Origin of the sequence: Paenibacillus alba, from assembly GCF_013204855.1 — a bacterium.
In the GTDB taxonomy this organism is placed as follows: Bacteria; Bacillota; Bacilli; order Paenibacillales; family NBRC-103111; genus Paenibacillus_E; species Paenibacillus_E alba.
Map to the genome: position 1 here is coordinate 1 of NZ_JABMKZ010000012.1, position 57,671 is coordinate 57,671.

At 46.6% G+C, this 57,671-nt stretch carries 50 protein-coding genes and 1 pseudogene (1 of these 51 running past the window's edge); 31 read left to right on the forward strand and 20 right to left on the reverse strand.

Annotation, left to right across the window (positions count from 1 at the left end; translation table 11 throughout):
• Window positions 1–365 precede the first annotated feature (365 nt).
• Complete coding sequence (locus tag HQN90_RS16475; protein ID WP_173220612.1) at window positions 366–848, reverse strand: anthrone oxygenase family protein; 483 nt, start codon at window positions 846–848, stop codon at window positions 366–368.
• Window positions 849–1,005: 157 nt separating this feature from the next.
• Between HQN90_RS16475 and HQN90_RS16480 the strand changes: the two genes are divergently transcribed.
• Window positions 1,006–1,164 (forward strand): hypothetical protein, encoded by a 159-nt coding sequence (locus HQN90_RS16480; protein ID WP_173220614.1) that lies wholly within the window; start codon window positions 1,006–1,008, stop codon window positions 1,162–1,164.
• Window positions 1,165–1,205: 41 nt separating this feature from the next.
• On the opposite strand, the gene HQN90_RS16485 is transcribed toward HQN90_RS16480, so the two are convergent.
• Entirely contained in the window at window positions 1,206–1,661 is a 456-nt protein-coding gene (locus tag HQN90_RS16485) for a VOC family protein (RefSeq protein WP_173220616.1), read from the reverse strand.
• A 165-nt stretch (window positions 1,662–1,826) separates the two neighbouring features.
• Here HQN90_RS16485 and HQN90_RS16490 point away from each other — a divergent pair, with 165 nt between their 5' ends.
• The 5 genes from HQN90_RS16490 (at window position 1,827) to HQN90_RS16510 (ending at window position 9,585) form a co-directional block, all read left to right on the forward strand.
• A complete protein-coding gene (locus tag HQN90_RS16490; RefSeq protein WP_173220618.1) occupies window positions 1,827–2,261 on the forward strand; it encodes an Lrp/AsnC family transcriptional regulator in 435 nt (144 codons plus the stop codon).
• Between the two features lie 74 nt (window positions 2,262–2,335).
• Complete coding sequence (locus HQN90_RS16495) at window positions 2,336–4,138, forward strand: sensor histidine kinase (protein WP_173220620.1); 1,803 nt, start codon at window positions 2,336–2,338, stop codon at window positions 4,136–4,138.
• Window positions 4,135–5,268 carry a response regulator gene (locus HQN90_RS16500; protein WP_173220622.1) on the forward strand — a complete coding sequence of 378 codons (1,134 nt, stop codon included), beginning with the start codon at window positions 4,135–4,137 and terminating at the stop codon, window positions 5,266–5,268. The genes HQN90_RS16495 and HQN90_RS16500 overlap by 4 nt, the downstream gene beginning before the upstream one ends.
• Before the next feature lie 149 nt (window positions 5,269–5,417).
• Window positions 5,418–7,862 carry a hemoblobin-interacting domain-containing protein gene (locus tag HQN90_RS16505; protein WP_173220624.1) on the forward strand — a complete coding sequence of 815 codons (2,445 nt, stop codon included), beginning with the start codon at window positions 5,418–5,420 and terminating at the stop codon, window positions 7,860–7,862.
• A gap of 43 nt (window positions 7,863–7,905) precedes the next feature.
• The gene (locus HQN90_RS16510) at window positions 7,906–9,585 is read left to right on the forward strand and encodes an S-layer homology domain-containing protein (protein WP_173220626.1); all 1,680 of its coding nucleotides are present in this window, start codon (window positions 7,906–7,908) and stop codon (window positions 9,583–9,585) included.
• Between the two features lie 120 nt (window positions 9,586–9,705).
• On the opposite strand, the gene HQN90_RS16515 is transcribed toward HQN90_RS16510, so the two are convergent.
• Both HQN90_RS16515 and HQN90_RS16520 read right to left on the reverse strand, forming a co-directional pair.
• Entirely contained in the window at window positions 9,706–10,140 is a 435-nt protein-coding gene (locus HQN90_RS16515) for a DUF2752 domain-containing protein (protein ID WP_338042336.1), read from the reverse strand.
• A complete protein-coding gene (locus tag HQN90_RS16520; RefSeq protein ID WP_173220630.1) occupies window positions 10,103–10,441 on the reverse strand; it encodes a DUF4234 domain-containing protein in 339 nt (112 codons plus the stop codon). The genes HQN90_RS16515 and HQN90_RS16520 overlap by 38 nt, the downstream gene beginning before the upstream one ends.
• A 279-nt stretch (window positions 10,442–10,720) precedes the next feature.
• On the opposite strand from HQN90_RS16520, the gene HQN90_RS16525 reads away from it, so the two are divergent.
• On the forward strand, window positions 10,721–11,062 hold the full coding sequence (locus HQN90_RS16525) for a zinc ribbon domain-containing protein YjdM (RefSeq protein ID WP_173220632.1): 342 nt from the start codon (window positions 10,721–10,723) through the stop codon (window positions 11,060–11,062).
• Between the two features lie 106 nt (window positions 11,063–11,168).
• Here HQN90_RS16525 and HQN90_RS16530 read toward each other — a convergent pair whose 3' ends face one another.
• Window positions 11,169–11,597 (reverse strand): MarR family winged helix-turn-helix transcriptional regulator, encoded by a 429-nt coding sequence (locus HQN90_RS16530; RefSeq protein ID WP_173220634.1) that lies wholly within the window; start codon window positions 11,595–11,597, stop codon window positions 11,169–11,171.
• A gap of 116 nt (window positions 11,598–11,713) precedes the next feature.
• Between HQN90_RS16530 and HQN90_RS16535 the strand changes: the two genes are divergently transcribed.
• The 4 genes from HQN90_RS16535 to HQN90_RS16550 are packed head-to-tail and all read left to right on the forward strand — an operon-like array spanning window position 11,714 to window position 14,870.
• Window positions 11,714–12,301, forward strand: coding sequence for an NAD(P)H-dependent oxidoreductase (locus tag HQN90_RS16535; protein WP_173220635.1), 588 nt, complete (start codon window positions 11,714–11,716; stop codon window positions 12,299–12,301).
• Window positions 12,302–12,345: 44 nt separating this feature from the next.
• Complete coding sequence (locus tag HQN90_RS16540; protein ID WP_173220637.1) at window positions 12,346–13,371, forward strand: SDR family oxidoreductase; 1,026 nt, start codon at window positions 12,346–12,348, stop codon at window positions 13,369–13,371.
• Window positions 13,372–13,383: 12 nt separating this feature from the next.
• Window positions 13,384–14,331, forward strand: coding sequence for a helix-turn-helix transcriptional regulator (locus tag HQN90_RS16545; protein WP_173220639.1), 948 nt, complete (start codon window positions 13,384–13,386; stop codon window positions 14,329–14,331).
• A gap of 56 nt (window positions 14,332–14,387) precedes the next feature.
• Entirely contained in the window at window positions 14,388–14,870 is a 483-nt protein-coding gene (locus HQN90_RS16550) for a GyrI-like domain-containing protein (RefSeq protein ID WP_173220641.1), read from the forward strand.
• A gap of 626 nt (window positions 14,871–15,496) precedes the next feature.
• Here the strand turns inward: HQN90_RS16550 and HQN90_RS16555 are convergent.
• The 3 genes and pseudogenes from HQN90_RS16555 to HQN90_RS16565 form a co-directional block, all read right to left on the reverse strand.
• Window positions 15,497–17,058, reverse strand: a pseudogene (locus HQN90_RS16555) (catalase); the annotation flags it as partial.
• A 135-nt stretch (window positions 17,059–17,193) separates the two neighbouring features.
• On the reverse strand, window positions 17,194–18,036 hold the full coding sequence (locus tag HQN90_RS16560) for an aldo/keto reductase (protein WP_173220892.1): 843 nt from the start codon (window positions 18,034–18,036) through the stop codon (window positions 17,194–17,196).
• A 21-nt stretch (window positions 18,037–18,057) separates the two neighbouring features.
• On the reverse strand, window positions 18,058–19,248 hold the full coding sequence (locus HQN90_RS16565) for an MFS transporter (RefSeq protein ID WP_173220643.1): 1,191 nt from the start codon (window positions 19,246–19,248) through the stop codon (window positions 18,058–18,060).
• A gap of 146 nt (window positions 19,249–19,394) precedes the next feature.
• On the opposite strand from HQN90_RS16565, the gene HQN90_RS16570 reads away from it, so the two are divergent.
• The gene (locus tag HQN90_RS16570) at window positions 19,395–19,784 is read left to right on the forward strand and encodes a winged helix-turn-helix transcriptional regulator (protein WP_173220646.1); all 390 of its coding nucleotides are present in this window, start codon (window positions 19,395–19,397) and stop codon (window positions 19,782–19,784) included.
• Between the two features lie 415 nt (window positions 19,785–20,199).
• On the opposite strand, the gene HQN90_RS16575 is transcribed toward HQN90_RS16570, so the two are convergent.
• Window positions 20,200–20,940 carry an SDR family NAD(P)-dependent oxidoreductase gene (locus HQN90_RS16575; protein WP_173220648.1) on the reverse strand — a complete coding sequence of 247 codons (741 nt, stop codon included), beginning with the start codon at window positions 20,938–20,940 and terminating at the stop codon, window positions 20,200–20,202.
• Between the two features lie 120 nt (window positions 20,941–21,060).
• Here HQN90_RS16575 and HQN90_RS16580 point away from each other — a divergent pair, with 120 nt between their 5' ends.
• On the forward strand, window positions 21,061–21,945 hold the full coding sequence (locus tag HQN90_RS16580; protein ID WP_173220650.1) for a LysR family transcriptional regulator: 885 nt from the start codon (window positions 21,061–21,063) through the stop codon (window positions 21,943–21,945).
• 122 nt (window positions 21,946–22,067) lie between these two features.
• The gene (locus HQN90_RS16585; protein WP_173220652.1) at window positions 22,068–24,539 is read left to right on the forward strand and encodes a cadherin-like beta sandwich domain-containing protein; all 2,472 of its coding nucleotides are present in this window, start codon (window positions 22,068–22,070) and stop codon (window positions 24,537–24,539) included.
• Window positions 24,540–25,137: 598 nt separating this feature from the next.
• Here the strand turns inward: HQN90_RS16585 and HQN90_RS16590 are convergent.
• The 5 genes from HQN90_RS16590 to HQN90_RS39955 are packed head-to-tail and all read right to left on the reverse strand — an operon-like array spanning window position 25,138 to window position 29,026.
• The gene (locus tag HQN90_RS16590) at window positions 25,138–26,145 is read right to left on the reverse strand and encodes a FecCD family ABC transporter permease (RefSeq protein ID WP_173220654.1); all 1,008 of its coding nucleotides are present in this window, start codon (window positions 26,143–26,145) and stop codon (window positions 25,138–25,140) included.
• The gene (locus tag HQN90_RS16595; protein ID WP_173220656.1) at window positions 26,142–27,140 is read right to left on the reverse strand and encodes a FecCD family ABC transporter permease; all 999 of its coding nucleotides are present in this window, start codon (window positions 27,138–27,140) and stop codon (window positions 26,142–26,144) included. The genes HQN90_RS16590 and HQN90_RS16595 overlap by 4 nt, the downstream gene beginning before the upstream one ends.
• Window positions 27,141–27,161: 21 nt before the next feature.
• Complete coding sequence (locus HQN90_RS16600) at window positions 27,162–28,118, reverse strand: iron-hydroxamate ABC transporter substrate-binding protein (RefSeq protein WP_173220658.1); 957 nt, start codon at window positions 28,116–28,118, stop codon at window positions 27,162–27,164.
• On the reverse strand, window positions 28,069–28,914 hold the full coding sequence (locus HQN90_RS16605) for an ABC transporter ATP-binding protein (protein ID WP_173220660.1): 846 nt from the start codon (window positions 28,912–28,914) through the stop codon (window positions 28,069–28,071). The genes HQN90_RS16600 and HQN90_RS16605 overlap by 50 nt, the downstream gene beginning before the upstream one ends.
• Before the next feature lies 1 nt (window position 28,915).
• Complete coding sequence (locus HQN90_RS39955) at window positions 28,916–29,026, reverse strand: hypothetical protein (RefSeq protein WP_173220894.1); 111 nt, start codon at window positions 29,024–29,026, stop codon at window positions 28,916–28,918.
• 62 nt (window positions 29,027–29,088) lie between these two features.
• On the opposite strand from HQN90_RS39955, the gene HQN90_RS16615 reads away from it, so the two are divergent.
• Both HQN90_RS16615 and HQN90_RS16620 read left to right on the forward strand, forming a co-directional pair.
• Window positions 29,089–30,138, forward strand: a complete 1,050-nt coding sequence (locus tag HQN90_RS16615; protein WP_173220662.1) for an NAD(P)/FAD-dependent oxidoreductase — start codon at window positions 29,089–29,091, stop codon at window positions 30,136–30,138.
• Window positions 30,139–30,318: 180 nt separating this feature from the next.
• Complete coding sequence (locus HQN90_RS16620) at window positions 30,319–30,642, forward strand: hypothetical protein (RefSeq protein ID WP_079415553.1); 324 nt, start codon at window positions 30,319–30,321, stop codon at window positions 30,640–30,642.
• Window positions 30,643–30,708: 66 nt separating this feature from the next.
• On the opposite strand, the gene HQN90_RS16625 is transcribed toward HQN90_RS16620, so the two are convergent.
• Window positions 30,709–31,596, reverse strand: coding sequence for an arylamine N-acetyltransferase family protein (locus HQN90_RS16625; RefSeq protein ID WP_173220664.1), 888 nt, complete (start codon window positions 31,594–31,596; stop codon window positions 30,709–30,711).
• Window positions 31,597–31,740: 144 nt separating this feature from the next.
• On the opposite strand from HQN90_RS16625, the gene pdxR reads away from it, so the two are divergent.
• The gene (gene pdxR / locus HQN90_RS16630) at window positions 31,741–33,174 is read left to right on the forward strand and encodes a MocR-like pyridoxine biosynthesis transcription factor PdxR (protein WP_173220666.1); all 1,434 of its coding nucleotides are present in this window, start codon (window positions 31,741–31,743) and stop codon (window positions 33,172–33,174) included.
• Window positions 33,175–33,250: 76 nt separating this feature from the next.
• On the opposite strand, the gene HQN90_RS16635 is transcribed toward pdxR, so the two are convergent.
• Window positions 33,251–33,670: a hypothetical protein gene (locus HQN90_RS16635; protein ID WP_173220668.1), complete on the reverse strand. Its 420-nt coding sequence runs from the start codon at window positions 33,668–33,670 to the stop codon at window positions 33,251–33,253.
• A 248-nt stretch (window positions 33,671–33,918) separates the two neighbouring features.
• Between HQN90_RS16635 and rlmN the strand changes: the two genes are divergently transcribed.
• Window positions 33,919–35,016: a dual-specificity RNA methyltransferase RlmN gene (gene rlmN / locus HQN90_RS16640; RefSeq protein ID WP_173220670.1), complete on the forward strand. Its 1,098-nt coding sequence runs from the start codon at window positions 33,919–33,921 to the stop codon at window positions 35,014–35,016.
• Between the two features lie 157 nt (window positions 35,017–35,173).
• A complete protein-coding gene (locus HQN90_RS16645; RefSeq protein WP_173220672.1) occupies window positions 35,174–35,785 on the forward strand; it encodes a DNA-3-methyladenine glycosylase in 612 nt (203 codons plus the stop codon).
• A 562-nt stretch (window positions 35,786–36,347) separates the two neighbouring features.
• Here the strand turns inward: HQN90_RS16645 and HQN90_RS16650 are convergent.
• From HQN90_RS16650 to HQN90_RS16660, 3 genes are all read right to left on the reverse strand, one after another.
• Window positions 36,348–36,854 (reverse strand): hypothetical protein, encoded by a 507-nt coding sequence (locus HQN90_RS16650; protein WP_173220896.1) that lies wholly within the window; start codon window positions 36,852–36,854, stop codon window positions 36,348–36,350.
• Between the two features lie 218 nt (window positions 36,855–37,072).
• Complete coding sequence (gene thrC / locus HQN90_RS16655) at window positions 37,073–38,461, reverse strand: threonine synthase (protein ID WP_173220674.1); 1,389 nt, start codon at window positions 38,459–38,461, stop codon at window positions 37,073–37,075.
• A gap of 139 nt (window positions 38,462–38,600) precedes the next feature.
• A complete protein-coding gene (locus tag HQN90_RS16660; RefSeq protein WP_173220676.1) occupies window positions 38,601–39,638 on the reverse strand; it encodes a copper amine oxidase N-terminal domain-containing protein in 1,038 nt (345 codons plus the stop codon).
• 224 nt (window positions 39,639–39,862) lie between these two features.
• Here HQN90_RS16660 and HQN90_RS16665 point away from each other — a divergent pair, with 224 nt between their 5' ends.
• The 7 genes from HQN90_RS16665 (at window position 39,863) to HQN90_RS16695 (ending at window position 49,797) form a co-directional block, all read left to right on the forward strand.
• A complete protein-coding gene (locus tag HQN90_RS16665; RefSeq protein ID WP_246362513.1) occupies window positions 39,863–41,605 on the forward strand; it encodes an ABC transporter ATP-binding protein in 1,743 nt (580 codons plus the stop codon).
• 23 nt (window positions 41,606–41,628) lie between these two features.
• Window positions 41,629–43,386, forward strand: a complete 1,758-nt coding sequence (locus HQN90_RS16670) for an ABC transporter ATP-binding protein (RefSeq protein WP_173220680.1) — start codon at window positions 41,629–41,631, stop codon at window positions 43,384–43,386.
• A 1,103-nt stretch (window positions 43,387–44,489) separates the two neighbouring features.
• Entirely contained in the window at window positions 44,490–44,933 is a 444-nt protein-coding gene (locus HQN90_RS16675; RefSeq protein ID WP_173220682.1) for a MarR family winged helix-turn-helix transcriptional regulator, read from the forward strand.
• A gap of 197 nt (window positions 44,934–45,130) precedes the next feature.
• Window positions 45,131–46,084 (forward strand): ring-cleaving dioxygenase, encoded by a 954-nt coding sequence (locus HQN90_RS16680; protein WP_173220684.1) that lies wholly within the window; start codon window positions 45,131–45,133, stop codon window positions 46,082–46,084.
• Window positions 46,081–46,689: an alpha/beta hydrolase gene (locus HQN90_RS16685; RefSeq protein ID WP_173220686.1), complete on the forward strand. Its 609-nt coding sequence runs from the start codon at window positions 46,081–46,083 to the stop codon at window positions 46,687–46,689. Before HQN90_RS16680 ends, HQN90_RS16685 begins: the two co-directional genes overlap by 4 nt.
• A gap of 16 nt (window positions 46,690–46,705) precedes the next feature.
• On the forward strand, window positions 46,706–47,317 hold the full coding sequence (locus HQN90_RS16690) for a flavin reductase family protein (protein WP_173220688.1): 612 nt from the start codon (window positions 46,706–46,708) through the stop codon (window positions 47,315–47,317).
• A gap of 134 nt (window positions 47,318–47,451) precedes the next feature.
• Window positions 47,452–49,797 (forward strand): Ig-like domain-containing protein, encoded by a 2,346-nt coding sequence (locus HQN90_RS16695; RefSeq protein WP_173220690.1) that lies wholly within the window; start codon window positions 47,452–47,454, stop codon window positions 49,795–49,797.
• A gap of 100 nt (window positions 49,798–49,897) precedes the next feature.
• Here the strand turns inward: HQN90_RS16695 and HQN90_RS16700 are convergent, their stop codons facing one another.
• A complete protein-coding gene (locus HQN90_RS16700; RefSeq protein ID WP_173220692.1) occupies window positions 49,898–51,091 on the reverse strand; it encodes an MFS transporter in 1,194 nt (397 codons plus the stop codon).
• A gap of 197 nt (window positions 51,092–51,288) precedes the next feature.
• Between HQN90_RS16700 and HQN90_RS16705 the strand changes: the two genes are divergently transcribed.
• The 5 genes from HQN90_RS16705 to HQN90_RS16725 form a co-directional block, all read left to right on the forward strand.
• Window positions 51,289–52,224: a carbohydrate ABC transporter permease gene (locus HQN90_RS16705; protein WP_173220695.1), complete on the forward strand. Its 936-nt coding sequence runs from the start codon at window positions 51,289–51,291 to the stop codon at window positions 52,222–52,224.
• 18 nt (window positions 52,225–52,242) lie between these two features.
• Window positions 52,243–53,076, forward strand: coding sequence for a carbohydrate ABC transporter permease (locus HQN90_RS16710; RefSeq protein ID WP_079415520.1), 834 nt, complete (start codon window positions 52,243–52,245; stop codon window positions 53,074–53,076).
• A 133-nt stretch (window positions 53,077–53,209) separates the two neighbouring features.
• Window positions 53,210–55,027 (forward strand): histidine kinase, encoded by a 1,818-nt coding sequence (locus tag HQN90_RS39630; RefSeq protein ID WP_173220696.1) that lies wholly within the window; start codon window positions 53,210–53,212, stop codon window positions 55,025–55,027.
• Window positions 55,020–56,645: a response regulator transcription factor gene (locus tag HQN90_RS16720; RefSeq protein WP_173220698.1), complete on the forward strand. Its 1,626-nt coding sequence runs from the start codon at window positions 55,020–55,022 to the stop codon at window positions 56,643–56,645. The genes HQN90_RS39630 and HQN90_RS16720 overlap by 8 nt, the downstream gene beginning before the upstream one ends.
• Window positions 56,646–56,772: 127 nt before the next feature.
• Window positions 56,773–57,671: the 5' portion of an ABC transporter substrate-binding protein gene (locus HQN90_RS16725; RefSeq protein ID WP_173220700.1), read on the forward strand. It continues 469 nt past the right edge of the window; the window shows 899 of its 1,368 coding nt (coding positions 1–899); its start codon is at window positions 56,773–56,775; its stop codon lies beyond the right edge, outside the window.

Below are 57,671 nucleotides of genomic sequence, written 5' to 3' on the forward strand. Positions count from 1 at the left end.
AATGGGATTTAAATCCAAAAAATTCAGGGGGATCCCCCTGAATTCGTTCAGACAATAAACCTATTCATCGTCCCGATGAATAACCCTACAAGACCTATTACACAAACTTCTTGACGCTACCCGCTCATCCAGAAAAAGCCTTAAAAGCCTGCACAAATGCAGGAATTTAATAGTTGCGGCTCTTCCAAGAGCAAAAAAGATGCATAATTGCAGGAATAGAGCAAGCAACTGGAGCTAGAGCTTGAAGAAAGAGGAGGCTCATCAAGAAATTATCAGAACCCGTAACAAGCTATAGTGAAAAAGATCCGGACGCCATATTCCTCAAGTAGGTTTATCTACTTATGGGACAACCCCATTATTGTCGTTCACCACTTGCGCAGTCCGATGACAAAAGCCCCCAATGACACGAGTGAAGCTAATGTCCGCACATGATTCCACGGTACCCAGCTAGCCAAATATTGAGTCCAGAGTTTAGCTCCTTCTGAGCTGCCAGGTGTCACCGCGGCTAAGGTGTCGTTAAGCGGCACGTTGAATATAACGGTCACCAGGAAGACACCGACGAAATAAAGGATGCTGCCGGCGAGCAGATAGGCGGCGCTTGGTGTGCCCCATTTGAACAATGAATAAATCCCAATAATGATGCACAATAAGCTAGTTCCCATAAAGATCAAGCTAAACAACGGATTGAGTATGAGGATGTTGATGGATTGCATCGTGGCAATCCCTTGTTCGGCCGGAAGGCGAGAGAGAGCTGCCATCACGGAAGTCGAAAAGGCGAAAAACAATCCAGCCATTAAGCCGGAACCTAACGCGGAAGCAAAGATTAAGCCAAAGAGCAGGTTACCCATGATTTGCTGCCTCCCATTCGGAGCTATCCTACGATTTTCTCCAATTATTTACCTATCTCATATGTATAATAAATCCCTTATTTTGTAAAGTGATTTATAGCAGGAATTTGATTTAGGAGTCGTCCATCCCCTATAGTGAGGACAGGAGGTGTTCGCTTTGAAAATTATGATTTCAGCTTCAGAAGCTATGGAAAAAGGCGTTTGGAATGACATTCTTCGTCTATTCGGCAGAGACAAGGATGAGGACTTTTGGCCTAAGGAGGAATTCATTTTGACAGAGGAGCAAGCTCTCACCCTGAAGCTTATTAAAAAATAACGTGTTTAACGAGGAAAGGCACCCTTCCTAAGGGTGCTCTTTCATTTGTGCGAGGAGACATTAAAATCAACTTCCTCTATGAATTCAATAACCTCGCCATTGGGACTATAAATAAGCGCATTGTTTACGATGAGCGGTGGTTGTCCGAGAGAAAGCCGGCTTGGCTCTGCGCAAATTTTTGCCCCGTGAGCAAGGGCTTTATGGTACACTTCTTCTGCATCATCCACATAAAAGGCCAAATGCAATAATGCCCCATGAGCAATCTCTTCTTCAGATGCAGCTTTCTTTCCTTGAGCAGGGATGACAGCCTCACGGTCAAAGATTTCTATGCAGGTTCGCCGATCAGCAGAAACCAGCATACAGGCTTCTTTGATTTGAAAAGAAGGCAAACTCCAATGATGGCCTCTTGTAAACCCTAAAACTTCGGTATAAAACCGAATAGTTCCTTGATAATCATTCGCTTGTATCGCCACATGGGCAAGGCCTCTTACGCTCATCTCGAATCTCTCCTTGTACATAAGTTATTATTTTCATTATAGGTATTTGACTATAAGGAATACATATGAAAGATAAGGGTTTTATAGTAAAATAGTTAATTAAATAACTTATTTGAGCTGTAATATCTTATTTTATAAGTTGAATTTTGGAGGCGTTATATAGCTATGAATCATCAAATTGATGATATTGATAGAAAGATTATGAAATTACTTCAGCATAATGCGCGAATGCCTATCTCTCAGATCAGTAAAGAAATCGCGATGTCGCAGCCCTCTGTGAAAGAAAGGATATTAAAGCTAGAGGATAAAAAAATTATTTCCGGGTACAGCACTGTATTTAATCTGCGGGATCTGAATCGAGGCACGAGCACGTTTATTTTGATTAAAACCGAGCATTGCCAAGAGCTTGTTGACTTTTGCGAAGCGGCTAAGGAGGTCACTGATTTATTTCGCATTAGTGGGGAATTCAACTATCTGATCAAAGTACAAACGGCTTCCATTGAGGAAGTTGCCGAGTTTCAAGACTCGCTTGTAAAGATAGGCCCTTCCAAATCTCATATTTGTTTGAAAAATATTTTAGAAAACAGAATATTACTCTAAATGAATCCAGCATGTTTCTGCTAACATAGAAGTCATAGAATATCTGTTTATATCCGGCGCGGGGGCTAGCATCAATGAGCTACAATATGTATTTATCTGCACTTCTAATGGCAGCAACTTGCTGCTCACTCGCTATTTCATATCTTTGCTGGAAAAGAAGAGAGCTTCCCATTGCGATCAGCTATGGTTTGGGGATGCTAACCGGTGCCTTCTATACGTTTGGATATGCCTTCGAAATTGTCAGTACCTCCTTGGAACATATACGCTTCTGGCTGCGGATTGAATACATGGGTATACCTTTCGGGACAGTCTTATGGTTTATCATGGTCTTGCAATATACAGGACGCCAAGCGCTTGTTCGCAAATGGCTTGTTGCTGCGCTTATGATTGTACCTACCATTACGTTCGTTTCACATCATACGAATGAATTGCATCATCTCTTTTATAAAAGTATGACACTTAATTATTCAGAGGGATTCCCGCTAGTCACTTTGGTCAAAGGACCTTTATACAAGCTTCATGTCTATTATTCCTATTCTTTTTTTGTAGTAGGCATGGTTTTGATGATTCAAATGTTTATCAAAGAAAAGCTGCGAATGAAGAAACAAGTTGCTCTGATGATTATTGGCTCATGGGGACCATACGGCTTTACACTGGTTTATTTGAGCGGTGTTATCTATATGCCTATTGATATTTCACCGTTCGGATTTATTATCTCAGGCGTGTTTTATATGTGGGGCATTTATCAATTTAATATGCTGCGATTAGCTCCTTTGGCCTTGCAAAAGGTGTTTGCTTCCATGCAGGATGCGGTTATCGTGTTCGATTTGGATAATAGTCTGACTAGCTTTAATCAGTCTGCCAAGCGCGTTATTGCCGGAATCAACAGTAAGTGGATCGGACAGCCTGCGGTCCAAGTATTTAGCCAGTATCCCGTGCTGCTGGACAAGATAAAGCAAGGCCCCTTTATGGAAGGCAAGGTCCAACTTGCAGGCCATGCAGATGAGCAATTTTATAACGTCCATGTGTCCTTTATTAATGATAAAAACCAAAAACCTGTAGGCAAAATGCTTTTGTTAAGCGATGTAACAGACATGGTACGCTCCGAGATCACCCTGCTTGAGAATGCGAAACAGCTGCGGGAACTTAATACGTTTAAGGATAAAATGTTTAGTGTAGTGGCCCATGATATTCGTGATCCTTTGGCTGTGCTCGTCAATCTGATGGAGCTGATGGAAGAGGAAATGCAGACCTATGGGGAGGATCAGCAAGAAATTGTGAACGAAATGGGCCAGCAAATTCATAATACCTTTACCTTGGTAGAAAGCTTATTGGAATGGTTCCGGAGCCAGAGCGGAGGTATGATTTTCAAGCCAGTGGAAAGAGATTTGGCGCAAACCATTCAAATCAGTTTACGGTTATTGCTCGTCCGTAGTGAGAATAAGCAGATACAAATTATTTCCGAAATTCCCAAAGATACATTCGTTTATGCCGATAAAGAAATGCTTGATTTGATTGTTCGGAACCTGCTGTCCAATGCAATTAAATTTACAGATTTCGGAGGCATCATCCGATTAAAGGCAGAACACAGAGATCATAAAGTGGTCGTTTCAGTAAGCGATACAGGGGATGGAATCACTTCGGATCAAGCCAGTATGCTGCTGCAGGAGGACTACCCGGTTTCTTCAACGGGAACAGCCGGAGAGAAGGGGGTTGGATTAGGACTTACGTTATGCAGAGAGTTCGTTCACTTAAATGGGGGAGAAATCTGGTTTGACAGTACACCTGCGCAAGGAAGCACCTTCTATTTCTCTATCCCTACGCTTTCGGAAGCTTCATCTAAACAATCAGACAGCTTAATAGGGGGACGGGCATGAAGGTCATTTGTATTGATGATGAGAAAGCGATGCATTTAATTATGAAGCGTATGCTCTCCAAAGTGAAGGAGGTCGAAATTGTAGGCAGCTTCATGGATACGGCAGCAGCTTATTCTTATTTGATGAATCATGATGTGGACCTTATCTTTGTAGATATTAGCATGCCGAAGGAGAATGGACTGGAATTTGCCGAACGATTGCGGGAGAGCGGCAATGAAGTGAAGATCGTCTTTATAACCTCTCATAAGGAATATGCCTTGTTTGCCTTCGATGTCCATGCTTTCGACTATATTGTCAAACCCGTTGTGCAAGAAAGACTGCACAAAACGATGGAGAGAGCGATGGCCAAAAAACAACCAGCCCCCCTTGTACGGACGGAACGAGAGCCCATTTTCAAAGAAATTAAGTTCAATTGCTTAGGCGAAATTGATATTCAAAGTACACAAGGGATGCGGGCCAAGTGGAAATCAAGTAAAAGCATAGAGCTCTTTGGATATTTGCTGATTCAAAAAGAGAGGCTTGTCTCCCGTACGAGGCTCATTGACGATATGTTTGGCGACATGCCGCAGAAGAATGCGGAAATGTATTTAAATACGACAGTCTATAAGCTCCGCAAGGTGTTGGACGCCTTTGGCTTAAAGGAAATCTTGCATTCTGACAGCAATCATTATGCACTCAGCCTGAATCAAGTGAAGGTTGATCTTTTGAGATTTGAAGAAGGCTGTAGGCAATTGCCTGTGGTGGACGAGTCCAATTTGGAACAAGCCTTAGAGATTGAACAGCTGTATGCGGGCGACTTATTCGGAGATACTGCCTTTGCTTGGGCACTGAACGAAGTTGAACGCCTAGCGCTTCTGTATACCTCTTTTACCCAGCGCTTAAGTGCCGCCTTGTTAGAAAAAGGAGATACGCAGGTTGCCATCCGATTGCTCTCCAAGCTCATGACACGGAATGAACTGGATGAAGGTTCTTTCATATTGCTAATGAAGGCTTTGGCTCAGCAGGAGAATAAAGAGGCGTTGACTCGGCAATACATGCAATATGCAGGAAACTTGGATAAAGAAATGGGCTTAAAGCCATCTCGTGAGGCTGCTGAATTATATACGCAATTGCTTTCGGAGCTGTTTTGAAATAGAAGGAAAATAATAAATAGGGCCCCAGAATCATGGTGGCTCTTTTTGCTGTCGAAGTTTGTCATTTTCTGGTCATTGGGGTCAGGTATACTTGGTTTTAGAGGGAAGAAATAACAAACAACTATATTTAGGAGTGAGGAAATCAGATGGGAAGTAATCGTGGAATAAACAGGTCAGGATTTCTAGGTGTTTTATCAAAAATGATGGCGATTGTATTAGCCGTCATGACGGTTATCACAGTTTCACCTACAGGAAGTTATGCAACAATGCCTACGGCAATTACTTCGGCATCAGCAGTTGTAAGTAATAATAACACAACGGTAACAGTTACATTTAATACGTATGCGACTCCAACTACCGATTTAGTAGATTTAAAATCAAAGATCCAAATTGGGCGTTCCGGCGCCAACTCATTCGTTGATCTTTCGGCGGATAATGCCAATAACACGATTAGTATGGTAGATGGGACATTGTTCATTACTTTAGGCACTCCCTTAACAGGTATAACCAATGCCATTAATGTTAAAACAGGCTCCTTAATGAATAGAGATGGAATTGCCTCAAACACCGACGTGGTCGTCTCCAATATCTCCGCGCGTGATATTACTGCGCCTGCATTCATTGGTTCGACTTCTGGTAATCAAGGCAGAAACGTAGATTTGAATTTTGATGAAGATCTCTTTATTAATGCCCCAGACGACTCCAACAATGACCAAATTCAAACATTCTTAAAAAGTAATTTGAGTGTTTCAACAGATGGCGTGAATTTCTCTCCTTTCTTAGAAACAGGTATAGCACGTAAAAATAATTCAAGAGTCATTCATTTAGAATATCCTAATAACATGAAGATTATTTTAGGTGCCAACACGATTGTCAAAATTGCTAGTGGCACTATAAGAGATGCAGAAGGTAATATCAACCAAGAAATGAAGCTACCGGTTAGCCCTCCAGTCATTCAAAGTACAGAAGTTAGTAGTGACAATCATAAAGTAACGATTACCTTTGATAAGGATATTTATGAGAACACAAATGGATCCAATTTGAAAGGCCGTATTTATTTATATAAAGGCGACAGCTCAAATGGTAAAGGATTAGTTGCTACGGATACAGTATCCATCACTAGTAATAAACTAATTATTGATTTTACAGAGGCTCTCACAGGTGCAAGCAATCAAATTTCGATAGGTGGAAATACGATTAGAGATTCTTATGGAAATACACAAGGTGACGATAGATTAACGGCTGTATTCCAAGCGAATGCTGGGGGTGTAGACCCTAACCCGAAAGATACTACAATGCCTAAATTTTTATATGCTACTTTTCCGAATTTTCAAGATTTAACGCTTGTTTTCGATGAAGATGTCTTCAATGCTAAAAATGATATTCCTGATTTTTTAAAAAATGTCCAGTGGTATGAAAATGGTTGGTTTTACACTCTTCCTGCTAATACAACGGTAACGTTCTCGGACCATAAGGCACTCATTCATTTTGCAGTTCCATTGACAGGGTCTCAATTCTATTTTAGTTTTTATCCCGGTCATTTTAAAGATGCTTCAGGTAACATATTAACTGGATATGCTGAAACCAACTGGTTTTATACAGTTACACCAAATTTAGCTCTTCGCGAAAGTTACTTTTCACAAGAAGGTCGTTGGTTAAGTTTAGCGTTTAAGCAAAATAATGTAGATATTAATCTAGTGGATCAAACGATTGTGGGCGGAATAAGTCAATTACATGGAAAAATTACAATTTCATTAGATAATGGCTTAACTTACACAGATTTGAATCCGCAAGATATTGTTTCTGTTCAAGGTAATAAAATAAATATCTTCTTTCACAATGCGATAAAGCAAGGCTCTATCAAAGTCAAAGTTGAAGAGAAGGTGGTTAGCAATCAATATGATACGTATCGCAATGAAGCATTAGATGAACTGATTGCCTCTAGAACTCCTGAAATTACAGGTTATTTATTAAGCAATATAGCAAGTGAGTTTGTATTTACAGATAATGATGCATGGAGAACCAAAGTTAGAGCAGTTAATGTATTCGATGAAAAAGTGGAAACGTATAGAGAATTGACTAGTTCTGAGTATTCCCTTTCGGCAGGTAAACTTACTATTGCCAAAGGTGTTTTCCAAGAGGGGCAATCCTATCAAGTTTATATTGATGCCGATGGTTACAGCACCCAATATTTTGGGGGCTACGCCTATAAGTCATCTGAAATATTCTATATGACTGCACCGGCAGTCACTGCAGAAAACGGAATTACTGCAAAGATTAATTTAGTAAATAATGCTAATAAAAATAGTAGCAATGGGAACCAAACGGTTATTTTTGAGTTATTTAACGGAGCAAGTCCAGTAAGTATTGTTGCGTCTAATTTAAAAATCGGTACAGGAACATACTCAGCTAACTTTAATGTTGCGGATGCCGGGACGAATACGAATTATACCGTAAAAGCATTTGTCGTTAGCCAGTACAGCAATAGTTCAACCAATATCGGATTAAATCTAGCAACAGTAAAAACGCAGTTTGAGCTAGATCAAGCCTTGCTTAACGGGAATAACAACAATAATAATGAAGAAGATTGATTTTTAGAAAAAAATGGTTAAATCGAAAGTGAGGAACGCAAAAGTGAAAATACGCAAGTTAAGTATTCTTTTAATTTTAACGCTTTGTTTATCACTCCTGCCGGCTGCCGTATTCGCAACTAGTGCAGCAGCAGTGACATTGAATACAATATCAGCTATTCAGCCTGGCGGTTCTGTTACCGTTTCGGGGACATCAACACTGGATGAAGTGATTATTCAAGTGATTCGGCCAGCGAATAGTACGGTGTTCTACGATATTGTTAAGGTAAAAGACGGACAGTTTTCTAGCTCATTCACACTAGCCAGCAATGAAACAGCTGGGACATACGCGGTTACTGCTGGACAAGCAGACTCTGTTGCAACGCGGGAATTAGTGGTTAAGGCTCCAACACCAGTAACCCCACCACAAACTGGCGGAGGCGGTGGTGGAGGTGGAGGCGTCCCAGCCGCCAACACAGTCACCCCAGCCAACGTGGAAATCAGCCCAAGCGCAATCACTTCTAACAAAGTGACAGGCCCAGATGGCAAAGTGACAACGTTGGTCTCTATTGACAACAAGTTTCTGAGCGATGCTTTTGTTCAACTTAAAGATCAAGGCAAGACAGATCAAACGCCTGTCATTGCTATTAAAGTAGGCAATATCGACGCAAATAGTACTACCAATGTTTCCCTTCCAGTATCTGTCCTTCTGGAAGGATTGAAGAACTCCAATGCCGTAATTCGCATTTATTCCGATAAGGAATCGTACTCCCTGCCTTTGACTGTGCTGAATTTCGATGAAATTGCTCGTTCATTAGGTACGGACAGCTCGAAAGTAACCCTTCACTTGAATATCTCGGTTGCAAGCACCGATCTTGAGAAGCAAATCCAAGAAAGTGCCGGCAAAAAAGGAGCGACCAGCCTTGGACACTCGGTTGATTTCAGCATCGTCGCTGAAGGGAATGGTCAAACGAAAGAGTTGAAGGACTTCGGGACGAACTATGTGAATCGCAGTATCGGCTTATCGGAAACTGTAGATCCAAGAACGTCCACTGGTGTTCTGTATGATCCAACTAGCCATGATATTTCCTTCGTTCCAAGTGTATTCGGAGATAATGCCGCTGGCAAGCAACAAGTGACGATTAAACGAAATGGCAATAGTATCTATGGGGTTGTTTCATCCACCAAAACCTTTGATGATATCCAAGGACATTGGGCCAAATCTGATATCGAGCTATTAGCTTCCAAGTTGGTCGTTAGCGGTGCAACTGATAAAGATTTTGCACCCGACCATGCGATCACGCGTGCTGAGTTTGCATCCTTGCTCATACGTGCGTTGGCTTTGAGTGCTGATGCATCCGCAGCTTCCTTCAAGGACGTCCAAGCTACAGATTGGTACGCTGGATCCATTGGTGCTGCTGTGAAAAGCAAGCTGGTGAGCGGCTATGAAGACGGTACGTTCAAACCTAATGCGCAAATTACACGTGAACAAATGGCTGTCATGGTAGCCAAGGCGCTAAGCGCTGCAGGCCTGACTGTTGATAGCTCAGATGAGCTATTGAACAAGTTTACGGATAACTCGCAAATCAGCGATTGGGCGAAAGCTTCTGTTGCTCAATCCGTCAAAGCTGGTATTATCTCGGGTATGACAGATACTACGTTCGTAGCTTCCGCCAATGCTAGTCGTGCTCAAGCTGTTGTTATGCTGAAGCGATTGTTGCAATACGCTAAATTTATTAACTAAATGTTGGGTAATTAATTAACCCAAATGGGGAAGTCCTTAAGATCAATTTGATCTTAGAGACTTCCCCTCTTTTTTATGCAACTTATAAAAAAATGACCGAACAGCCGTGAGGCAATTCAGTCACAATGACTTATAATCAACTATGGTTGGTGCCAGCCAATCAAAGGCCGGAATATTTCGCAATAGGCCGAAGCTAATGGTTGCTATCAACATGACAGTCATTATAATATGGCTAGTCCGTGACATTCCTTGCTTATTCGCCATCAGAAAAGTTAGATACAAAGGAAGAAGTACGAACACCAAGGGATTATATCGAAATGCCTGATAGAAATCCCATTTTAACAAAGAAAGAGCAACCCTCGTAATTCCGCATCCCGGACAATACAGCCCTGTCACCGCATGAAATATACAAGGAACCTCGATATGTATCACCGGTATTCCTATCTCAAGATATAATAGCCCCCCAACGAGAAGGAAGGAACCCCAAACAAGTTTGGAATTCCTTACGGTACTAAGTTTATACCAGTTTATTAACATCCGATTGTACCAATGCATAGGTTACGATGCTTAATCCGAAGAAGTTAAGCACAAGATAAAGAACGGAATTATCAGTTACCAGATAGCCGCGTTGATGTTGCACTTCTGCGATTTGTTTACCGACTTGATAAGCCCAGACGAAGCTCCAAATACCGCAAGTGACTAATGTCAGCAGGAAATGCTTGCCCCCAGTAAACGATGAGTCTCCACTTAGCTTGCCGACATCGTTGGTTAGAACAATAAACCAGTAAATTGCATAAATGCCACAAGTAATTAAGGATAAAACAATGGCCAGCCCTAAGCTTCTTTGCATAATCATTACACATACACCTCTGATGCTTTATTTATTTATAGGCATCTATGACGCCGTAAAATCAATCTTACACTTTGCATAAAACTAGGTTGTCATTGAATTTCGTCAGGAAATGGCAAAAAACGACATTCTAAGTATATAAAAATAGTAATAGCAATACAAGATGTATTCATAGATATCTGCATAATTTTGTTCCCCAAAAAAACTTTGTCATTCGACCAAGATTGTGACAGAATACAAGCAGATAAGAAACCTACAGATATCATTGAATGGAGAAATGAAATTATGACAGAGTTACCCAATTGCCCTAAATGTAGTTCCGCCTACACCTACGAAGACGGGAATTTATTGATTTGCCCGGAATGTGCTCACGAGTGGTCGTTGGCCTCAAATACGGATCATAAGGAAGAGACCAAAGTGGTCAAGGATGCCAATGGAAATATCCTTAACGACGGCGATTCGGTAACAGTCATCAAGGATCTGAAAGTCAAAGGGAGCTCCTCCGTTTTAAAAATAGGGACAAAGGTAAAAAACATTCGTTTAGTGGATGGCGATCACGATATTGATTGTAAAATTGATGGTTTTGGAGAAATGAAGCTGAAATCGGAGTTTGTTAAAAAGGTGTAAGGCATTCTCGGGATACTGAGGTTCCCGCTGCACGAAGAAAGGGCTGTTCTCAAGTAGATTTATCTACTCGGAACAGCCCTTATTTGCATGCCCAAGGAGGCTCAGCTTAGTAGAACACCTTAGAGTGAAGCACATCCAGCGCACGCTCAATGGCTTCCCGCTCTTCTTCCGTGGCCGCTTGGACCCGTTCCAAGAAGCGGGCTTCGACAATTTGGAAGGCGTTGTTCATCATCGCTTGTCCTTCGGGAGATAGCCGAATATAATGCTTGCGTTGATCGTTCGGGTCGATTGTCTTTTCGCATAGCTTTTTTTCGGTTAGTTTTTTCAATTCGCGGCTCGTATTGGGCATGGACATATGCTGACAATCGCTAATTTGACTAAGGGTAACCGGCTGACTAACCGCAAGATACTCTAGGATGCCGTATTGAACAGGAGTAATCGTATCCGGTTTAACATCTTTTGTAAAATCATGCTTGACTTGAAGAACGCCAGCGGTAAAGAGCACAAGTTTATGGAAAAATGCTTTATTGTCCAAAGAGACCACCTCATATTGATCATACTCAATACATTATCAAAAAACAATTATCATTTGACAACAAAATGAAGTCGTGATACGATTTTATTATCAAATGATAAGTAAGAGGTGGCTCGATGAAAACATTAATTATTTATACCCATCCTAATCATCAAAGTTTAAGCTTTGCCTTTTTGCAGAAAGTCATTCAAGGCAGTACGGAGAATCCCGAAATATCGGAGATCAAGGTGCTCGATTTGTATGAGGAGGGATTTGATCCGATCCTTGTTTTCAATAAGGAGAAACGCAGAAGGGATATGCACGCTGACCCGAAGCTGGAGAAATATCGGCATCAACTTCTATGGGCTGAGAAAATTGTGCTTATTTATCCGATTTGGTGGGGACGTCCTCCGGCTATGCTGTTGGGGTATATTGATCACATGTTTGCTTCAGATTTCGCTTACCGGGATAAGGGAGGTTTATTGCCGGAAGGTCTTCTAAAGGGTAGGTCAGTCGTGTGCATTTCAAGCATGAAAGGGCCTGCCTTGTACCCGCTGTTCTGGCTGCATAATGCGCACAAAGTTTTGATGAAGAAAGCATTATTTCAATACGTGGGGATCAACAAGGTGAAGTTTTTTGAATTCGGGAATATGGAGAGTCCGAAGGGGAAGCAGGAGCAGAAATTAAACCGAATTTATCGGTATTTCAGAAGTTTGTCATCCTAATGCACGCATGCTATGGTTAAGGTATTCGTAACGGAGGTGGATGTATGAGAGCGCTATTCATTGGGGGAACAGGGACGATTAGTTCGGCGATTACCAAGCAGCTGTTAGAGCAGGGATGCGAGTTATATTTGTTGAATCGAGGTACACGCAATGAGGCTTTGCCCGTCGGTGCCAAGATCCTTCAGGCAGACATTAATGACGAGAGCAAAGTAGCTAGTTTGATTGCAGATTTAACGTTTGATGTGGTGGCTGATTTCATCGCATTCGAACCTGCCCAATTGGAACGAGATTATCGTTTATTCAAGGATAAAACGAAGCAATTCCTGTTTATTAGCTCGGCTTCAGCCTACCAAACGCCATTATCTGACTACCGGATTACCGAGGGAACGCCTTTATCTAATCCTTACTGGGGGTATTCCAGAAATAAAATTGCCTGTGAAGAGTACTTGATCAAGCAGTACCGGGAACATGGCTTCCCGATTACGATTGTAAGACCAAGTCACACGTATGATGAGCGCTCCATTCCACTAGGCGTCCATGGAAGCAAAGGTTCCTGGCAGGTTGCTAAGCGTATGTTGGAGAATAAGCCGGTTATTATCCATGGGGATGGGACTTCGCTGTGGACGATGACGCATAATTCGGATTTTGCCAAAGGCTTTATTGGGCTAATGGGCAATCTGCATGCGATTGGCGAATCTATTCATATCACGTCCGATGAAACGTTGACCTGGAACCAAATTTATGAAGCCATTGCCGCTGCGCTTGGCGTGAAGCTGCAAGCCGTTCATGTATCCTCGGAATTCCTGGATGCCTGCAGCAAAGAGGATTTCAGAGGCGGCTTGTTGGGGGATAAAGCAAACTCCGTCGTATTCGACAATGCCAAGCTGAAAAGGCTGGTTCCTGAATTCGTCGCAACAACGCGATTCGACCAAGGAATCAAGCAAACCGTCGCTAACCTGCTTGCCCACCCTGAGCTGCAAAAAGAGGATCACGAATTTGATCAGTGGTGTGATCAAGTGATTCAGGTTCTGGATGCCGCTATTCAGCAAATGAACGCTGCGCGGATCTGATCGACGAAGAAGATGAAAATTGACCGCTTGCTGGCAATGACGGTGCTGCTGTTGAATCGCGGGCGTGTCAGTGCCAAAGAATTGGCTGACCGTTTTGAAGTTTCGACGAAGACGATTTATCGGGATATGGAGACTTTGAATCAATCGGGCATTCCGATTGTGGCCCATCAGGGCATCTCCGGCGGATTTGAAATCATGGAACCTTACACCATGGCTCGGCAATTCTTAACGCTCAGTGAAATTGAGGCGATCGTCGCGGCGGTCAAAGGGATACATACAGCCGTGGATGACCGCGTGTTCGGCACCCTGCTGGATAAGGTAAAGGCGCTGCTCAGTCGAGTAGATCGGCTTCAAATGGAGCAGCAGGGAGCGGGCATTGTTTTCGATTTCAATCCGTGGGGGCAAGGACCCGCTGCGCGGGATAAAGTGAACAGCCTGAGACAGGCGATTGAGCATACAAGCAAGGTTAGCTTCAAGTACTTGAATATGAACGGTACGGAGAGCGAGAGAGTCGTCGAGCCTGCCGCTTTAATTTTAAAAGGATACCTATGGTATTTGCAGGCTTATTGCACGCTTCGAAGTGAATTTCGAGTGTTTCGATTATCGCGTATACAGGAGCTGCGGGTGTTGGAGCAATCCTTTGTAAGGAAACAAGCCCCTTCGTTAGAGGGCTACGCCTGGGAGTCGAATTGGTCGAATGCGAATTTGCAAGAGATGACATTTCTATTCGATTCGAAAGTTCGGCACCGCGTTGGAGATACTTTCGATCCGCAGCAAGTTACCGTACAGGAGGATGGTTCTTTGCAGGTAAAAGGACCCTTCACCGAAGATGAATGGCTGTACGGCATGCTGCTGAGTTACGGCGAACATGTCAAAGTCGAAGAACCGATCCACGTAGCTGAAGAAATGGTGAATCGGGCACAAAAAATTATGGAGCGGTATAAGAAACTGGACAGATAGGTGTCCACTTTCTCCCTGTATACTAATGATAAATACAAGGAGATGAGGACGAAGCTATGCATACATATATAACGGAGCAACCAGCAATAACCTTAACAGGTGTTCATGTACGAACCACCAACGCAGAGGAAGCGGGTCCGAATCGGCGGCTGCCACAGCTGTGGGAAACCTACTTTCAAAGCCAAATCACGACGCAAGCCCCGACTATTAATTCTCATCTGATCTATTCGCTTTATACAGATTATGAAAGTGATGCTGCAGGCGCATATACGACTCTGATCGGGCACGAAGTGGCCGGTGATACGTCGCAAGATGAAGGCAAGTTCCATACTGTTCAAGTGCCAGCGAGTAAATTCATGGTATTTACGACAGAAAAGGGCCCTGTCTATGAAGTAGTCGCACAGGCGTGGGGAAATATTTGGGCATATTTCAAGGAATCAGAGGAAGTAAGGGCGTATACGGGAGATTACGAGTTGTATGACGCCAGAAATTCCGATCCTGCGCAGACGCAGATACAGATCTTCATTGCAATTAAATAAATAGAAAAAATAGAGGCTGTCCCATAAGCCGAATTTAGTAGGTAAGCATCGATAGATGATGGGATTGATTACTCTATAATTGCATGTGGGATGAAGGGGCTTCCAGATCAGAGCAGATCAGTTCACCCGAGTGTAAAAGCCTGCGAAAATACAGGAATTTCCGGGCGAATTCGGCTGAAAAAGACAAAAATGCCTGCAATTGTGCAGGCATTTTTGTCTTTTTCAGCCGCTCATCCAGAAAAAGCCTCAAAAGCCTGCACAAATGCAGGAATTTAATCGTTGCGGCTATTCCAAGAGCAAAAAAGATGCATAATTGCAGGTTTAGAGAAGGCAACTGGAGCTAGAGCTCAGAGAAAGAGGAGGCTCATCAAGAAATTATCAGAACCCGTAACAGCTAAGTAGATCCGGACAGCAATAGTCATACGCATGAAAGAAGATCACACGCAGAACGGCCAGTTTATGTCAGGTTATAATGTACAAATTCGAGCTGTTGGTAATCGAAAAGTAAAAGTAAGTTTGTAATAGGCACGATTGAGCCTCTCCGAATCCCAATCAAAAAAGCTGTCCCTCAAGTAGGTTTATCTACTTATGGGACAGCCTCTTTTTATTCTTACAGCTTGCAACTCCTAATAGCCATCCGTACGCTGTCCCGACTGATCGGCAAGCTTCGCGCCAGCTCTGGCAGAGTCGGAGCTGATGTGCTTGCCGTCAACTTGCGCTTGCGCCAAGCCTTCGGCAACACGGCGCCCATAATCCGGGTCGGCCAGCGTGAAATGCTCAATCATCTTCTTTTGGATGATGGGATTGCTAATTTTCAACGCATCGACTAGATTGGCTATCAATTCGTCACGTTCCCAATCTTCAAACTTCCGGTACGTATCTCCCGCTTGCTTGAAATATTCGTACGGCTGATTTTCTCGCGAACCAGCTTGGCATTGTAGGCAGGCTGATGCTCCTTGCCGGAAGGAACCGCTTCTTTCAAGCCGCCTAGCGAGGACGGCTCGTAATTGACGTGCGGGTTCTGCCCCGGTGCACGGTCTACGACGAACGCCATTTGCCCATCGCGCTGATTCGTAGCTACATGCGTTTTGGGCGCGTTGATTGGCAATTGCAGATAGTTCGTTCCTACACGATGCCTTTGCGTATCGGAGTAGGAGAAGGTGCGTCCCTGCAGCAGCTTGTCATCCGAAAAGTCCAAGCCATCGACGAGCACGCCTGTGCCAAAAGCAGCCTGCTCCACTTCAGCGAAGTAATTCTCGGGATTTTGGTTCAGCACCATTTTCCCTACAGGCAAGAAAGGAAACTGTTCATGGTCCCATAGCTTAGTCGGATCCAGCGGGTCGAAGTCCAGCTCAGGATGCTCATCGTCACTGATGATTTGCACGCATAGCTCCCACTCGGGATAGTCGCCACTGGCAATAGCCTCATACAGGTCCTGCGTCGCGTGGCTCGTGTTCTTCGCTTGAATCGCTTCCGCTTCTTGTTGGGTCAGGTTCTTAATCGCTTGGCGGATAGGCTCCCAGTGATATTTGACCAGCACAGCAGCTCCTTCTTTGTTCACCCATTTGTAGGTGTTCACACCAGAGCCCTGCATCTGCCGGTAATTCGCTGGGATGCCCCATGGGGAGAAGAGAAAGGTGATCATGTGCGTGGCTTCCGGGCTGTTGGAGACAAAGTCGAACATTCTCTCCGGGTTCTGCAAGTTCGTAACGGGATCTGGCTTAAAGGCGTGAACCATGTCAGGAAATTTCAGCGGATCGCGGATGAAGAAGATTTTCAAGTTATTTCCGACCAAATCCCAGTTTCCATCTTCCGTATAAAACTTAGTGGCGAAGCCTCGAGGGTCCCGCAGTGTTTCGGGAGAGTGGCCGCCATGAACAACGGTAGAGAAGCGGACAAAGACCGGCGTGCGTTTGCCCTGTTCCTGAAACAGCTTCGCTCGCGTATAGGTGGAAACAGGTTCATTTCCTACTTTCCCGTAAGCTTCGAAATAGCCATGTGCTCCAGCGCCGCGGGCATGTACAACCCGTTCGGGAATCCGCTCCCGATCAAAATGCGATATTTTCTCGATATAATGATAATTTTCCAGTGTCGATGGACCGCTGTTGCCTATTGTTCGGATGTTTTGATTATCGGATATCGGGTGGCCTTGTCGATTGGTTAGGGTCATATCTTGGCTTTGTTCTTTGTCCATGGCGTACTGTATTCATCCTTTCGCAATTTGCTTCTAGTACTTTTTGCCATTCGAGGACAAAATATGCGGAATTGAGAAAGACGCCATTCCTTTCGTCAGAAAGAAATAGCGTCTTCGCTCTCTATCATTTTAGAAATCAAAATTGTCTGGATCTGGGCCGACCCTTTGATCTTGGTTTAACCCATCGATATGAGCCATATCTGTCTCGGTTAAAGCAAAATCAAACACGGAAGCATTTTCGATAATGCGATGTTCCTTGGTGGACTTCGGAATGGTGACGACACCGTTCTGCAGATCCCAACGAAGAATAACCTGAGCAACGGATTTGCCATGTTTAGCAGCAATTTCTTTCAACACCGCATTGTCCATCAACTGACCTTGCATCAAAGGGGACCACGCCTCGAATTGAATGCCTGTCTCCTTGCAGAACTGCAGCAGCGGCTTCTGAGATAAAAGCGGATGATATTCAACCTGGTTCACCATAGGCTTAATTTCAGCACCCTCGATAACGTCCTCCAAGTGATGAATTTGAAAATTGCTAACACCGATCGCCTTTACTCGTCCTTCTTTATATAAGGTTTCCAGAGCTCTCCAAGCCTCTTTATATTTCCCTTTTACAGGCCAATGGATCAGATACAAATCTAGGTAATCCAGACCGAGCTTGCTGAGACTAGCCTCATAAGCGGCAATTGTTGCTTCATACCCCAGATCAGCATTCCATACCTTTGAAGTCACGAAGAGGTCCGCTCTGGACAGCTTTGTTTCCTCAAGTGCTTCACGAATGCCTTGCCCTACGCTAGTCTCATTGTTATAAATAGCGGCCGTATCGATACTGCGGTAACCGTGACGAATAGCCGACTTGACCGCATCCACCAACTCAGCGCCTTCCTCTACTTTAAATACGCCAAGGCCGAACCATGGCATTTTAACTCCGTTGTGCAGGGTAGTTGTGTCTTGTAAATGTGTTGTCATCATAAAATCCTCCTTAGAATGTTATACGGTAGATTTCTCTTTTTTCTCTAAAATACGCGCCCAGCCGGACAAAATAACGGCCAAAAGAACCATTAAAGCGCCCACCCATGCTGTATGAATAAGTCCGATGGAGTCTGTGACTATACCGCCCAGGTAGGCTCCAAGAGCAATACCTGCGTTAAATGCGGCGATGTTGAAGGCCGAAGCGACGTCTTTGGCTTTGGGTGCGAAGCGTTCAGCCAGCATCACGACATACACTTGCAAGCCGGGAACGTTCATAAAGGCTAACAGGCCCATTAACAAAATGGTGATTAATCCCGCTATTTTGAACGGTGCTGTAAATGTTAAGACGAACAGCACGATAGCTTGCAGAGCAAACATGTAGAATAAAGCTTTGATTGGGTTGCGATTTGCTGCTTTCCCGCCAATAATATTGCCAATGGCAATGGCGATTCCGTAGACGAGAAGAATGATGGCAACTGTTTTTTCCTTGAATCCGGTTATGTCGTGAAGTAACGGGGATAAATAAGTAAAGACAACAAAGGTTCCCCCGTACCCAATGGCCGTAATGGAAAAAGCAAGCAGCAGGCGTCCGTTGGTAATTAATTTAAGCTGATCGCGAAATGGCGTTCTGACCCCTTTTTGCAAGCTGGACGGCACCAATATCATATTGGCTATTAGAGCCAGAATACCGATAGCTATGATTAAAATAAAAGCCATTCTCCACCCGAATTGTTGGCCGATCAAAGTTCCAAGAGGAACTCCAGTCACAGTAGCCACGGTGAGTCCGGAGAACATAATCGCAATCGCGCTGGCTCTGCGGTTCTCAGGCACAATATCCGCCGCGATGGTGGACCCAATCGACATGAATACGCCGTGGGACAGCGAGGAAATGATACGCGCCACCAGCAGTAGGACAATCCCGTGTGAAGCGGCAGCAAGGCTGTTCCCTGCGATGAAAATGAGCATAATCCAGAACAGTAAAGTTTTGCGCGAGACCCGAGAAGTCATCGAGGTCAGAATCGGCGCGCCGAACATGACGCCCAGCGCATATAAAGTAACCGTTAGTCCTGCGGTTGTTACAGATATTTGTAAGTCATCAGCAATAAGAGGCAGCAGCCCTACACTAATGAACTCTGTTGTCCCGATGGCAAATGCGCTGATGGCTAACGCAAGGAGTGCTAGTGTGCTTCTTTTTTGATCTAATAACATTTGCGTTACCCCCATTGTGTGGAATTACCGGCCGGCAAATGTTATTATGAACTATTCATATGTTCATGAACAGTACGCACTTTTTAGTGCTATAGGTACCAAAAAGTAATGTACTAGCGAAAGTTCTTCATAGGGGAGGGAAACTCATGACGAAAAAGAAATATAATATTTCCGTGGAAGCCACACTCGAAGTGATCGGCGGGAAATGGAAGTGTGTGATCCTCTGCCATTTGACGCATGGCAAAAGGCGTACCAGTGATTTAAAACGTATTATGCCCGGGATTACGCAAAAAATGTTGACCCAGCAGCTGAGAGAGCTAGAACAAGATGGGATTGTAAATCGGATTAGCTATAATCAAGTTCCGCCCAAAGTGGAATATGAGCTCAGCGAATACGGCGGCAGTCTGAAGTCCATTCTGGATTCCCTGTGCGCTTGGGGGGAAAGACATATTATCAAAGAATATGGGGATAAATTCGCTGTATTAGAAGAAAATGAATTGAATCCTAGAGAAGCTGAGCTTGTCAGTATAGAGTAATGAACAGGGCTGTCCTAAGAGTAGATGAGTCTACTTGAGGACAGCTTTCGTCATCCCTTCGTCATCCCGATATTGGCGGGGCTTGATTATGCCTAAGCTGGGCAGCTTGCTTCAGAGTCAGGTTCGGTACGTATATTTCGGGATAATTCCTGCAAATATGCATCCTTTTGGCCTTGGAATTAACGGAAATGATGAAAAGCCTGCGATTATGCATCTTTTTGAAACTATTATTCGATTTTAGGATGAAAAAGCTTGAAAAGCCTGCATAATCGCAGGCTTTCTGTTATTTTCACGCGATTTGATCGCAAAAGCCTGCACTTATGCAGGCTTTTCATAATCGGCAGCGGTGGACGATGCCTAAGTGGTGTAGCATTCGCCGCACATGGCTACTTTTATCTGACGAAAAGGCCGATTGTCACAGCGTTTGACCGCTGTCCACGGTAATCATCTGCCCCGTCATTGCTTCCTGCTCCAAGGCTGCACAAATAAAAGCAGAGATGTCTTCAGGTGTGGAAATACGTTGTAAGAGAAGATTAGGCGCTAACTTCTTCATCTGTTCTTCCCGGCCGGTCCACCATCTTGTAGAGACAGCCCCCGGTACCACGCAGTTGACGCGTATATCCGGTGCCAAAGCGCGGGCCAGCGACTTCGTCAAACCGTGAACAGCGGCTTTGGATACCGCATAGGGAAGCGACGAGCCAAGTCCCGTCTGACCTGCGATGCTGCCGAGATTCACGATCGCGCCTTGCTGGTTCTTTTTCATGAAAGGAGCAACAGCTCGCGCGCAGAAATACATCCCTTTTACATTCACATCAAAAAGTTCATCCCACACCTCCTCGGTTGCGGCCTCCAGATCATCGAAGGGAATGTGCCGCGTGATACTGGCGTTATTCACAAGCAAGTCGATGGTCCCGAAGCGCTGGACGACGGAAGCGGCCATCTCCCTAACCTGCGCGTCTTGCGAAACATCGGCTTGAATGGCCATTGCTTGGCCGCCTCGCTTGCTAATCATTTGCACAGTTTCTTCCGCCTCATCTTGAGAGCGCGAATAGTTAACGGCTACCGCGACCCCTCGTTCTGCCAGTGCCAAGCAGGTTGCTCGGCCAATTCCTGTACCTCCGCCTGTAACAAGGGCTACCTTATTAGCCAAATGCATGATCAGTCAACTCCTTTGCGGTTTCGTATACAAATCATTGTAAAGGGCTCATTGTAATTTGTATAATTGAATGAATTGATGATCATGTTCAAAATATTTGAATGAAGAGATGGGGATCGGATGGATTTTAAAACATTAAAAACGTTCCAGACCATTGTAAAATACGGCAGTTTTATCCGCGCGGCGGAGGAAATGAATTATGTACAATCGACAGTGACCATGCAAATGCAAAAGCTGGAAGCCGAATTAGGTATTCTGCTGATTGAGCGCGGCAAAAAATTCCGCCTTACCGAAGCGGGCCGGCTGTTCCACGAACAAAGCCTGCAAATCGTTAAGCATATGGATCAATTGCAAACCAATTTATCCGATCTGCAAATGGGCGATGCCGGGGATATTCGCTTAGGGGTGACGGAGCCCACGGCGAGTTATCGCTTGCCTGCTATTCTGGGCAGCTTTCTGTCCGAGTATCCGAAGATTCGGATCTCAGTGGAGATTGGCAATACACCGACCTTGGCTGAGCGGCTGCATAGAGGAGAAATTGATTTGGCGCTTTGTTCTGCACCTGATTGGAGCTTGGAGCTTTATTTTGAGCCGTTATTTAAAGAATCATTTGTGGTCTTGATGCCCGAAAACCATGAGCTTGCGCAACAACCGCTCATCACACCGGAGCATCTTCGAGGGCATCGGCTGCTGATAACGGCCGCAACCTGTCCTTACCGCAGAAAGCTGGAGAGGGTGCTGCAGGAAACAGGAAGCCATCCGTTAGATACAATGGAAATTGGCAGCATGACGGCTTTGCAATTTTATGTAGAAAGCGGGCTCGGTATTGCGCTTGTACCGGAAATTACACTGAGACCAGTTCTCGCGGGAACGACGGTTCGGACATTGAGCGGCGATCTGATTGACATGACCTTCGGCATTCTCTCCCAGCCGTCGGAATATCCGCTCTCGCAGGCTTCGTTGAAGCTATATCAAGCCCTGAAACAAGAGCTTTCGACAGGGTAACACACACAAAGGTATCTATAAAACTGTTAAATTTATCAATTCTATTTTGAGCACATATGATATAATAATAGACAAATAATAGCATTTTTCGACGAGGAATCGAGAACTACAGGAGGGGAATTGTGAGAATAGCAAAATGGTTGTTTTTTAGTTTGACGATAATTGTAGTAATGATTGTTTTTCCCTGGAATGCTCAGGCGAACGATGACTCAAATGCAGATTTGAGAAGTATTTATCAAGAAGCGGGGGCTTTGTCACCAGATTTTTCGCCTTCCGTAACGGAGTATACAGTAAGAATGAGCAGTTCTGTTTCAGGATATTATACGGCTGCAATACCTTTAAACCCGGGTACAAAGATGGAATACTCCATGAATAGTGAAAGTAGTTGGGTATCGATCTCTGACAATGTTTCAACAGGGTTTCTTCCAACGAATCGCGGGAATAATACATTTCAAATTAAAGTAACGTCAAAAGATTTAACAACGACCAAAACGTATAAGATCCATGTTTATTATCCGCAAGTTGATGACGCTAGTTTGGCAGATTTATATGTGAACGGAACAACTATAAGCCCAGCCTTTCAAGCGAATAAGTATACGTATTCAGCAAGCGTACCTTATGCAACGAGCAGTATCTCGTTGACGGGTGTGCTGACTGATCCGGCAGCCTCCTTCACGATTAACGGAGATGCTGCAAGTAATGGTACAGCATCTGGCCAAATCCCTTTGAACGTGGGAAACAACACGATTACGGTTAAAACCAAATCTAGTAACTTGGCTGTGGAGATGACATATACGATCACAGTTACTCGTCAACTGAATACGGAGGCCAGATTAAGCAGTCTGGAGGTATCCCCAGGCAGCTTTGAACAGCCTTTCTCCAACGATAATCTGAACTATACGATGGCTGATCTAGACAATGCGACATCCGCTTTAAGAGTGACGCCAACGTTACCAGATGCAGCAGCAGGAGCCAGTGTCCGTATAAATGTTAATAATGGCGAGTTTAAGCGGCTATCAAGTGGTGAAGGGACAGATATCCCGCTGCAAGTCGGAGTTAATTTGATTAAGGTAGAAGTCACAGCCGAGGAAGCAAGTATTAAGAAGACGTATACGATTACAGTAAATCGTCAAGCAAATAAGGAAGCCGGCTTAAAAAGTCTGGCCGTATCCCCAGGCAGCCTTGAACAGCTCTTCTCCAGCGATAATCTGAATTATACGATGGCTGATGTAGACAACGCGACATCCTCTTTAAGAGTGAAGCCAACGTTATTAGAGACAGCAGCAGGAGCTAGTGTCCGTATAAATGTTAATAATGACGAGTTTAGGCAACTATCAAGTGGTGAAGGGATCGATATCCCGCTGCAAGTCGGAGTTAATTTGATTAAGGTAGAAGTCAAAGCTCAGGAAGCCAGTATTAAGAAGACGTATACGATCACAGTAAATCGTAAGTCTAATACGGAGGCTAGATTAAAAAGTCTGGAGGTATCCCCAGGCAGCCTTGAACAGTCCTTCTCCAGCGATAATCTGAACTATACGATGGCTGATGTAGCCAATGCGACATCCTCTTTAAGAGTGAAGCCAACGTTATTAGAGACAGCAACAGGAGCTAGTGTCCGTATAAATGTCAATAATGGCGAGTATATGCCGCTATCAAGTGGTGAAGGGATCGATATCCCGCTGCAAGTTGGAGTTAATTTGATTAAGGTAGAAGTAACAGCCGAGGAAGCCAGTATTAAGAAGACGTATACGATCACAGTAAATCGTAAGTCTAATACGGAGGCTAGATTAAAAAGTCTGGAGGTATCCCCAGGCAGCTTTGAACAGTCCTTCTCCAGCGATAATCTGAACTATACGATGGCTGATGTAGACAATGCGACATCCTCTTTAAGAGTGAAGCCAACGTTATTAGAGACAGCAGCAGGAGCTAGTGTCCGTATAAATGTTAATAATGGCGAGTTTAGGCAACTATCAAGTGGTGAAGGGATCGATATCCCGCTGCAAGTTGGAGTTAATTTGATTAAGGTAGAAGTCACAGCCGAGGAAGCCAGCAACATCAAGGAGTATAAGATCACCGCGGTTCGCAAACCAAATAGTGATCCGACTACTTTGGAGCTGCTGGAAATTAAGATGATAGGTGCACAAGCCACACTTAACTTCTCAGCGCCATTACTGCAATCCGTCACGGATGTGACGTACTACACAGTCTACAATACAACGACCGAAACCCCGCTGACTGTTACGGGGATCGTCTACAGCACTGGCTCCTCTCAGGTGATTTTATCCTTCAACCAGCTGCCTAGGCCAACGGATAAGCTGGAATTCAAGATCCAAGCAGGCGCGGTGACAAGTATAGCGGGACAAAGTAATGTGGCTGCAACTAAGACCATCGACTACGGTACACCCCTAGAGCAGATGGAATATCGACTGCACCAATTGGATACGGACGGAAACGGAATTCACATCAACGAAATTGTAGCGTACTTGAACGAACCCTACGGAAAAAATGATCTTAACGAAGATGGTCAGTTCAACCAAGACGATGTGCAAATTTTGCTGAATCTGATTGCCCCGATGTTTATTCACGGCATATAGAACGATAAAAGACCGGAAGGCAAATGCCTAAACTGGTCTTTTTTCACATTGATAGAAAAGGGGATGAAGTGAAAGCTGGTTTCATTGGATTAATTCCAATGAAATCTAGTTTTGAGAGTCAGAAAGAAGATTTCAGTGGATAAACTCCAATGCATAATCTAAAAAGCAGGCATTTAGGAGGTTTAATGGATTTAAACTGGATATTTCCATTGTATTATTTCCAATGAAAGCCAGCTCTCTGCTTTTTGAAGGACGTTTTCATTGGACAAACTCCAATGAGAAGAACAACTGCCAGTTTCCACGAGGTTCAGTAGCTGGCGATTATCGACAGCGGGCTTTGCTCCGCAGACCGCACAGCGGAGGAAGTTACCTTGCTACTCCACCTTGCTGCTCCAATTGTAGCGGGATCAGGTCATGACCCTCAGCTCCCCCAATATATTGATGTCCTGCGAAGTATGATGCAAAAGCTCTCCCTATAAGGGAACCCAGCCCCCATATGAACTGCAAAAAGGCGCCCATTCGGACGCCTTTTCCAGTCTATGAAGTCTCTTAAGGGTCTTGTTGACCTAAACTGAGCCAACTAGAAAGTCTCACTCACTTACTTTTTCAGCAGCAGATACATAAAGTATGGGGCTCCAATCAGGGCAACCATAATCCCCGCGGGAATGCCATCAGGTCCAACAATATTGCGGCCAATGGTATCTGCCAGCAGAAGTAGCCAGCCGCCAATCAGAATAGCGAGCGGAATGAATAGTTGGTTTCTCGGTCCCACGAAAGCTTTGGCGATGTGGGGGGCCATCAGGCCAATAAAGCTGATGCCGCCTGTGACGGAAACCGCGGAAGCGGCAAGGGCGACTGCGGTCAAGAGCAGCACAATGCGCTCTTTTTCAACGGATACGCCAACGCCGACAGCTACAGGCTCGTTCAGCCCGAGCAGGTTCAAACGATTCGCTTTATACAGCGTAAAAGGAATCAATATAATCAGCCATGGAAGCAGCGCCCATACAAAAGGCCAGTCGGCTCCCCATATATTCCCTGCCAGCCATTTGGCGATAAAATCCACTTTGGAGCGTTCGGCTGAGGAGATTACGACAATCATAATGCCTGATAGCGCCAAGGAAAAACCAACCCCGATAAGGACCAACCGTACGGGCTGAAGACCTGTTTTTCGGCTATAGGAAAGCACATAAATGCATGCTGCCGTAAGGACAGCGCCAATGAATGCGACTAGCGGAAGCAGATAGACAAAGGTGCCTGTCTTGATTGGAAAATAAAGAAAGAATACAGCAACGGCAACACCAGCACCCGCATTGATGCCAATAATGCCGGGATCTGCTAAGTCATTGCGGGTGATGCCTTGCAAGATTGAACCCGATAAGGCCAGGGCCATGCCGGACAGCAAGGTTATCGCAATACGCGGCAAGCGAATCGAGAAGAGGACGAACTCCTCTTTGAACGTTCCATGACCAAGCAGAGTTGGAATTAATCGGTTATACGAGAGTGAAGAGTAGCCCATCCCCATACCGATAATGATGGTGAGAATAATAAACACGAAGCCCCCAAGAATGAGCAGCCTTTGCTTTCTAAGAACGGCCGGATGTATCATGGCAATGCTTTGCCCCCTCTACGTACGATAAACAGGAAGAAAGGCAGCCCCAGCATGGCCACAATCGCGGCCACAGGTGTTTCATAAGGAGCATGGATTGTGCGTCCAAGCGTATCCGCGAGGAGCATAAAGGCAGCGCCCAGAATCGCTGACATCGGAATAATGAAACGATAGTCGGTGCCAACGATCGCCCGAACAATGTGAGGGATCATCAAGCCTATGAAGGCCATGTTTCCAACCAAGGCAACGGAGGCGCCAGCAAGTAAAATGATCACGATAAAAAGTGTGGCTTTGATTTGAAAGGTCTTCTGCCCAAGGCCGACGGCCACTTCCTCGCTTAAGCTGAGCACAGTCAGCTGTCTGGACAAGAAAAGGGCAATCAGTGTCCCGACGATGATAAAAGGCACAATAATTTGCAATTGCCCCCAAGAAGTACCCACGAGTCCGCCTGCCGTCCACATGGACACTTCTTTGGAGATTTTGAAGGAAATACCGATTCCTTCACCCACCGCATATAAGAATGCGGATACCGCAGCCCCCGCTAATACGATGCGAAGAGGCGAGAAGCCGCCTTTTTTCATAGCGCCTATTCCAAAAACCATCACGGCACCTATCGCCGCTCCAATGAAACAAACAATCATAATACCAAAGTAATTGGTAGATGGCATAAAGGCTATGGTGAAAGCCAGCGCTGCATTGGCACCGGCAGTCAGCCCAAGCAAGCCAGGGTCAGCAAGGGGATTTCGTGTAATGCCCTGCATGATGGCGCCGGATACGGCTAAAGCTGCTCCAACGAAGATCGCTGCAACTTCACGAGGCAATCGCAGCTCGCGAATGATCGTAAGCGTATCTCCGGTCAAGTTAGTGGTTAGAGCCTGCCAGACGTCCTTGACGGTCGTATCGGCTGCTCCGAATACCATGGCTACAAAAAAACAGCCCACGAATGCGATTATACTGACAATGAGTTTAAAGACAAATGAAATGGAATGGTTCATTCAAGAACGCTCCTTGCCGTATTATTTACCGAGTAGGTTCTTGATAAAGAAGTTCAACTGGAATTCTAAGGTTAATGGATCATTGAAATAGAATTCTTTGGCATTGGCTTCGTATACATGATTGTTTTTAGCCGCTGGCGTGTTTTTGTAAGTATCTGTTTTTTGGAAGCTGTTATCGGCATCCGGATTTTTGCTGAAAATGACATAGTCGCCCATGTATTGAGGAAGCACTTCCGCAGACAAGGCATAGTAGCCTTCTTTCAAAGCCATTTCTTTCACCTTTTGCGGCATAGCCAGCTTCATTTCTTGATAAAGAATTTCCGTGCCACGGCCCCAATTGTCGCCGAAGACATAAAGCTGCTTGTCAAAGCTTTCGATAACCGAGATGGTTTTGTCAGCACCGATTTTGGCTTTAATGTCCGTACCTGCTTGCCCTGCACGTTTTTTGAAGTCGTCTACCCAAGCCGCAGCTTCTTTTTCTTTATTCAAAAGCTTGCCGATTTCCAATTGTTGTTTCAAATAGTCCACTTTTCCGTATGTATACGTAACCGTTGGAGCGATTTGTTTTAATTTATCGGCGTTTTTGACATTGGAAAGACCGATGATCAGATCCGGCTTCAATTCAATGATTTTTTCCAAATTTTCATCGGAAACTTCTTGCACATCTTTTAATGTTTTCTCGAAGTTTGGATTTATTTTGGACCAGGAATCTACACCAACCAGATTTACTTTAAGCGCCATTACATTCCCCGCAAAGGATGAAAGAACGATAACACGCTGTGGGTTGGCTGGAACTTGAATGGGACCATTTTCGGATTGATAAGTGATCGTCCCTGATAGGCTATCTGCTTTCGTTCCCGCTTTGGCATCGGGTGCAGCAGTTGCTCCTGGTGAAGTCGATTCTTTAGGTGTAGTGGAAGAACAAGCGCTAAGAGCCAGCACCAAGCAGAGTAGGAACGGGAGCAGTAGCGTTTTCATGGGTGGAATCTCCTTTTAATAAATTGTACGTCACGCACATCGGTTTGTTGGTTCGAGGATCTCGCCCAATCTCAGCGTCAATCTGAAAAACTTCTTTAAGCACTTCATGCTGCATCACTTCTTCACAGTTGCCGGCTTTGACGATTTCACCGTCTTTGAGCGCAATCAAATAGTCCGCGAAGCGGGCGGCTTGATTCAAATCATGAAGCACCATGACGATCGTGCGGCCTTGTTCTCTATTGAGCCTTTGGAGCAGCTCGAGAACCTCTAGTTGATGAGCTAGATCCAAGTAGGTGGTAGGCTCATCCAAAAAGATGATGTCGGTTTCTTGAGCAAGCGCCATAGCGATCCAAACACGCTGGCGTTGGCCGCCGGACAATAAATCAACAGGACGGTATTTAAATTCTGTCGTGCCTGTCACTTCGAGGGCCCATTCGATAACGTCATAGTCTTTTTTCGTTAAACGGCCTAAGCCGGATTGATACGGAAAACGGCCATAGGAGACGAGTTCGCCTACTGTTAATCCACTTGCGCTTTCTGGAGCTTGAGGAAGAATAGCCATTTTCTTGGCTAGTGCTTTCGTATTTTCTTTGGAAATCAGCGCTCCATCTAATACAATCGACCCCGATTGATGTGAAATAATGCGCGTAGTTGCTTTGAGAAGCGTGGATTTACCGCAGCCGTTAGCCCCAATAATCGTCGTTATTTGCTGGTCGGGAATAGCTACGCTTAGATTTTTGACAATCAGGCGTTCTCCATAACCAATGTTGAGATCATTTATATATAGGCGAGCCAAGTTAACACCTCCACGTTATATCGTGATACTGATAATCATTATCACATCTCAAACACTTTAAGGCAAGCGTAGAGGAGTTGTCAACAGATTTTTGTTGTAAATTGAAAAAAATAACCGTATATTTAAGTGAGAATGATAATCAGTTTCATTATATAAAGCTAAGGAGTGAACAAAATGAATGAATCAGCATTATTTGATGTGACGGTTATTGGAGGGGGTCCGGCTGGACTTTATTCCACTTTTTATAGCGGACTGCGAGAAATGAAAACGAAGATTATTGAGTATCAAGATCAATTGGGTGGCAAAGTCCATGTTTATCCGGAGAAAATGATCTGGGATGTCGGTGGTCATACACCACTTCCAGGCGCGAAGCTGATTGAGAAGCTGGTCGAGCAAGGCCTCACGTTCCAGCCTGAGGTCGTTCTTAATGAGAAGGTCGAGTCGATCAGACGGAATGAAGAAGGCATTTTCGAATTGCTGGGATCGTCAGGGCAGAAGCACTATTCCAAAACCGTGATTGTTGCCGTGGGCGGAGGAATTTTGAACCCTAAGAAATTGGAAATCGAAGGTGCAGAGCGCTACGAGGTTTCGAATTTAAACTATACGGTGAAGTCCTTGGAGCATTTTAAAGGTAAAACCGTCATTATTTCAGGTGGAGGAAATTCGGCGATTGATTGGGCCAACGAACTGGAGCCTGTTGCCTCGAAGGTGTATTTGACGTATCGCAAAGACGGATTGGCCGGTCATGAGGCACAGGCTAGGCAGCTGATGGAGAGCTCGGTGGAATGCTTCTTTAACTCGTCTATTAGCAAGCTGATCGCGGGTGCCAACCATGAAGCGATTGAGCGTGTGGAGCTGGTAAATTCGGATACGGGAGAAACCTCCTATATAACGGTTGATGAAGTGATCATTAATCATGGCTATGAACGAGACACTACCTTGCTGGAGAACAGTGAAGTGGACATCGCTATCAAAGATGATTATTACATCGCAGGAAATGCCTCCAGCGAATCCTCGATTCCGGGCATTTATGCGGCTGGCGATATTCTGAACTATGAAGGCAAAGTACATTTAATCGCCGGAGCGTTCCAAGATGCTGCCAATGCCGTCAATAAAGCCAAACAATATATACAGCCTGATGCCAAAGGGTATGGCATGGTTTCATCGCATAACGACGTCTTCAAGAAGCGCAACCGCGAACTCGTGAAGCAAATGATGTCCTAGCTTTCCAGGGAAATGAACGGAGTGACGGTCAAGGAGGTCCTTCTTGTCTACTCTTTTACAAAACGTGACACGATCCCGTGTATTTCCTGAAAAAGACGTATATCTCACACCCCTTGCTTCGACAGATATTACAAGCCGGGTGTTGTACGATTTGGTTACATCGTCTGGGAGGTGCCGTCAGTGGTAGATCATAGAACCAAGATAGGGGCAGTCTTTTTTATTGACCGTGAAATTGAACGGGTTTTGAAGGATTTGGAAAGCGGGACCATCAACAAGGACCAAGGAATAGGAAGCTTGAATACCTTGTTCAACATCTCCTCCGGCATTGAGGACACGAAGCATATGCAACTGATTTGCAGAATCATTACTTACTTGCGAAGTACAAACTTATATGTTCAGTTGAAGAAAATGTATCTGAACCGCTACTTTCATGAGTCGGATTCGCCGATTGAGGAAACTAGCGAGCGGGTACGCATCCCTTCCTTTGAGAAAATAATTCGTTAGTGTGAGTATCCAAAAAAGGATCTTCCTGCAGCCATCTATCGGCAGAGGAGGATCCTTTTTATATGTTTAATTCGCTGCTGTAAGGCTATCTTGGCGTTTCATCCAGTCCTCGTGCTCCTCATAGATTCTATGCCACAGCTCATCCCGCTCAATGCTGCTGTAATGGACGAGATGTTCGCCGAATACGTCCGCAAGCACCTCAAGCCATTGCGACTTGGTTGGAAGCTCGACCTTTTCCACCTGCTGAAGCTCACGCTTCACCCATACGCAGCCCCGAAGCTCGTTGCTTCCGGTCGCATGTCGTTGTCGAAGGAGGAAGATACGTCTCCATGGGGATTCAGGCGATAGGGAGTAATGCGCATGTTGTGGCTTAAATAGGCCGATATCGTCAACCACTTCAGGGGCGTAATCTACGCCTGCATAGGGACCGAGGGCATCATGCTCCAGCCGCCAACCGTGTGAAGCAACGGGAGATTCTACTAGCTTATATAGGAAAGACGATTGCTCATAGCTTCCGTGCCTTAGAGGAATCGGCTCATAAGGCATATCGCCAAGTCCGGCATCAATGATCCAGCGATCTTCGTCCTCTTGATCCGCCGCGAGGTTCACGGTTAGACCGAGGTGGAAGGAGTTAATTCTCGGTTCTTCGCCGAGAGGCTGTACACCAGCGCGGTGCATGGTGACACGGTATCCCAAGGAACGAAGCAAGGTGAGGAAAGCGCCATTCAGGTGAAAGCAGTAACCGCTGCGCCCAGTAAGCATCAGTTGGATGGAATCCTTGAAGTCGATTCCCACAGGCTTTCCTGCAAAAGTATCCAGAGTCTGCCAAGGAATCTTCTCGACATGAGCTTTATGCAGCTCGAATAAGTAGTCTTTGGTCGGAAGTTCGATATCTTTCACGCCTAGTCGGTTTAAATAACTTTGAATTTCGGATTTGGTTAACATGGTCTGCATTCACCTCGTTTGTCTGAATAGCAAGCGACTTTCGATTTCGATCCTGTGAATATTGTTTGGGCTATACGTAAACTTTATAATAAAACTGACCGCTTATAAATGGTCAGTTTTTAATTTTCTCAGAGGACAGATAGGAGGATGTGTATGTTCGAAATATGGCTGTCCGAGCAAAGCCAAGATCCCCTATATCTACAACTGTATACGCAAATTCGCCAGCAAATTCGAAGCGGAGCCATTCTGAATGGCGCGCGTATGCCTTCTGTCCGAACGCTGCAAACGCAGCTGCATATTAGTAAAACGCCCATTGAAACAGCGTATCAAATGTTGTCGTCTGAGGGATACGTTGTCAGCAAACCGCGTTCCGGCTTGTATGCGATCAATGCGTTCAAGCCTGAGCATGCCCTGATGCAAGGTCCTATAACCCACCATATAGATGCAGCCCTGCGGCCATTGAGCCAACGAACATCATCTGCGCCGCATGTCATTGACTTCAACCCTACGAGCTTGGATGTTCAAACTTTTCCTTTCCGCATCTGGAGAAAGATGTTGAACGAAGCACTGGAAAACTCTGCGGAGCTCCTGTGCCAATATGGCGACACTCAAGGAGAATATGCCTTCCGAACTGTAATCGCTGATTATATCAGACAAGCACGAGGGGTGGTCTGCTCGCCGGAACAGATCATTATCGGCTCGGGGATCTCTTACAGCATGAGCATTCTGACCAAACTGCTTGCCGGGTATCCGCATATAGCGATGGAGGAGCCGGGTTTCCCCAAGGTTCGGGATCACTTCGGTATAAGTGGATTCGCAATCACTCCGATTTCCATTGGAAATAAGGGGCTTTCGATAGATGAGCTCGAGAGGAGCTCCGCTCAATTGGTCTATGTCACGCCTTCCCATCAGTTTCCTACGGGCAGCGTAATTCCATACGCCGAACGAGCACAATTGCTCAACTGGGCAAGTGCAAGGAAGGCTTATATCATAGAAGACGATTATGACGGTGAGTTCCGTTATTTCAGCAAGCCTATTCCTTCGCTGCAAAGTCTGGATCATCAGGGCAGAGTCATTTATATCGGGACGTTTTCCAAAGCTTTTACGCCAGCCTTGCGAATGAACTATATGGTGCTGCCGGTGACATTAATTCGCAAGATGGAGAGCCTGCAAGCTCTCTTGTCCAGTCCCTCGCGTATCGAGCAGTGGGCGATGCAGTCTTTTATCGAGCAGGGACATTGGTTTCGTCATATTCGGCGCATGCGCAATACGTACCGGAAGAAGCATAGCATATTGATGGAAAAGATAAGCGCCTATTTTGCCGATGAGGTAGAAATTACAGGACACAGCGCAGGGCTTCATATTCAGATTAGTGTCAAAACAAAGCTTAAGCCCGAGCAATTAGTTCAAATGGCTGCAGACCATGGCGTTCGCATCTACGATATGCGCGGCGCATGGATGGATCAGAATGCGGAGGCAGCGGGCGATCCCAAGGTTTACTTAGGATTTGGCGGGATTAGTGAAGCGGAGATGGAAAGCGGCTTGCTGCGGTTAAAAAGGGCTTGGTCGTGCTTGTCCGAGGAATGAACCATCACTGTGCATAAAGAGAGAATAAAGAAGACACCTCAAGAGTTTGGATCTTGGAGGTGTCTTTTATATAAATCTATAATAAGATAATTGCATCAGCCGACCATTGGCAGGTTGTGAGCCCCGCAGAGGAATCGCCGCTAACGGGCATAAAGCTTCCTTTTATAGTGAAACTGTTATTTGCAAGCGATTCTTGAAGTTGGCCTTGATAGAGCGGATGACTCGCTCCAGCGCTTAGGTCCCCTTTTACCAATTGCCGAAATACGATTTTGCCGGAATGTTTATCATACCAACCGCGAAGAGGATTCCCGAATACCGTTCCGGTTACAAGCCCGCTGCGAGCGACATTCGTGATCAGAATACCTTTTGTCTGATGGGCAAAGATATGCCACGAGGCTGTTGTGAAAGGCATGTGTGCAGAAATGAAGCGGCGTTTATTTAAATAGGTCACTTTTTTGTTGAAATACACGGGTGTTTTTTGTGTTTGGGATGCCATGTGTATTCACTTCCTTTTTCTTTATCCTATGTGATAAACGTGCGGATCGTTTGGATTGATAGATTAGTAGATGAGCGTATTTTTCACAATCTTGATGGTAAAATGAGAAGGAGTTAGGGAAGCAGGAGTTGGCAGCGAACTGCCCTTGTTTTCGCGACTGATTTTTGGCACAATAATAAACAGATGGTATGCTTCGGCTGCTTAGTAGAATAGGACTGAACGTGAAAGTCTTGAAAAGAGGAAAACCAATGAATAAACAATCCATCTATGGATTAACGTTTGATCAGCTGGCCGCATCGCTGGCCGAACATGGACATAAAAAATCCCGCGCACTGCAAGTATGGGACGGTTTATATCGGAAGCGGGTCACGAATTTCGCAGCAATGACAGAGGTGAAGCAAGACTGCCTGAATACGTTGGAGGCTCACTTCGTCACCGAAACCTTGACCGAGCATTTGAAACAAGAATCAGCAGATGGCACGATTAAATTTCTGTTCAAGCTGCATGATGGCAATTTGATCGAGACCGTGTTGATGCGACATAAATATGGATTGTCCGTGTGTGTGACGACGCAGGTCGGCTGCAATATCGGCTGTAGCTTCTGCGCAAGCGGGCTATTGGCCAAAAGCCGTGATTTGACCAGCGCCGAAATCGTGGAACAAATTATGAAGGTTCAGTTTCATTTGGACAAAAAAGGCGAGAACGAACACGTCAGTCACATCGTCGTCATGGGCATTGGTGAACCATTCGACAATTTCAAAAACATGGTGGATTTCATCCGCGTTGTGAAGGATCAAAAAGGACTCGATATCGCGGCACGTCATATTACGGTATCAACCAGCGGTCTCGCTGATAAAATTATTGAATTTGCCGACTCGGATTTGAAGGTAAATTTAGCGATTTCCTTGCATGCTCCGACGAACGAGCTTCGTACACGGATCATGAAAATCAACAAAGCGATTCCGATCGAGAAGCTGATGAAGGCGATCGAGTATTATTTGGACAAAACGAACCGGAGAATTACACTCGAATATATTCTGCTGAAGGATGTCAACGACGGGAAAGAGCACGCGCTTCAGCTCGCCGAGCTCATTCAGCATATCCGGCAGCTGGCCAATGTGAATTTAATTCCTTACAACCCAGTGGATGAACACAGTCAATACCAACGTAGTGAGCGGGAATCCGTGCGCGCTTTCTATGACACGTTGAAAAAGCAAGGCATCAGCTGCAGCGTTCGCCTTGAGCATGGAACGGACATTGATGCCGCTTGTGGACAACTGCGCAGCAAGCAGATTAAACAATCCACAGGGGATAACCTTGGGCAGGAGCAAGCTGTGGTTGGTTGATTGATTGTGGTTGAAGGAATGCTGGCAAGACGAGATAGGGGACCCATCAGCGCGCTGATTGGGTTCTTTTTTCACCACTGTCGATAAAACCTATCTCTAAACGCGGCCGTTATGGCCTCGATAGAGGTTTTCCCAACGAAACCGGAGGTGTTTGGTTGTGTTATATCAACCCGTGGAGGCTTCTTTTTTCAGGAAGCCCACACTTGAATTGGCCCGATCGCTGCTCGGCATGCTGCTCGTGAAGGAAACACCCAGCGGCATTGCATCGGGTTGGATCGTTGAAACGGAAGCTTACATCGGGCCAGGGGACCGGGCGGCACACAGCTTCGGTCATCGCAGAACGCCGCGAACGGAAGTGATGTTCGGTCCTCCGGGCTACGCGTATACGTATGCGATGCACACGCATTGCCTCGTGAATGTCGTAAGCGGGGAGGCTGGCTGCCCCGAAGCGGTGCTGATAAGGGCTGTCGAGCCCAGCGTGGGCGTGGAGAGCATGTTGGAGCGCCGTGGCAAGGACAAGAAGCTGAAGGAGCTTACCAACGGCCCAGGCAAGCTGACGAAGGCGATGGGCATTACGATGGCGGATTACGGAACGCTGCTCTGCGAGCAGCCGCTGTACATCGCCGAAGGAAGGGCCGCTGGAACGATTGCTGCCGGACCGAGAATCGGCATCGAGAATAGCGGAGAAGCCAAGGCGTACCCTTGGCGGTTCTGGGTAGAGGGCAACCCATTCGTGTCGAGACAAGGGATGATGACCCGTAACCCGTAACCCGTAACCCGTAACCCGTAACCCGTAACCCGTAACCCGTAACCCGTAACCCGTAACCGTAACCCGGAATCCGCAACCGCAACCGCAACCGCAACCGCAACCCGCAACCCGCAAATTCGACCCCCGATTCCCCGGAATCTCGGAACCACGTTTCCCCAGCGACTCAGAGGGAGGGAACTACGTTCCCTTATTTGTGCCATAATCGCCTCTTTTGCACCTCAGACGGAACTGTGTTCCGCTATTTCATCGGTTTCACCGGGAAAAGCGCAGAAAAGGGAGATATAAGTCCCTGTAGTTCCGCTAGGCAAGCGGAATGACCCATTTTCGCACAAATAGCGGACTGTATTTCCCTCCTGCAACGAGTATCATGAACCAAGGACCAACTGCTCATCAGCAAACAGTAAGCTGGCTTTAGTAGAATATTCAGAAACAGCTAGTCAAGCGCTTTACAATTTGTCGTTAAGGTATAAATAGCAGGAGCCCCATGATCTCGTCATGAGGCTCCTTTTCTTATTTGCAGATGTGTGACTTCAACTTCATAGCAGCGGCTATTGCTTAAATCCTAATAGGATTGGCGATTGCGCATAATCATCATCAACCCGCCTGCGATTATGAGCACGATGGCAATGATGGACTGGTTGTGGAACAAAGTGCCGAAAATGGAGCCGATGGAGAAAATGGCGAAGAATAACAACGACATAACAGCTAGAATGTTAATCGGAATGAGCAGCCATCTATTGCGGCCGCCGAACCAATACAATTCGAAGAGTCCGATGGCGACGGCGAGCATGAATCCAGGCCACATGAGATGCCAGATGTCGAACAACGTAGAGATTTGGCAAACGATACCCGCCGTTAGCACGATCCCGCCAGGGACCAACAGCCCTACGCCTCTGCGCTGCAGGATGAAGAAATACATCCAATGAAAAAAGATGCCGACGGGAATGACGAACAAGGTTGGCCAGAAATACTCGAAGATCGTTCCGGTAGAGAAAGAAACGTCCCCTTTTAGAAACATAAAAATCCCTAATAGAATCAAGATTGGGCCTAGAAAGGCGCTGCGACTCAAATTCAACATATCCAACTCCTAATCATATTTTCGCGTAATCCATTATCCTAAGGATAGCATGGTGCGTTTCACCTGTCTTCCTACTCAAGGGAGAAAGGATATCGGTCGGAAGACTGATTTTTCATGTAGGAGAGTGGAGTAATCGTGCTTGTTGATTTTATGTCCGAAGAATAAAAAAAGCCTCCAAGACCCATCGTGTCTTAGAGGCTTTCGCTATTTTAGAAGAACTTCACGAGCTGATCCTTGATCTCATCATTCGTGCCGCCAACCACTGTTTGGAATTGGGGCTTATCGAACAAAGCCTGAATCTGCGGCGGGTACGTTTGTTTAATGTTGCGTAAACGGATGGACTCATCGAATTTCGCCGGATGCGCCGTCGATAACGCGACTGTCACTTCGCCGTCTGCCACGATTTGGTCGGCAGCGGCGACGCCGCAAGCCGTATGCGGATCGAGCAGATACGCATATTTCTCATAGTAGTCGCTGATCGTATCCAGACACTCTTCGTTCTTCACGCCATAGGCGGCAAAGTCAGACTGCACAACTTGCAGCTTGTCGGCAGGAATAACGACGCGGCCCTCGGCTTTGAACTGCTCCATGATCGCAGTCACTGCTTCGGCATCTTCACCGTAGAGGTAGAACAAGTAGCGCTCGAAATTGCTGGCCACTTGAATATCCATGGATGGGCTGTAGGTGCCGCGGAACGCGCCTGGTTGGTAGACACCTTCTTGGACGAAACGCTCAAGAATATTGTTTTCATTCGTAGCAAGAATGAGCTTATGAATAGGAAGACCCATCTTCTGGGCCAGATAACCGGCGAAAATATCACCGAAATTCCCTGTTGGCACGCTGAAGTTGACCTTCTCGGCTTCCTTGTTTTTCGCCAATTGGAAGTAGGCGTAGAAGTAATACACCGTTTGGGCCAAAATGCGCGCGATATTAATCGAGTTAATGGCACGCAGGTGGTAGCGATGCTTGAACTCTACATCGGCAAAAAGCTCTTTGATGATGCGCTGGCAGTCATCGAAAGTGCCTTCCACGGAAAGATTCAACACGTTGGCATCGTCAACTGTTGTCATTTGCAGTTCTTGCACTTGGCTTACCTTCTGGTGCGGATGAAGGATACAGATGCGAATGCCTTCTTTGCCGCGCACGCCTTCAATGGCCGAAGCGCCGGTATCGCCGGAGGTTGCCCCTAGGATGTGGATGATGGAATTCGTTTTGCGAGATACATACGCATAGAGGTTGCCTAAGAATTGCAAAGCAATATCTTTGAAAGCGAACGTAGGGCCGTGGAACAATTCGAGTACATAAGTACCGTCGTTTAGTCGCTTCACAGGCGTTACCGCTTCGTCGCGGAACGTCGCGTAGCTATCGTCAACAAGCTGTTTCAGCTCATCGCGCGGGATTTCGTTGTTCACGTACAAGGAGAAGATTTCAAGTGCAAGCTCCGAGTAGGAGAGGTTCTGCCACTTCTGCAAGGTCTCCTTGGAGAGCTGCGGGATATTCTTAGGTACAAGCAAACCGCCGTCGTTCGCCAATCCCATCAGGATAGCGTCGATAAAGCCGAGGGGTTCTACTTTTCCACGTGTGCTAAAGTATTCCATATGAGTCCCCTTATTCGAATGAATTTTCAGTTATTGTATCAAAAATCAGTCCATTTGGACAGTGCGATACGCCAACATGCACGAAGAAAAACAAAGAAACCTCCCAGCCGAAGCGTGGAAGGTTTCTCTTCTCTAAGACCTATTCTTCTTTAGCGGCTACAATGACTTTCCACGCGTTGCCGATTGGAGGCAGGCTTTTCGTCAAGGCAGGACCGTAAAAACCGATAACATTAGCGCCCTTCACGAGTGCGGCTTTGTCCACTTTATCCCCGTTCTTGTCAACGATGGTTGTGTCGCTGCTCAGCTGAAGAACCACTTCACTAGGTGCAGTTTCCGTTAATCCTGCGCCCTTAACCCGAATACTGGTGTTGCCTTTGTCATCTGTACGCACTTCTTCAACCGTACCTGAGGTTCCAATAGTACCTGCGTGTTTAGCCGTATCCAGAACCGTCAGCTTGGAAGCAGGCGTTTGCGGAGGCAAGCTGAGGGTTGCGAACATCGCATGCTCTGCGGACACGGTTAAACCGATATGAAGATCGGAAAGACTAAGCTTAGTGCCATCCAGCATTTGATATTCGGTTTCTTTGCTTACATTAAGCACGATGCCCTCGGTGTTGATGCCTTGGATTTGAATGGCTGCATTGTCTCCAGAGATGCGAATCGAAGTGATGACGCCAGTTGCTTGCACTTTCTTCTGATCATCTTTCATGGCGACGGATACTTTAGTCCCTTCTGTTGTCACTGAACCATGCAGCACTTTGCTGACAAAGGAAGCTGGGACATATAATTTGCTATCCACTAGCTCTGGCGCCGCACCTAGCGTTGTGAGCATTTTATTAATCGTATAGCGGTCTTCGCCCGTTTTAACGGTTGTAAACACATTGCCTTTATTCAAATCAACGGACATCGTCTCTTGGTTCCAAGTCAGTGTGAAGCCCAAGCCTTCTGTCACCGCGCGAAGAGGGAGCATAGGCTCATCTGCCGCAGTTTTTAAGTAACCATGTTCAGCTATAGCTCCGCCATTCACTTGGACAGAGACCGAGGAGGACGCTGTGGCATTGACCGGCATAATAGAAGTGGTTTGTGCGGTTTCATTCGTTGCTGCGTAAGCAGCTCCTGTTGTCATCATAGCGGATAAGGAGAGAACGGCTAGCGTCTTTTTCATGGTAGTTTTCATAGTTGTAATTCCTTCCTGTATGTAAGTTGTGTGTTTGTCTATCGTCTCTAACGAGAGATGATTGCAGAAAGTTGCAGTTTTTCATAAAAGGGAATCCTTGGTGATGAGGAGCAGCAGCCGCGGAAAGTTTAATTAAAACCAGATAAGATGTAGACTTCCCTCAACTGAACCGATAAAATCAATACGTATGTAAAATGGAAAGAGTATGGAAAGAGGTGGAAAGCTTGTCTTTTGTCATTAAACTGCAGTGGTTTTTCAAAGAAAGATGGAAATACTATCTGCTTGCTGTTAGCTTAATGATTTGTGTGAATTTATTGGCGACAGTCCCCCCGAAATTAATAGGGAATACCATTGATCATATTCGCAGCGGGAATTTGACGTCCCCCCAGCTGAATCAAACCGTTCTCATTCTTGTAGGTTTATCTTTGTTCCTGTATGTAATTACGTTCGTCTGGATTACGACGCTGTTCGGCAATTCAGCACTCATTGAGAAGGTGCTTCGAGGTCGTTTATTGACGCATCTGACGAAAATGACACCAGCCTTCTTTCAACGCAACAGCACGGGTCAGCTAATGGCTCTGGCTACGAATGATGTGCTTGCAATAGGCCAGACCGCTGGTTATGGGGTGATGACGCTTGTTCACACGCTGGTCGGGGCGTCCGTGGTCATTATCACGATGGTTTCGTTAATTAGCTACAAGCTGATGCTGGCTGCGCTTATACCGCTTCCTATTCTAGTGATTGTCATCAATAAGCTGGGCAAAAGCGTGCGAACACGCTTCCTCGCGGCGCAGGCTTCTTTTGGCCAAATGAATGATCATGCGCTGGAGTCGATCTCCGGCATTCGTGTCCTTCGTTCTTATGTCCAAGAGGATCATGACTTGACGGCTTTCGATAAAGTAACGTCCGACGTTATGAATAAGAACCGCCGGGTTTCTATGCTGAATACGCTTTTTCAGCCGCTCACTACGCTGATCGTTGGGCTAAGCTACTCGATTGGTATCGGTTATGGTTCTTATCTTGTCTTTCATCAAGAGATAACGCTGGGACAGCTTATTTCCTTTAATATTTACCTCGGTATGCTGATCTGGCCGATGATCTCCTTCGGGGAGTTTATTAATGTTCTGCAGCGCGGAAGTGCCTCGGCGGACCGTTTGGATAAGGCTTTGAAGCAGGAAGCCGATATTGTCGATGTGGCGAAGCCGATTTCCGTAGATGTGCCGGAGCGAATTGAAATGAAAGGGCTAAGCTTCACGTACCCGACTGCCAATCATCCGAGTCTCGTCAACATTGCGTTCCAATTGGAACGCGGGCAGACGTTAGGCATTGTAGGCCGCACGGGCAGCGGCAAAAGCACACTGCTCAAACAATTGCTGCGCCAATTCCCCGTCGAGCCGGGCAAGCTGCTCATAGCCGGTCAGTCGATTGAACAAATCAGTCTGGATCAGGTGAAAAGCTGGGTGGCATACGTGCCGCAGGAGCACCTCCTGCTGTCCAAGTCCATTAGAGACAATGTAGCGCTTGGCAAGCACAATGCTTCGCCAGAAGAGATTGCCCGGGCTATTGAGATGGCTTCTTTCACGCAAGATATTAGCCAAATGCCCGAAGGTCTGGGGACCATTGTCGGGGAAAATGGCGTCATGCTGTCCGGCGGCCAGAAGCAGCGTTTGGCTATTGCCAGAGCGCTCCTCATCAACTCAGAGATTCTGCTGCTCGATGACTCTTTATCCGCTGTTGATGCGCGCACGGAAAGCCGCATTCTTCAGCACATCCGCAAAGAGCGTGCGGGCAAAACGACGCTGATCACCACTCACCGTCTATCTGCTGTGAGTCATGCCAATTGGATCCTCGTTCTGGACGAAGGACGAATTCTCGAAGAAGGCACCCACGAAGAGCTAATGCAGTTCGGCGGCTGGTACCGTGAGCAATGGGAACGCCAACAGATGGAAGCGAGCCTGGAAGAATGACGAGCGGAAGAGAGGAGGATTCGATGAACCAAAAACCATCCACGACGAGAAGACTTATTGCTTACGCACTCGTCTATAAATTTAGAATTATTGGCGCTCTGCTAATTCTGTGCTGCGCAGTTGGCGCGGAGTTAGCCGGTCCATATATCACGAAGACCATTATTGATCAGCATCTCACACCTGGCATCAGCCAAATGGCGCCGGTTCTCAAGCTGCTAGGCCTATACATGGGCTTGCTGCTCTTCGCGAGTATCTGCAACTACGCGCAAGGATACTTGCTGCAATCGACGGCGCTGCAAATCATCAAGAACATGCGCATGGACTTGATGCGCCATATTCAACGCATTTCGCTGCGCTATTTCGATAATACGCCGATCGGTCAGGTCGTATCGCGTATTGCCAATGATACCGAAGCAGTTCGCGACTTGTTCATGAGCTTCATGGCGACATTCGTCGTCAGTATGATGCAATTAGTCGGGATCTTTGTGGCATTGTTCATTTTGGATTGGCATTTGGCAGCTTTTTGTTTAGTATTGCCGCCGATCTTCGTGGTCATCATGTCGATCCATTTGAAGTATTCCAAAATCTTTATCACCATCATGCGCGCGCGGCTTAGCGATATGAATGCGATGATCAATGAATCCATCGTTGTCATGCCGATCATCCAAGCTTTCCGCAGAGAGAAAGTGACGCTGGAAGAGTTCGAGGTCCTGAATAAGGACCGTTATGTCAATCAGGTCAAACAGTTCCGTATTTATTCCTTGTCTTCACGTAACATTGTAGGGACGGTTGGAAGCTTGGTAACGGCAGTGGTGATCTGGTATTTTGGCCGAGAATCGCTGCAAGCTGTGATTTCCTTCGGGGTATTTTATGCCTTCATTGATTATCTGGGGCGCATTTTTCAACCGATTATCGGGATTTTCGATCAACTGACGAATGCCCAAAGAGCCTTTGTATCTGCGGACAAAGTATTTACGATTCTGGATATGGAAGGCCAGGAGGTAGAGAAAGTTGACCGAACAACGGCCCGTCCCGAAGGTATCGTGAAATTCGATAACGTAACCTTTGCTTATAAAGAAGGGGAGAACGTACTGAAGCATATTTCGTTCGAAGCACGCAAAGGCGAGACGATTGCGCTTGTGGGTCATACGGGATCAGGCAAAAGCTCGATTATGAACCTGCTGCTTGGGTTCTATGAGCCGAGTGAAGGCGCCATTACGATAGATGGCAGCGACATCACGAAGATGTCCAAGCAAGCGCTGCGCAAGCATATGGGGATCGTTCTTCAGGATCCCTACTTGTTTGCGGGAGATATCAAATTCAATGTCAGCCTCTATAATGAAGATATTTCACTAGACCGGGTAAAAAGCGCCCTGCACGATGTTGGCGCCTCCGGCTTCATCGAGCAGCTGCCGCATGGCTATGACGAGCAGGTGGTGGAGCGGGGCAGCACGTTGTCCTCCGGTCAAAGGCAGCTCATCTCCTTCGCCCGAGCGCTGGCGTTCGACCCGTCCATTCTCATTCTGGACGAAGCGACAGCCAGCATCGACAGCGAGACGGAATCGCTGATCCAGCGGGCGCTGAAGGTCGTCAGCGAAGGGCGCACGACGCTGATCATCGCGCACAGGCTCTCGACGATCCGCGATGCGGATCAGATTCTCGTGCTGCACCGCGGCGAGATCGCCGAGCGCGGCAATCATGAGGCGTTGATGGCGCTCGGCGGCCGCTACGCGAAGATGTATCAGCTGCAGAAAGGCGAAGGCTCGGCCGCTGTAGGCTAAGGCTAAGCTTGTGCCTACAGGACCAGCTTGACTAGTGGCAGCGGCGGTATCCTAGTCAATGCGCTTCCCAAGCGGATACGTATGTACAATAAGAGGAAAGCTAGAAATTTTGGTTTAGCGTGCTTTCACCGGGATGCTGCCTGCTTCGCCCTTTGAGACTGCCTTTTCGAGACTGACGAATAATTATATTAGTGGGTCAAAAATTGCTTATTGAACAGACTAATTGTCTCTCAAATCGATTACAGGGCAAATCTTCTGAAGTTATTCGACAGTCTCTTTTCAGCAGGCTCAGAGCGGGTTCGATGAGGCTGTCCCATAAGCCCAATTTAGTAGGAGAGCGTCGATAGATGATGGGGTTGATTACTTTCATGTGGAATGAAGGGGCTTCCCGATCAGATCCGTTCACCCAAGTGTAAAAGCCTGCGAAAATGCAGGAATTCCCGGGCGAATTCGGTTAAAAAGTGGAAATGCCTGCAATTGTGCAGGCATTTTTATCTTTTTCTGCCGATCATCCAGAGAAAAGCCTCAAAAACCTGCACAAACGCAGGAATTTAATCGTTGCGGCTCTTCCAAGAGCAAAAAAGATGCCTAATTGCAGGTTTAGAGAAAGCAACTGGAGCAAGAGTCAGAGAAAGTAGGAGGCTCATCAAGAGATTATCAGAACCCGAAACAGCTATAGTGAAATAGATCCGGACACTATAGTCATACGCATGAAAGAAGACCACACGCAGAATATCCAGTTTATGTCAGGTTATCATGTACAAATCCGGGCTGCAGGTAATCGAAAAGTAAAAGTAAGTTTGGATTTAGGCACGATTGAGCCTCTCCGAATTCAATGAGAAAACCTCTATCGAGGCCATTCAAAGATGAGCGACCGCGTTTAGAGGTAGGTTTTATCGCCAAATAGAAAGACGTTTTCGGGAACCGAAAACCTATTCTTTCTATTGTGGTCAAAAAAGCGGTCCCTCAAGTAGGTTTATCTACTTATGGGACAGCCCCTTTATTTTAAAAAATAAGCATTGACATTTATCTTGAATTAAAGTATCTTTAAATCAAGATGTTACAAGTTAAGATGTTATCGCAAAGAAATGAGGTGAACGAAGATGAGCGAAGAACGAAATGCTTCCTTGGATCTCTATATTGCTCTTTCCAGAGCCAGTGAATGGGTGAATGCCCATGGGGATCGCGATATTCGTAAACATGGTTTGAATCGAACGGAATTTGGCGTTCTGGAGCTTTTGTACCATAAAGGCGCGCAAGCGATTCAACAAATAGGTGGAAAAGTGCTAATGAGCAGCGGAAATATCACCTATGTTGTGGATAAGCTGGAGAAGAAAGAATATGTGAAGCGGAAGACGTCGACCGAGGACCGCAGGCTCATTTTTGCTGAAATTACGGAACAAGGAAAGCAGTTTATTGAAGACATATTTCCTCAACATGCGGAAGTCATTGAGAATGCAGTAGCTGGACTTACGACGGAAGAGAAGAAATTGGCCAGTCAACTGCTGAAGAAGTTAGGCAAATTTGCCCAGGATGGATTCAAGTAGTTATCCTCCCGCTTAGAGGAGCTAACTGCTTATCCTTTTGATAAATATCTTAATTTAAAGATTCTTAAAATGAAGGGGATAAAACATAAGCATCGCACTATGATGGACGCAGGAAGCTAATCGATTGACGTATTGTTCAATTAATTCAAAATCAGTCTGGACATAACTATATGATAAATAATAAGGAGATGGATCACATGACACAACATCAAACAGCTGGGATTCACCATATAACGGCTTTCGTTCAAAATGCACAGGAAACCGTAGACTTTTATGCAGGTATTCTAGGACTCCGCATGATCAAAAAAACGATTAACTTCGACGCCCCGGAAGTCTATCACCTGTACTTCGGGAATGAAATGGGAAGTCCGGGAACGATCATTACCTTCTTCCCATGGGCACATTCCCGTAAAGGCCGGATCGGCGGCGGTCAAGTTGGCATCACGACGTATGCTGTGCCGACAGGCAGCTTGTCTTTCTGGGAAGAACGACTGACCCAGTTTGGTGTTGCCTTTGAGAAAACCTCAAGATTTGCAGAAACTTACCTGCAATTCGCGGATCGCGACGGCCTCAAACTCGAGCTTGTAGAACGCGAATCCGGAGCGCCTAGCCAATGGTCTTTCGGCGGTGTGCCTGCTGAGAAAGCGATCAAAGGTTTTGGCGGAGCTGTTCTGTACAGCACAGCCCCAGACAAAACTTCAGACCTGCTGCAGCAGGTGATGGGCCTCACGAAAGTAGGGCAAGAAGGTGCTTATGCCAGATTTACCTCCTTCGGAGATTTAGGCAATGTTATTGATATCAACGTGACTCCGATGGCGTATGGGGTTGGCGGAGCAGGAACGGTTCACCACATCGCATGGCGGGCCAAAGATGACACAGAGCATGCCCTGTGGAGAACTCATGTGCAAAATAGCGGCTTCCAGCCTACGCCGATCGTAGATCGTCAGTACTTTAACGCGATCTACTTCCGCGAAGAAGGCGGCATTCTCTTTGAGATTGCGACGGATCCTCCAGGCTTTGCACGGGATGAGCAGCCGGAAGCGCTTGGCGAGAAATTGATGCTCCCTGAATGGTTCGAGGAGAATCGTGCACAAATTGAGCGTAATCTTCCGCCGATTGAGGTGCGGGTATTGGAGGCGAATCAACGATGAAGCATATTTATCAAAAAGGAACGGATGCAGCTGCCCCGGTACTGGTGCTCTTTCACGGTACCGGAGGCACCGAACGGGACCTCCTGCCGTTAGCCTCGGTAATCTCACCGACATCGTCGGTGCTCAGCGTGAGAGGCAATGTGCTTGAGAATGGGATGCCGCGGTTTTTCCGCAGGCTGGCTGAGGGCATCTTCGATGAGGAAGACCTCATCTTCCGCACCAAGGAAGTGTACGACTTCCTCGATCAAGCTGCCGTTGAACACGGCTTTGATCGGCAGAATGTCGTAGCGGTGGGCTACTCCAATGGCGCGAATATCGCCGGCAGCCTATTGTTCCATTATCCCGCTGCGCTGCGGGGAGCTATTCTGCATCACCCGATGGTGCCGCGGCGAGGTGTTCAGCTGCCAGATCTTGCCGGCACGCCGATCTTCATCGGGGCTGGCAAGAACGATCCCATCTGCTCTCCGCAGGAGACGGAAGAACTAACGGCTCTGCTAGGTGAAGCGGGAGCGGCGGTGCATGTGCACTGGGAGCAAGCAGGGCACCAATTGACACGTTCGGAAGTGGATGCAGCCGCTGCGTGGTACAAGACGAATTTTGCCTAAAAGGAGGTGATTCCTGATGCTTGCCATTGATCCTTCGAGCCAGAGCGAGCGGGAAAATTACAAGCTGTTAATTGGCAGCATTATTCCAAGACCAATCGCTTTTGTAACCTCTTTTTCCGCAGAGGGGGTGCTTAATGCAGCGCCGTACAGCTATTTCACCATTGTGACGGCGAATCCGCCGATGGTGGCGATCTCGGTTCAAAGGAAGCAAGGTGTGCGCAAGGACACTTCGCGTAATGCCATAGATACGGGGGCTTTCGTAGTTCATATCTCCGATGAAACCTATATAGAGCAAATCAATCAGGCGGCTGCCGCGCTGCCGCCCGAGGAGAGCGAGGTCGCTTTGGCTGGCCTCACGCCGGTAGAAAGCGTGAAGATCGCCGTCCCCGGCATTGCCGAGGCCAGCATTCGAATGGAATGCTTGCTGGAGCAAGCCATTCCGTTAGGCGGAACAGACGGCACGCCTGCTGCCGATTTATTAATTGGGCGTGTTGTGCACTTTCACATCGCAGAGTCACTGTATGAGAACGGGCATATTGATGCTCAGGCGCTTAAGCCAGTCAGTCGGCTGGCGGGCAACTCCTATGCGAAATTGGGAGAGCAATTTGCCATAGATCGACCTCTCTGAGGGTGATTGGAAGTTCTCAGAAGAAACCGCAAGCCCCTCGGGGATTGTGGTTTTTTCTATTCTATTTATTTGAATTTTCGGTATAATAGTAGGCAAAAGAGGTAGTTAGCTAGAGACGCAAGGAGAAGATGACAATGAACAAGAACAAGGTGCGGTATCGTTTGAGATGGTTATGTTTAGTCTGCTTCGTTTCTTTACTAGGAAGTCTTCATCAACCTGCTTATGCTGCTACAACGGTTTCCAATCAGATAACGGGTGATTCGGCTTCCGTTTATGGAGGAAGGGTCGAGTTTACATCAACGGTTACGGACGCTAGTGGCGGGGGTGTGGCGCCTACGGGAAATGTCGCATTTTATGATGGAGCCACGCTCATTGGCACGGGAGACTTGGTAGAGGATGAGCCTATCGTGGTCAATAAACCGGCGGGAGCTGCTCCACCAACTCAACCAGATTTGAAATTGACCTGCAGCAATTGTCCGGTTATTCAATGGGGCGGGCTGTCATTTTGGGCGTATAGCTTTTACGAAAATACGGAAGAAATCCAACTCATAGGTTATGATGCTAATAACCAAATAGTGAAGTCGTGGAAAATCGCTGGCGATCGCTATGTGGAGGGAATTACCATAGACAAGAGTGCCCGTTTAATTACATTTAAAGGACAAAAAGGAAACGTCATTTCTCGAACCTGGGATCAGCTGGAGAATTTCAGTGCTCACGCTTCGATCGTTGTTCCTAATCTGACTGCTGGCGCTCATTCGATTACATCCAGTTACACAGGCGATGGCAGCCACGCTGCTCAAACAGCTTCTCCTTTTATACATACGGTTAGCAAGATTCCTACAGCAACGACGCTAAGTTCAAATAATGCCGTTGCGAACTTCGGCGAGCCAATTACATTTACCGCTTATGTAAGCAGCACGAATGGAAGCGACCTTCCGCCAATAGGGCAGATTACTTTCAAAGCCAATGGCAGCGTTATTTCACCACCGGTAAACTTGGATGGCAACGGGATTGCTACACTTATTACAGCCAGTCTCCCAGTCGGCAATTTATCCATAACCGCCGAATATTCCGGAGATGCGAATCATGGAGCGAGTCTATCTACACCAGTCACCCAGTACGTGACCAAGGCTGCTGTTCAAGTAGAACTCACGGTTGCCCCCTCTACGAATGAAAGTGTTTATAGCCATTTGGTTACTTTCATGATCCAAGTGACGAACACGACGCCCGGACTTCCAACTCCAGAAGGTATAGTTGCAATTACGGGAACTGACAGCACGATTCTATGGCCAAGCGGACTAACGCTTGTGAATGGAAAAGCGACTTGGGAAACCGATCAGCTTACGGTTGGTACGCATATGTTCATGGCTAGTTACGCAGGAGATGCAAATTATGCTGCCAAGAGCTCAAGCAGCTATACCCAGCATATCAATCCAATTCCAACGCGTGTAACGATGACCAAATCGGTGACAGAGGCTGTTTATTATGGAACGCCGATTACCTTTACGGCACATGTGGCCAATAGGAATGGGGAAGCCTTGATTCCCACAGGAAAAGTGATTTTCAGCGGCGGCAATATGCCAGACGCAGAAATTGAGCTGGATGCAGCTGGTAATGCTTCGCTCACTAAAGCTGATTTGCTGCCAGGTACTGTATCCATTCAGGCCACGTATGTGCCAGACCCGTTCCATCAATCCCAGATTTCAGCTCCTTTGTCGCAGGTCATTGTGCCGAATACGCAAGGAATTACGCTCATTCTCAACCATCCAAGTTCTCATTTCCAATATGGTGATCGGGTCTTATTCACGGCATCGGTTGGCGGCTTGATTGGCGATCAAGGGCAGCCAGGCTCTATTTCATTGAGAGACAATGGCGTGGAGAAGGCTAGAGTAACCGCTGATGTCTATGGGGCTGGGGAAATCATTCTGACGGGTGTCAGTTCTGGAACTCATCACTTCACAGCCATCTATGAACGCGAGGGTATTTCCAATGGGATCACATCGCAAGAGGTAGTCGTTGTGGTTCATCCGGTTCTAACTCAATTACAGCTGAAGCAAGGTGCAGAGGAGAAAGTACTTCCGGCAATTGCCCCTTGGCTGGCAACAGTCGTTCATGGACCTAACGATACGATTAATTTGGCTCCGACATCGGCTGAAGCGAATACCAGCATTCGCATTTGGAAGCAGGATCCGCATAGCGGTGTGCTGGGTGCGGAAATAGGAGTCATGAATGGACAAAGTGAAGCGATTCGTCTCACGGAAGGGCTCAATCGTTTGGCGATCAAAGCGGCAAGTTCAGATGCAACGGTTGCGGCTGAAACCGTCCTTTCGATCTTCTATACACCGGACGATCATCCCTGGGATATGTGGCAGGTGCTGCATGTTATGTCGCTAGCGTATAATATGGACGGGATTCCGACCTTCGATAAGGCGGATGTAAATGAATTGTTGAAATTAATTGAGCCTATCACACGCAGCTAGACCGATCTGCCAGCATAGAAGCTGCATTCATCATACCAAAGAGACCATAAGCGCCACTTCGTAGTGGGCACTTATGGTCTTTTTGTGCTCGATGCAAGATTTAACGCTGTTTCACTTTACGATCGAGTCGATAGCTGACAAGCCCAAGAATTAGCCCAACAATCGGCAGCAGAGCGCCCGCCCATGGCAAATAGGTAAGGCCCATATGGGTGATGACCCACCCGCCGATAAAAGCGCCGCTAGCATTGCCAAGGTTATTGGCCGAATGGTTGGAGGTCGATGCGAGCATAGGCGCATCCTTAGCCATCGTCATGATGCGAAGCTGCAGGCCTGGCAGAATACCGAAGGCGGCTGCGCCCCAGATGAAGATCGTGATCACAGCGGCTGCCGGGAGATGCACGGTGAAGTTGAAGATGATCAGAATAAGGGCTAACGCCGCGTAGTTGCCAAGCAAAGCCGGCATGAGCTTCCAGTCTGCCAGCTTGCCGCCGATGATGTTGCCGAAGGTGACGCCGAAGCCGAATAGAACGAGAATCCATGCCACGTAATGCTCGGAGAAACCGGTCACTTGTTCCAATAGCGGCGTGATGTAGGTGAACACAGTGAACAAGCTTCCGCTTCCCAAAGCACCTACTAGCAGCATCAGCAGCAGCTGTATTAAGGCGCGGAATTGCTGGACAATGCCCGCGCTTTTCTCTTGCTGTACACGCGGGATGAAGAAGAGAATCCCGATGAGCGAGATGATGCCCATGATCACAATGGCGCCAAACGAGGCACGCCAGCCAAGCTGCTGCCCAATGAAGGTGCCGAAAGGAACACCCATAATATTGGCGATCGTTAGCCCCGCCATCATGACGGAAATGGCGCCGGCTCTACGTTCGGGGCGTACCAGATTCATGGCGATGACGCCGCCGACACCGAAGAAGGTCCCGTGAGCCAGAGCCGTCACAATCCGCGCTCCCATGAGGATGGTATAAGTGGGAGCGATAACGCTGATCGCATTGCCCAGGATAAACAAGACCATCAGAAGGCAAAGAAGCAGCTTCTGGGGCAGCTTATTCGTGAATAAGGCGAGAATCGGAGCGCCGATCGCTACGCCCATGGCATAGCTCGTAATGAGCTGGCCTGCTTGCGGGATTGTGACCTGCAGATCCTGGGCGACATTGGGCAAGAGGCCCATAATGACGAACTCGGTCATGCCAATGGCAAATGCGCCTGCGGTTAAAGAGAAAAGAGAAATCGGAAACCGCCCAGCAGGAGCTGATTGGCCTATTGCTGCTTGCTGATGACTCATAACAATGACTTCCAGCCTCTCAAGTAGTCTAATTAGCTGCTTATACGCAGCGCTATACCCATGTTGCGTCAAGCGCACCTAATTGGTCAAGATAAGAGACGAAGAAATCAAAATAACGTTATATTTACCTTCTTCTCCTTCTCTATAATGAGGCTATACAAGGTCAATCAAACATCAAGTAAGAGGTGAAGGATATCATGTCTGCAACAACAGAAGTGCTTACACAAGACAAGCCCATTCGATATAAACGCAATGTCCGCCGTCGTCAAGAGAACCTGGCTGGCTTCCTGTTCGTCAGTCCGATGCTGATTGGCGTAACGGTGCTGACACTGCTCCCCATTATTGCTACATTCGTTCTTAGCTTTGCGGATTGGAACTTCGTTGCGGGAATGAGCGGCTTGAAATGGGTTGGCATAGAAAACTTTACGAAGCTGTTCGGAGACGCTGTTTTCATCAAATCGCTCAAAAACAATCTCATTTTCGTCCTCACCGTGCCCATTTATATGGCCGTATCTTTAATATTAGCGATTGTCATTAATAAGAACGTATATTGGAAAGGCTTTTTCAAAGTGGCCTATTTCATGCCTTATATCTCCAGCGTTGTTGCCGTAGCGGTCGTATGGCAGGTGCTGTTCCATCCATCAGCAGGTCCTGTCAATCAGTTCTTAATGTCACTGGGCTTCACAAACCCGCCGAAATGGATCGCAGATCCGGCCTTCGCGTTGTCCTCGGTCATGATGATTTCCGTGTGGATTTCCATCGGCTTTAATATGATTATTTACATGGCAGGGCTGCAATCCATTCCCAGAGATCTGTATGAAGCTGCCGAGATCGATGGGGCGAATGCTTGGGTTCGTTTCCGCCGGATTACGCTTCCGATCTTGTCGCCAACCTCCTTTTTCTTATTGGTCACAGGGATTATTTCCACGTTTAAGGTGTTCGATTTAATCGCCGTACTGACCTCGGGAGGCCCGATTAATTCAACGAGCATGATCGTCTGGTACTTGTACGATACGGCTTTTGTTAACCTTCGTGTAGGGTATGCCTCCTCAATGGCTGTCATCTTATTCGTCTGTGTATTATTCATCACGTTCCTGCAGTGGGCGGGACAAAAGAAATGGGTCAATTACTAAGCGTAGGAGGAACTTCTCATGAAAGAACGGTTTAACTCATCAAAGCTGATTGCAACCATCATTCTGTTCATCATCAGTCTGATCTTCCTGCTCCCCTTCTTCTGGATGCTCTCGGCCTCCTTCAAAGTGGAAACGGATGTGTTCAAATACCCGATCGAGTGGATTCCATCGCATTGGAACGCTATCGAGAACTACAAGGAAGTCTGGTTTGGCAAAAATCCGTTTTACCTCTACTACTGGAACTCCATTAAAGTGTCAGTTATTACAACCTTCATTTCCTGTGTCGTTTCCGCGATGGCGGCGTACGGCTTCTCCAAGGTCGAATTCAAAGCCGGCAAGTGGCTATTCCTGATCGTACTGGCGACCTACATGGTGCCAAGCCAAGCGATTTTGATTCCGCAATTTATTTTATATCGCAATATTGGTTTGTTTAACAATCACTTCGGTCTCGTGCTCATCGGCTGTTTCAGCGTTCTCGGTACGTTCATGCTGCGTCAATTTTTTATGAGTATTCATAATGAATATTTGGAATCAGCCAAAATCGACGGGGCCGGCCATTGGCTGATCTTCTGGAAAATTGCCTTCCCACTCGTCCGTCCAGCCGTTGCCACCTATGCCATTCTGCGTTTCATTTGGACATGGAATGACTATCAGAATGCTTTGATCTTCCTGCGTTCGGATAAATTGTTCACGATTCCGCTGGCGATGCAGAAATTTGCTTCCCTGAACGGGGAGTACTACTCGCTGATCATGGCGGCTGCCGTGTCGGCAATCATTCCACTCTTAATCATCTTCATTATCGGGCAGAAGAGCGTAATTGAAGGTATAGCACTAGGCGGCGTTAAGGGTTAATCAAAAAAATAAATAGAGAACCAATGGATGTCGTTTTTTGTCGACGCAACATTGGGTTATAATGAGGTGAAGGGGAAGAGCTGAGGCTTCCTCTTTTGCTATTCATTCCATTGTAAAAAGGGGCGCTTGGGCTGTGAAGACCAAATACTCGATTAAATCGTTTCGCGGCAAATTAACCGTGGCCTTAATTGTCTGTATTTTGATACCGGCACTCCTCACATTGTTCATTTACAACTATTTAACTCGGGATGCAGTCAAAGATCAGGCGGTCTTGAATGCGCAACAAACGCTGCAGCTAGTGGACGGTCATGTGACAGGGACGCTCAAAAATATGCTGTATATCCTGAATTTCATTCAATATGACACGGGCATGAATATGACGTTTCAAGATTTCAGTTTGAAAAGCGGAGACATGAGCAACCCTTCATACGAAGAGTTCAGAGCCCGGCAAGAGGTTTTGATCAAATTGGAGACGATTACCGGGGCTGCGGAGACCAGTGCGGGGGAAAAGAGTTTTGTTACCGTTTTTCTTAACAATGGGACCTATTTCACGAACTATTGGATATCGGATTACGATCCAACTCGATTATTGAAGGAGTCCTGGCTTAACAAAGTACGGAGCTTGAAAGGAATTGAATCGTATTGGGTTGGCGAGTCGCCGACTCAATTCTTGCAGGATAAAGCGGATAGCCCGTATCAACTAACGGTGGCGAGGTCTCTTTCCAGCCAAAATGGGTTCATCGTGGTGACCATTCTGGAGAGGCAAATCGGCAATTATTTCAAAGAATTAGCGAAGAGCCAAGGGCAGGAAATTATTCTGCTCGATAAGGATGATCGCATCCTGTCCCATGCGGACGTTTCGAAGATTGGCGAGGCGTTTCCTTATTTGAAGGAGCAGAACTCCAAGTCTCCGGAAATCGTCCAAATCGATCATCAGAATTATTTGATCTCCAAGCGGGAATTTCCAATGAACGGCTGGAAGCTGGTTTCGCTTATTCCTTACAGTCAAGCCGTGGGAACCATCAATGGGATTTTCGAAAATGTATTCACGCTTCAGGTTGTTTCTTTCATCCTATTTTTCATTCTGCTCATGGTGGCGATTCGCGCGTTCACAAGGCCGCTCGTGAAGCTGGATAAAGTAGCAACCTCGATCCAGCAAGGGAACCTCCATGTGCGCAGCGCCATTCGCGGTGAGGATGAAATCGGTCGACTAGGGAAGTCGTTTGACCAGATGCTGGATCACATCTCCGACATGATTATCGAAGTGACACACACGCAGGCACGCAAGCGCAAGGCAGAGCTGGATATGCTGCAAGCCCAAATCAATCCTCATTTCTTGTTCAATGTCCTGAACTCGATCCGAATGAAGGTGCTTGGCAGAGGGGATCGCGAAAGCGCCGATATGATCAGCTCCTTGTCCAAGCTTATGCGTATGACCATTCAAGACAAAGCCTATATTCTGCTGCACGATGAAGTGGATATTGTGATGGATTATATGAAGCTGATGAATATGCGGCAGAAGGAGAAAGTCACGCTGGAGACATACATTGATGCGGATGTGTTCTTGGAGCGGGTCCCCCGCTTTTTCTTGCAGCCGATCATCGAAAATGCTCTGATTCACGGTTTCAATCAGCAAGCCGGCACGATTACGTTGGAAGCACAGTTAGATGAAGGGTATATCCGTATTAGTGTCCGTGACAACGGTCAAGGCATGGATCCGATCACACTTGCACGCTTAAGGAGTAAGCTGTTTGCACTTCCGGTAGAGACAGCACTCATAGAGCCGGACAAGAAGAAAGGGTTCTCTAGTATCGGATTGCCGAACGTGAACGAACGAATGCGAATGACCTTTGGCGAGGCGTATCGGATGGAAGTAGACAGTGAAGAGGGAGTAGGCACATCTGTGACTTTGCTGATTCCCAAACAAGAGGAGGTGCAGGAAGATGTATAAAGTGATGCTCGTAGACGATGACTATCCCGTGTTGGAGCTGCTTTCCGGTGCGATTGATTGGGCGAAGCTGGATATGGAGCTGGTCGGGCTTTATGAAAATGGCGCTGTAGCGATGGAAGCGGCAGCCTTAGATATGCCTGACATTGTGGTGACCGATATCGGGATGCCCCGCATGAACGGCTTGGAGCTGATTCGTGGTTTAAAGGATAAACATCCGGCTATTCGAGTCGCCATTCTTTCCTGTCATAATGAATTCCACTTCGCCCAGCAGGCCATGAAGCTTAATGTGCAGGAATACATGCTCAAGGATACGCTTAATCCAGAGGATTTGGAAAAGCTGCTGAAGCAGTTCAAAATCAGCCTGGATGAAGAATATCATTCCCGGGAACGTCACAATCAGCTGCGGCATCTCGTTGATCGCAATCGGGAGCAGCATAAAGAGACATTCCTAAGAGCAACCATTCATGAGCCGGTGCTGAATGAAGTCTCCTGGATGCGCGAAGCCGAATCCTTCGGGTTCAGCCTCAAGGGGAGGACTTGCTTGCCTGTAGCCTGCTATATTGATGGGCAGCGGCTGGCGCGTCAGCGGTTCGTCAGTGACGATGTGCTGCGCTTCGCGCTCAATAACATCATGGAAGAGGTACTGAGCAGCGAAGAGCGGGAAGCAGTCCATTTTGCCTACGATGTGCTGCGTTCGTTCATTTTCATTTCGGCTCCCGGCGGGATTAAGACCAATCCTTATGATCGTGCGCTGCCTCTTCTTGCTGAGCTTCAGCATGCGGTGGAGAAAACCTTGAAGATTAAGATTTCCTTTATCATAGGCAAAATCAGTGCTGCTCCATCGGAGATCAAACAGGAACTAAACGGCCTGTTAACGGCTAACGGGCAGCGGTTCTATATGGAGCCCAAAGCGATTGAGAAATGGAGAATCATGGCCTATTCCGGGCAGGATTTATTTGCGGTGTATGATGAAGCGGTCACGGCACTTAGGGAAATGCTGATCGAGAGCAACCCAGGCATGGTCCAGCCCATGGTCGAGAAATGGATGTCCTATTTGCGCGAGAATCGTTTTCCGCCGGAGACGGTGAGGGATTGGATTCTAAAGCTGGTGCTAGACTTAAAGCTGAAGCTGAAAAGCATGCAGCTGTTTCGGAACCATTTTTCCGTAGAGATCCTGCACAAAGAACTGCTTGAAATGGATACGCTGCAGGAAATGGGAGAATGGATGATTCATTTCTTCTCCTCCTTTTTCCTAGTGGCCGAAGATGTGAAGGTTCTGAGCAAGCGCCCGGAGGTGTTGGATGCCTGCCAGTATGTTTCTTTGCATTTGAACAAGAAAATCTCACTGGATGAAGTATCGGAGCAACTGTTCTTGAACCCAAGCTATTTCAGTCGATTGTTTAAGAAAGAGACGGGGGAAACGTTCATTGAGTATGTAAATCGGATGAAAGTGGAGCGCGCCAAGGAACTGCTGGATCAGACGAATTTAGCGGTGTCCAAAATTGGCGAATCGCTGGGCTACGATAATCATAGCTATTTCATCAAAATGTTCAAAAGCGTCGCTGGCATGACACCTCTCGAATATCGCGGATTAGCGGAGACGACGAGACAGCCCTAGCAGAGAAGTCAAAATAACGTCGATAGTAGTCAATATCGCGTCATCTTTCCACATATTCCCCTTGTTATAATGGGGGTGTACACGAGAGTTAAGCGCTTTAGCGAAACTAAATATCGGAGGGTCACTCATGAAAAAGACAATAACAAGCATCATCTGTGGGGCTGTCACCATCTCTATGTTGGCAGGCTGTGGTACAGATAAACCTAATACGACTGCAACATCGACAGCAGCAGCTTCAGCGAAGCCGGTTACGATCAAATTTCATGCTTACGGCAGCGAAGCTCAGCAAAACTGGAGCAAAATCATCGATGGCTTTCAAACGAAGAACCCGAACATCAAGGTTGACCTCATCAACCTAAGTGAAAAAGGGGATACGCAAGAATACGCGAAGAAGCTGGATTTGTCCGCAGCATCCGGCGAAGATATGGACGTGATGATGTTCAGTGAAGCAGGCATGTACGCGCAGCGTGTTGCGCTCGGCATGGTGGCTCCGCTTGATGATTATATCAGCAAAGAAGGCTACAAGGAGTCCGAAGAATATAAAGTAGATACACAGCTTAATGGCAAATACTATGCGCTTCCAGGGAAGTTCAACCCTTGGTACGTTATGCTGAACACCGATCATCTGAAGGAAGCCGGTCTGGAAGTTCCGAAGGATTGGACATGGACGGAGTTCCAGGATTATGCCAAAAAGCTGACCAAAGGCGACGGTCCGACGAAGCGTTACGGTACTTATTTCCACGGTCCTCAAGGCGGCGGCTGGCTTGAATTCATGCGTTTGGCGCTGGCGAATCAACCAGACAACAGTGATTACTTGAAGGCAGACGGTACGTCCAACTTGGATAGCCCGCTGTTCCGCAAATCCGTTGAGATGCGCTACCAAATGGAGAAAGTGGACAAGTCCTCGACGCCTTATACAGATATGATTTCGCAAAAGCTGAATTATCGTCCGCAATTTTTCAACCAAAGCGCAAGCATGATTGTCATCGGCAGCTGGATGAACTCAGAGATCGGCGGTACCGACCA

Coding starts and splice junctions, on each gene's coding strand:
- HQN90_RS16535 (WP_173220635.1), top strand. CDS start 11,714: ATGAAAACATTAATTATTTATACCCATCCTAATCATCAAAGTTTAAGC.
- HQN90_RS16495 (WP_173220620.1), top strand. CDS start 2,336: ATGAGCTACAATATGTATTTATCTGCACTTCTAATGGCAGCAACTTGC.
- HQN90_RS16675 (WP_173220682.1), top strand. CDS start 44,490: ATGAGCGAAGAACGAAATGCTTCCTTGGATCTCTATATTGCTCTTTCC.
- HQN90_RS16600 (WP_173220658.1), bottom strand. CDS start 28,118: ATGAAAACGCTACTGCTCCCGTTCCTACTCTGCTTGGTGCTGGCTCTT.
- HQN90_RS16485 (WP_173220616.1), bottom strand. CDS start 1,661: ATGAGCGTAAGAGGCCTTGCCCATGTGGCGATACAAGCGAATGATTAT.
- HQN90_RS16475 (WP_173220612.1), bottom strand. CDS start 848: ATGGGTAACCTGCTCTTTGGCTTAATCTTTGCTTCCGCGTTAGGTTCC.
- HQN90_RS16520 (WP_173220630.1), bottom strand. CDS start 10,441: ATGATTATGCAAAGAAGCTTAGGGCTGGCCATTGTTTTATCCTTAATT.
- HQN90_RS16670 (WP_173220680.1), top strand. CDS start 41,629: ATGAACCAAAAACCATCCACGACGAGAAGACTTATTGCTTACGCACTC.
- HQN90_RS16695 (WP_173220690.1), top strand. CDS start 47,452: ATGAACAAGAACAAGGTGCGGTATCGTTTGAGATGGTTATGTTTAGTC.
- HQN90_RS16720 (WP_173220698.1), top strand. CDS start 55,020: ATGTATAAAGTGATGCTCGTAGACGATGACTATCCCGTGTTGGAGCTG.
- HQN90_RS16590 (WP_173220654.1), bottom strand. CDS start 26,145: ATGATACATCCGGCCGTTCTTAGAAAGCAAAGGCTGCTCATTCTTGGG.
- HQN90_RS16560 (WP_173220892.1), bottom strand. CDS start 18,036: ATGACAACACATTTACAAGACACAACTACCCTGCACAACGGAGTTAAA.
- HQN90_RS16635 (WP_173220668.1), bottom strand. CDS start 33,670: ATGGCATCCCAAACACAAAAAACACCCGTGTATTTCAACAAAAAAGTG.
- HQN90_RS16500 (WP_173220622.1), top strand. CDS start 4,135: ATGAAGGTCATTTGTATTGATGATGAGAAAGCGATGCATTTAATTATG.
- HQN90_RS16705 (WP_173220695.1), top strand. CDS start 51,289: ATGTCTGCAACAACAGAAGTGCTTACACAAGACAAGCCCATTCGATAT.
- HQN90_RS16580 (WP_173220650.1), top strand. CDS start 21,061: ATGGATTTTAAAACATTAAAAACGTTCCAGACCATTGTAAAATACGGC.
- HQN90_RS16565 (WP_173220643.1), bottom strand. CDS start 19,248: ATGTTATTAGATCAAAAAAGAAGCACACTAGCACTCCTTGCGTTAGCC.
- pdxR (WP_173220666.1), top strand. CDS start 31,741: ATGTTCGAAATATGGCTGTCCGAGCAAAGCCAAGATCCCCTATATCTA.
- HQN90_RS16575 (WP_173220648.1), bottom strand. CDS start 20,940: ATGCATTTGGCTAATAAGGTAGCCCTTGTTACAGGCGGAGGTACAGGA.
- HQN90_RS16615 (WP_173220662.1), top strand. CDS start 29,089: ATGAATGAATCAGCATTATTTGATGTGACGGTTATTGGAGGGGGTCCG.
- HQN90_RS16625 (WP_173220664.1), bottom strand. CDS start 31,596: ATGCAGACCATGTTAACCAAATCCGAAATTCAAAGTTATTTAAACCGA.
- HQN90_RS16490 (WP_173220618.1), top strand. CDS start 1,827: ATGAATCATCAAATTGATGATATTGATAGAAAGATTATGAAATTACTT.
- HQN90_RS16570 (WP_173220646.1), top strand. CDS start 19,395: ATGACGAAAAAGAAATATAATATTTCCGTGGAAGCCACACTCGAAGTG.
- HQN90_RS16540 (WP_173220637.1), top strand. CDS start 12,346: ATGAGAGCGCTATTCATTGGGGGAACAGGGACGATTAGTTCGGCGATT.
- HQN90_RS16660 (WP_173220676.1), bottom strand. CDS start 39,638: ATGAAAACTACCATGAAAAAGACGCTAGCCGTTCTCTCCTTATCCGCT.
- HQN90_RS16710 (WP_079415520.1), top strand. CDS start 52,243: ATGAAAGAACGGTTTAACTCATCAAAGCTGATTGCAACCATCATTCTG.
- thrC (WP_173220674.1), bottom strand. CDS start 38,461: ATGGAATACTTTAGCACACGTGGAAAAGTAGAACCCCTCGGCTTTATC.
- HQN90_RS16595 (WP_173220656.1), bottom strand. CDS start 27,140: ATGAACCATTCCATTTCATTTGTCTTTAAACTCATTGTCAGTATAATC.
- HQN90_RS16700 (WP_173220692.1), bottom strand. CDS start 51,091: ATGAGTCATCAGCAAGCAGCAATAGGCCAATCAGCTCCTGCTGGGCGG.
- HQN90_RS16685 (WP_173220686.1), top strand. CDS start 46,081: ATGAAGCATATTTATCAAAAAGGAACGGATGCAGCTGCCCCGGTACTG.
- HQN90_RS16680 (WP_173220684.1), top strand. CDS start 45,131: ATGACACAACATCAAACAGCTGGGATTCACCATATAACGGCTTTCGTT.
- HQN90_RS16515 (WP_338042336.1), bottom strand. CDS start 10,140: ATGCATTGGTACAATCGGATGTTAATAAACTGGTATAAACTTAGTACC.
- HQN90_RS16550 (WP_173220641.1), top strand. CDS start 14,388: ATGCATACATATATAACGGAGCAACCAGCAATAACCTTAACAGGTGTT.
- HQN90_RS16690 (WP_173220688.1), top strand. CDS start 46,706: ATGCTTGCCATTGATCCTTCGAGCCAGAGCGAGCGGGAAAATTACAAG.
- rlmN (WP_173220670.1), top strand. CDS start 33,919: ATGAATAAACAATCCATCTATGGATTAACGTTTGATCAGCTGGCCGCA.
- HQN90_RS16545 (WP_173220639.1), top strand. CDS start 13,384: ATGAAAATTGACCGCTTGCTGGCAATGACGGTGCTGCTGTTGAATCGC.
- HQN90_RS16525 (WP_173220632.1), top strand. CDS start 10,721: ATGACAGAGTTACCCAATTGCCCTAAATGTAGTTCCGCCTACACCTAC.
- HQN90_RS16505 (WP_173220624.1), top strand. CDS start 5,418: ATGGGAAGTAATCGTGGAATAAACAGGTCAGGATTTCTAGGTGTTTTA.